Here is a 57,671-nt window from a genome sequence, read left to right on the forward strand (position 1 = left end):
CGAAGCAACGAGGGGGCCGGGGCCCCGCTAGAAGAGGCCGTCGTCGAAATCGTCGTCGTCATCGAACATATCGGCGGAATCCGGGGCCGATGCGCCGGCTTCCTCTTCCGGCAGGAAGCCGCGATGGATTTCACGTTCCCGGGCCATGGTATAGCGCGCCGCGATCCGGTCGAGCAGTTCGGCGGATGGAGCGAGGCCCTCTTCCGGGATTTCCGCGCATATCCGGCCAAGGCCAGAGAGCCGTTCTGTCACCGCCATCAGCGGGCCGCCGACTTCGTCCTCGCAATCGATCTTGCCGGTCGTATCCTCAAGGATTTCGGCAACGGCCAGGGCGCTGCGGTCCAGCTCTGACAGGCCCGCGCCCATTCGCTGCCCGCCTTCGCGGATGCAGGTGAGCGATTCTGCCAGCGCCTGCCCCGCGTCCGCCGGTTCGTCTTCCTGCGAACCGCGAATGACGCCCGCAGCCGACGTCAGACCGTCGAAGGACAGCGCGATGGCGGAGGCGATCGTCTCCAGCGTGGCGGCAAAACCGCGAATCTCGGAGGCGACCACGGCCAGTCCCCGCCCCTCGGTTCCCATCCGGTAGCAGCGCAAGTCGGTATTCCACGCCATCTGCTGCACATCGCCGGTGATGCGGTGCACCGTAGCGAGGCGCAGCGCGAGATTTTCGGCGGTGGACGAGGCCCGGTTGCTCAGGCGGTTGGAGCGGGCATCGGCCTCGCGCAGTTGTTGGGTCACTGCGGCGACTTCGGCCACGCTGCGTTCGAGCACGTGAAGGAACACGCCCTCCTCATCGCCTTGTGGGCTATCGCCTGTCCCGCGCATTTCGAGCAGCATCACCGCGCTCGGCCCGATGCCGCGCAGGCTGCTCGCCAGCAGGCGGGATTCGCGCTGGAACGCCTCGAGCGTATCGAGGGCCTGCGCCGCAAGCAGCGCCAGGGCATGGCCGCCGACCGCTTCCGCCACTTCGGCACCGAACGCCGGGCCCTGTTCCAGAAATGCATCGACGTCGCTGAGCCCGTCGGCGACGTGTTCCAGCCGCTGGCGGGTGCTGTCGCCGACCTGCAGGGCGCCCAGCGCGGTCCCCACCTGCGTGCGGATATCCCTTGCCGCCGCCGAAATCCGCACGGCGCGGTCCGCCTGTTCGATCTGGTCGCGCTGCAAGGCCACGGCATCTTCGGCCAGCTTGCGCGGAATATGCGGAACGACCAGCGCGCATTCGACCGCAAGCTGGCGTTCGACCTCGAACATGCCGGGAACGGCTTCGGCCAGCCAGGCGATCTCGCGCGAGATGCTCTCCATCTCCTGCTCGCCAAGGTCGAGCTTGGTGAACATCATGTCCGCGAAGCTCGAAAAGTCGCCGGAACCGGCTGCGGCCACCTTGATGTTGAGGCCGCAGATGCGCAGGAAGCTAAGCGTGCGGTTGACCTGTTCGATCTGCACCGCCAGCGCCGCGCTGGCCTGTTCGATCATCTTCAGGGCATCGCGCCGCGCCGCCTGGATCGCGGGCAGGCACGTGAGACGGTCGGCGGTGCGGCGCATGTTGCCCACCGCGACATCGGCAGCGTCCCGCTCGAAGGCGTTGGTCACGCTTTCCAGCGCTCCGATCAGCCCTTCGACGATCTCATAGGCGCGGCCGAGCGCCGTGCCCGCCGATACGAAGCGCGCGTCAAGACCGCTGGCGATCCCGGCCAGCGCATCGCGCAGTTCCGCCAGCGACGGAGCCGCGAAATCGGGCGCGGGATCGGCAGGGAGCGCGGCGAGCGGCAATCCGTCTGCCAGAGGGGCACCCTCCAGAAGGGCGCCTTCAGGCGCGCCGAGCACGGGTTCGGGGAAATGGGCGGTTGTCGTCATCGGGCGGTCGTTTCTATCGATTGGTGGCCGCGAGCACTTCGCGGGGAATGGCGCCAAGCGGGATCACGCGGTCTGCCGCACCGCGCGCAATGGCTTCCCTGGGCATGCCGAAGACGATCGAGGTCGCCTCGTCCTGCGCGAAAGTGCGGGCCCCGGCCTGCTTCATTTCCAGCAGGCCGCGCGCACCGTCATCGCCCATGCCGGTCATGATGACGCCGACCGCGTTCGATCCGGCCGCACGCGCGGCGGAGCGGAACAACACGTCCACCGAGGGGCGATGGCGCGAGACCAGCGGTCCGTCCTTCACCGAGACATGATAGCGCGCGCCCTGCCGTTCGAGCATGAGGTGCTTGCCCCCCGGCGCGATCAGCACATGGCCGCGCAGCACCGGGTCGCCGTCGGCAGCTTCCTTCACGTCGACCTCGCAGAGACCGTCGAGCCGCCGCGCGAAGGCACGGGTGAAGTTTTCCGGCATGTGCTGCACCACCACCACGCCCGGCGCATTGGCGGGAAGCGCTTCCAGCACTTCGCGCAAGGCCTCGGTTCCGCCGGTGGAGGCGCCGAGGCAGACGACCATTTCGGTGGTACGGCTCATAGCGCGGCCGCTGGGCGGCGGCAGCACGGCATCGGCGGTGAGCTTCTTGGCCGGGCCTTCCGGCTTCGCCTCGCGCAGGGCCGGGCGGCCGCGAACGCGGGCGCGTGACGCGCCCTTCACGACATCGCGGATCTGCAGATGATGCTCGGCCAGATGGTCCGCCACGCCGATGCGGGGCTTGAGGATCACGTCCACCGCGCCGGCCTCCATCGCCTGGAGCAGCGTTTCCGAGCCTTCCTCGGTCAGCGACGAACACATGACCACCGGGATGGGGCACTGCACCATCAGCTTGCGCAGGAAGGTGATGCCGTCCATGCGCGGCATCTCGACATCAAGGGTGATGACGTCGGGCACTTCCTCCTGAATCCGGCGCGCGGCGCTGAACGGATCGGGCGCGGCGCCGATCACCTCGATCTCCGGGTCTTCCTGGAGGATCGCGGTCATCGTCTGGCGGACGCTGGCGGAATCGTCGATGACGAGGACGCGGATCTTCTTGGCCGCAAGCATGGGTCAGGCCTTCCGGAACACGGTGTTGGCGACTTGCGTGAGCGGCAGGTCATGGCCGGTGATCGATTCCGAATGCCCGAGGAACAGGTGCCCCCCCGGCTTCAGGCAATCGACGAGCTGCGAAACGACCTTACGCTGGGTCGGTTTGTCGAAATATATCAGCACGTTGCGGCAGAATATCAGGTGCATCGGCTCGCCCACGGGGTAGCGGTCGTCCATGAGGTTGAGCCGCGCGAAGCCGATCGCGCTGCGCAGGGCGGGCACCATGCGCACGTCGCGCCGGGCCGGATCGCGCGAGGACATCACGTATTTGCGCTGGAGGGCATCGGGAACCGGATCGACCAGTTCGCGCGGATAGATGCCGCTGCGCGCCGTTTCGAGCACGTCGGTATCGAGATCGGTGGCGAGGATGCCGTAAGCCGGGCCGTCATGGGTCTCGGCGTGATCGTCGAGCACCATGGCCAGCGTATAGGGTTCCGGCCCGGTCGAGCAGGCCGCGCTCCACGCCCGGATGGTGCGGACGCCGCGTGCGCCCAGTTCGGGAAGGACCACCTTGCTCAGGTATTCGAAATGGCCCGGCTCGCGGAAGAAATCGGTCTTGTTGGTGGTAACCGCGTTGATGAGCGACAGCCCTTCCCGCGCCAGGTTCTCGTCCGCGAAGATGTAGTCGCAATATTCGTCGAGCGTGCGCGCGCCCGTTGCCCGCTGGCGGCGGCGCAGGCGCCCTTCGAGCATGGTCTTCTTGCTATCGGGCATCTTGATGCCGGAATAGTCGAAGATATAGGCCGCCAGCCGCGCGAAATTGCGCTTGCTCATCGGATCGCCGGCATGGGGCTGTGCGGGGGACGAACTGCGGATTGCGGGGGCGGCTGCTGACATCTGCGCGGTTCCGGGTCGTGAGGAGGGGAAAGGCGGCGTCCCCGAAGGGACGCCGGGCTCAGGCGGCGGCCTGCGAGGACAGGCGCGTGGCTTCCTCGGCCGTGAAGATGCGCGCCATGTCCACCAGCACGGTGAAGCCCTCGTCGCGCTTCACCACGCCGCCGATATATTCGGAAGGCCAGCGCACGCCCACGTCCGGGGCGCCGCCGATCTGGTCCGCGCGGAAGCTGGTGACCTCGATCACGCGGTCCACCACCAGCCCGAGCACCAGCACGCGGTCCTCCAGCGGGATGTCGATCACCAGGATGCGCGTCGCCGGGGTCGGTTCCACCGGCGACAGGCCGAGCCGCAGGCGGAAATCGATCGTGGTAATGCCCTCGCCGCGCATGTCTGTAAGGCCGAGCAGGTAATCCGGGCCGCCCGGAATACGGAAGGTTTCGCGGTAGTCGAGGATCTCGCGGACCAGTGTCACCGGCACCGCGAAGATCTCCGCCCCCAGACCGAAGGTCACGGCCTGGATTTCCTGCCCATCCGTCATGCCGCGTGCATCCCGAAAGCATCGTCGTGGTCGTCCGGGCCGCCCATGGCGAGGTCCAGCGCGAAGCCGTTGGGACGCGCCTGCCCGTTGCCGCTGGAAGGACGCTTCGCGCCGATCTTGAGCGGGGCCTTGATCGGCGCCGCCTTGCGCACCGGCGCAGCGGTCCGGCCCGGCGCCTTGCCGACGTTGTCGACGCGGAAGTAGGCGATGCTGGCCTGGAGTTCCTCGGCCTGCGCCGCCAGTTCTTCCGAAGTGGAGGAGATCTGCTCCGAAGCGCCGGCGTTCTGCTGCGTCACCTGGTCCAGCTGCTGGATCGCCTGGTTGATCTGGCCCGCGCCGATGTCCTGCTCGCGGCAGGCGGCGCTGATCTCCGAGATGAGTTCGGCGGTACGGCGAATATCGGGCACCAGCCTGGAGAGCATCTCGCCCGCTTCGGTCGCCGCGTCCACGGTGTTGGCCGAAACCGCGCTGATCTCGGCGGCCGCGCCCTGGCTGCGTTCGGCCAGCTTGCGCACTTCCGAGGCAACCACCGCAAAGCCGCGTCCATGTTCGCCGGCACGCGCCGCCTCGACGGCCGCGTTAAGGGCCAGCAGGTCGGTCTGGCGGGCGATTTCCTGGACGATGCCGATCTTCTCGGCGATCGTGCGCATCGCGCCCACCGCACGGTCCACCGCGATACCGCTGGCTTCGGCGTCCTGGGCGGACTGGCGGGCGATCTTCTCGGTCTGGGCCGCGTTCTCGGCGTTCTGCTTGATGTTGGCGGACATCTCTTCCATCGATGCCGAAGCCTGTTCGGCGGCGGCGGCCTGTTCGGTGGCCCCCTGCGAGACCTGCTCGGACGTCGAGGAAAGCTCCTGGCTGCCGCTGGCGACATTGTTTGCCGCAACCGTGGAATCGCCGACGACACCGCGCAGGCGCTCGATCATGCGGACAAGGGCATGACCCAGCTTGTCCTGCTCGGACAGCGGCTTGTGGCTGACGGTCAGGTCGCCGTCGGCGATCTTGTCGGCCAGACCCGCGCTGACGCGCAGGTTCGCGGTCATCTTGTTGACGGTATCGACAAGATCCCTGATCTCGTCGTTCGAGGTCACTTCCACGTCATTGTCGAGATCGCCGATCGCCACCGCGTTGATCGCGGTGCCGACCCGGGCAAGCCCGCGCGAGACGATCAGCGAGATCCACACCGCGCCCACCAGCGCGCCAAGGATGGCGACGATGGCAACCGTCAGCAGCGTGGCGCGCGCCGAGGAATAGAGCGCATCGGTCTGCCGGTCGACCTGCTGCATGTCTTCCCGCGCACGGGCGACCAGATCGTCGGTCTGCTTGGTCACGCGGTCCAGCACGTCGCGGGCGCTGCCCAGCGCCAGTGCGGCCGCTTCCTCGTTCTGGTTGGCCCGCGCAAGGGTGCGGATGCGCGTATCCAGCGGCTTGAAGTTCTCGAACGAGGACCGCATTTCGCGCCAGGTCTGCTTGGTTTCGGGCAAGGCATTCGCATCACCCTCGTCCAGCAGCCGCTCGAACTCGGACATCGAGCGCGTGGCCTTGTCGTCGAATTCCTTCACCAGTTCCGGGTCGTTCGTCATCGTCATGTTGCGCTCGTTGCGCGCAAGGGTGCCGAACACGACCTGTACCTGCTGGGCCCGGTCGAGCCGGGCGGCGGGGCCGCTGATGAGATCGCTGATCGCGGTGTTGAGCGTGCTCAGACGCGTCAGGCTGACGCCGACCACGACGGCCAGCAGGATCAGGATTATGGCGAATGTCACGCCCAGCTTCATTTTAATCGTAGCGCGCATGGGAAATGGAACCTTGGGACCCGGATGGGGGGAAAGAAACGGTAATCGGCGTCGGCGCGTCAGGCCGCGTGAGTGCTGAACGCCTCGTCCTCGCTGTCAGGCCCGCCGGTCGAGAGATCGAGCGCAAAGCCGCGGGCGCGGGCCTGCTGGTCGGCGACCGAGAGCGAACGGGGAGTGCGGGTGGGAGCGGCTGCCTTGCGGGCGGCGGCCACCGGCTGGCGGAATGTCACCGGCGCGGCCTTGCGGCGCGTGCCGTTCCCGTCGGTGCGGAAGTAGGCGATCGAAGCCTGAAGCTCCTCCGCCTGCGCGGCGAGTTCTTCCGACGTCGTGGAGATCTGCTCGGAGGCGCCGGCGTTCTGCTGCGTCACCTGGTCGAGCTGCTGGATCGCCTCGTTGATCTGCCCCGCGCCGATATCCTGTTCGCGGCAGGCCACGCTGATCTCCGAGACCAGTTCGGCGGTACGGCGGATGTCGGGCACCAGCTTCGAGAGCATGTCGCCGGCTTCGGCAGCAGCCTGCACGGTCTCGGTCGAGACGGCGCTGATTTCGGCTGAAGCCTGCTGGCTGCGCTCGGCAAGCTTGCGCACTTCGGATGCGACGACGGCAAAACCGCGCCCGTGCTCGCCCGCTCGCGCGGCCTCCACCGCCGCGTTGAGGGCGAGCAGGTCGGTCTGGCGGGCGATTTCCTGGACGATGCCGATCTTCTCGGCAATCGTGCGCATCGCGCCGACCGCACGGTTCACCGCCACGCCGCTGGCTTCGGCATCCCTGGAGGACTGGCGGGCGATCTTTTCGGTCTGCGCCGCATTGTCGGCGTTCTGCTTGATGTTGGCGGCCATCTCTTCCATCGAGGCCGAGGCCTGCTCGGCAGCGGCCGCCTGTTCGGTGGCGCCTTGCGAGACCTGCTCGGAATTGGCCGAAAGCTCCTGGCTGCCCGCCGAAACGTTCTCCGCCGCGACCGTGGCATCGCCGACCACGCCGCGCAGACGCTCGATCATCGTGTTCACATGGCCCAGCAGGTCGCTGATCTCGTCGTTCGAACGGATCTGGGCCGTGCGGGTAAGGTCGCCCTCGGCCACCTGGCTCATGGCATCCCCCGCCGACTTCAGGCCCCGCGAGATCAGCAGCGCGAGATAGGCCGCGGCGGCCACGGTGATGATGAACCCGGCAACACCCATGCCGATCATGAGCGAGCGCGCCGACCCGTAAGTGATCTCGGTGTCCGCGTCGGCCTTGGCCATCTTCTCCTGCTGGAGCTGGACGAGGTTTTCGACCGTCTTGGTCACGGCCTGGGCCCGGTCGCGCGATTCGCCCATGGTGAGCGCGGTGGCGGCGGCCTTGTCGCTGCGGCTGAGCTCGCTGACGTGCTGGTTCACCGGCTTGAACGCGTTCCACTGGTCGCGCAATTGCGCCCACGATGCCCGCGTCTCTTCCGAAGCGTTGGCATTGGCCTGTTCGACCTGTTCCTCCACCCGGTCGCGCCAGGTGACGATGCGAGTTTCGAGTTCGCGGATCTGCACCGGATCGTCCGTCAGGACGAGGTTCTTCTCGGAACGGACCATCATACTCACCCCGCCGTCGATGGCGCGGGCGCGGTCAAGCTGCTTTGCCGGCCCGGCCACGAGATCGCCGACCGAATCGTTCAGCGTCGACAGTCGGGAAATGCCGATCCCGATGATCGCTGCCATGATGATGAGGAGGAGGACGAAAGTACCTCCGAGCTTCAGCTTGATGGTTGCACGCATGATGGCCCCCCGGCTCAATGAAGTGTGGATGGCTGGATCGCGGCGGAATCGGTTCCGCCGACCAGTGAACGAAAGATGGCGGCAAGATCGGGCAGGACGACCACGCCGTCCTGCCGGCGAACCAGTTCGCGCACGAAGTCGCGCCGCCAGCGCAGGCCCACGGCGGGCGGGCTCTCGCTCGCGCTCTGCCGGAGCGTCGTCACCTCGTGGACCTTGTCCGTGCGGATGCCGATCTGGAACGTCTCGCCCTCGGCCTCGGTCTCGATCACGACGATGCGGCTGTCCACCGTGGCTTCGGCCGCGGGCATGGCGAAGGCCAGCCGCAAGTCGGCGATCGGGATGATCTTGCCGCGAAAGTTCACCACGCTGCCCAGCAGCGGCGCCGCGCCGGGAACGCGGGTTTCGGGCAGGAGATCAAGGATCTCGCGAACCAGCGTGGCCTCCAGCGCGAAAGTCTCCTCGCCGAGGTTGAAGGTCAGCACTTCGAGCTGGCCGGCGGCATCCCACCGGGTGGCTGCCTGGTCTTGGAACGGTTCGCTCATGACTTATCCGGCGGCGCGAAGCCGCTCCTCCTGGTTCTGGCCCAGCATGACGAGCTGGACGACATCGAGGATCAGGGCGACACCGCCATCGCCGAGGATGGTGGCCCCCGCGAAAGTGGCGACGTCCCGATGCAGCGGCGACATCGACTTGATGACGGTCTGGTGGCTGCCGATGATCTGGTCCACCACCAGCCCGACGCGCTCGGCGCCAGTGGCGATGACGACGATCTTCTGATGCGGATCGGGCCGGGTGCCGGTGTCGAAGATCTCGCGCAGGCGCAGGAACGGCACCAGCCGGTCGCGCAGGGTGATGAAGCTGCGGCCGCGCGAACGCAGGTCTTCCTCAAGGCTGAGTTCGAGGCATTCCTCGACCGCGCCGAGCGGGATCACGTAGCGGCCGTTGCCCACCCGCACGAGCAGCCCGTCGATGATCGCCAGCGTCAGCGGGATGCGCAGCACCACGGTGGAACCCTCGCCCGGCGCCGACGTGATGTCGATCGCGCCGCGCAGGCTCTCGATGGTGCGCTTCACCACGTCCATGCCCACGCCGCGCCCGGACAGGCTGGTGACCTGCGCCGCCGTGGAGAAGCCGGGATGGAAGATCATCTGGAGCAGTTCGTGATCGGAAATCTGCTGGCCGGGCTGGATCAGCCCCTGCGCCTCGGCCTTGGCGCGAACGCGCACGCGGTCGATCCCGCGCCCGTCGTCGCGGATGGTGATGAGCACTTCGCCGCCCGCCTGATGGGCGGAGAGGCGAACCTGCCCAGCGGCAGGCTTTCCGGCGGCGATCCGGTCTTCCGGCGTTTCCAGGCCGTGATCGCAGGCATTGCGGATCAGGTGGACCATGGGATCGGCCAGACGCTCGATCATGGTCTTGTCGACTTCGGTGGTCTCGCCCTCGGTCGAAAGCTCGATGGTCTTGCCGGTCTCGCGCGCAAGATCATGGACGAGGCGGCGGAAGCGGCTGAACAGGCTGGCCACGGGAACCATGCGCAGCACCATCATGGTATCGCGCAGTTCACCCGCGAGCCGCTCGATTTCCTCGGAGATCGAACGCAGCGCAAGTTCGTTGCCGACCGCCGAACCGCTGCCGGCGGCAAGCTGCGAAAGGCGGCTCTGGACGATCACGAGTTCGCCCACCCGGTCCATCAGCTCGTCCAGACGCTCGGCGGGAACGCGCACGCTTTCGCCCGCCTTGGCCGCCGGACGGCCGGCGGGATTCGCGCCGTCCTGCGCCGGTGCGGCCTGAGGCGCAGGTGCAGCCTCCACGGCGGCGGGGAGCGCGGCGGGCGCCTGATCTGCCGGTAATTGGGCAACCGCCTCGGCAGGAACATCGTCCAGCGGCTCGATAGTGAGTTCCATGTCGTCCATCACGAAGATGAACACGTCATCGATGTCATCGCGCGAGATGTCGCCGCGAAGTTCGACATCCCAGCCGATGTGGCACTCGGTCGGCACCAGATCGGCCAGCGGCGGCACGGCATCGGTGCGCGCGGCGATCCGGCAATCGCCAAGATCGCGCAGCTCGTCCAGCAACATCAGCGGGTTGGTGCCGTTGGCCATGGCATCGGCGGGAAGCCGGAAGAACAGCCGCCAGCCGTTCCGGGCGGCGGAAGCGGCCGCAGGAACCGCACCGGCAGCGGCAATGGCAGTGGCGGGCACCGTGTCCGCGCCGTCGATCGCGGCCTGGAGCTGGGCGAGGATCGCCGTGCCTGCGGCCTCCAGCCCGGCGCCGTCGCCTTCGATCAGCGCGCGCATGTGGTCCCGCGCCGAGAGGATCACCGCGACCAGTTCCTGCGTCGCCGGGGCCAGCCCCTTGCGCACGCGGTCGAACGCGGTCTCGCAATGGTGAGTGAAATCGGCCAGCGCATCGAAGCCGAACATCGCGCCCGAGCCCTTGAGCGTGTGCAGCCCCCGGAACACTTCGTCGATGAGCGCGCGGTCCTCCAGCCGGTGGCCGAGGTCCAGCAGGCCCTGCTCGAGCTGGTCGAGCAGGTCGCCCGCCTCGACGCGGAACGCCGCGACCGGATCCTGCGTATTCAACGGCCCAGCACCTTGCGGGAGACCTTGATGAGCTGCTCCGGCACGAAGGGCTTCACCAGCCAGCCGGTGGCGCCGGCCGCCTTGGCCTGCTGCTTCATCGCGTCATCGCTCTCGGTGGTGAGGAAGATGATCGGAATCCCGGCCTGCTCCGGCGCCTTGCGCAGTTCGCGGATCATCGTCAGCCCGTCCATGTTGGGCATGTTGAGATCGGTGATGATAAGGTCGAACCGCTTGGCGCCGGCCGCGTTCAGCCCTTCGACCCCGTCTCCCGCTTCGGTGACGTCGTAGCCCGCGCCGGTCAGCGCGATGCGGATCGCCATGCGCAGGCTGGGGGAATCGTCGACGGTAAGGATCGAGGCAGTCATTGCGGCAGTTCTCCGTGGAACCAGAATTCGAGGTCCTGGGGGGTGGGGTCCGTCAGGAAGCCCGCGCGTTCGAGCAGCGCGGCAACCGGACCGCCGGCAGGATGCGCCAGACGCAGTTCACGGCCCGCGCGCATCCAGTGATCCCGCGCAGAGTAGACGATCTCAAGAAATGCAAGATCGACTTCGACAAGTGACGACAGGTCAAGATCAAGATCCTGCCCCGCATCGAACCCGGCAAGAATATCCTGCCTGAACTGATGCGCGGAACGCACCGTTACGGAACCTGGAACTGCTACGACCTGGCGCATCGCTTCCTCTTGGTATTGCCCATGAGCGCGATCGTTTCGGCGCGGCGGGCGGCCTTGTTATTTCTAGACGAAATCCCGCCGCGCCGGACTTTCCGGATCGGATTTTTTAATCGTTTGCGGCAGATCTTGTCGTTTGCGGAAAATGGCGTGCCCGCAGCGAAATTTCCGCGCGGCGGCGCGGTTGCGGGGCGGACCGGGTTCGCGGACGCCCAAGGCGCTGGACCGGCGGCGGCATTTCCAATAGGCCTCTGCCCTGATGACGGCTCACCTTGCAGAACCCGACCTCCGGGATCACCGGAACAAGCGCCTGAAGGCGATCCTCGGCGGTTCCACCGGCAATCTCGTCGAATGGTACGACTGGTACGCCTATTCGGCCTTCACGCTCTATTTCGCGCCGCACTTCTTCCCGAGCGAGGACCGCACCGCCCAGTTGCTGAGCGCGGCGGCAATCTTCGCGGTGGGGTTCCTGATGCGGCCGATCGGGGCATGGCTGATGGGCGTCTATGCCGACCGGCACGGACGCAAGAGCGGGCTCACCCTGTCGGTCGCGCTGATGTGCGCGGGATCGATGCTGATCGCGGTGACCCCGTCCTACCAGACGATCGGCATCGGCGCGCCGCTGCTGCTGGTCCTTGCCCGGCTGATGCAGGGCCTGTCGATCGGCGGCGAATATGGCGCCAGCGCCACTTATCTCTCCGAAATGGCGGGCCGCAACAACCGGGGCTTCTTTTCCAGCTTCCAGTACGTCACCCTGATCGCGGGGCAACTCGTGGCGATCTGCGTGTTGCTGACGCTCCAGGCGGTGCTGAGCGAGGCGCAGCTTGACGCGTGGGGCTGGCGCATTCCCTTCGTGATCGGCGGAGCGCTGGCGGTGATCGTGTTCCGCGTGCGGCGCGGCATGGCGGAAACCGAAAGCTTCGAGAAGGCCCGCGCCGAAGGGGCGCCGCAATCCGGCTTCCTCGAACTGATCCGCAGCCACCCGCGCGAAACGCTGACCGTGATGCTGCTGACCGCGGGCGGGACGATCGCCTTCTACGCCTATTCGATCTACATGCAGAAGTTCCTCGTCAACACGAGCGGGCTCAGCCGGGAAACGGCCTCCGCGATCAACGGCATCACGCTGTTCGTATTCATGCTGCTGCAGCCGCTGGCGGGCGCCCTGTCCGACAGGATCGGGCGCAAGCCGCTGATGATCGGTTTCGGCGTGCTGGGCGTGCTGTTCACCTATCCCATCTTCGCGACGCTGGCGACCACCAGGAACCCGGTCACCGCCGGATTGCTGGTCATGGCCGGACTGGTGATCGTGACCGGATATACCTCGATCAACGCGGTGGTGAAGGCCGAACTGTTCCCCGCCCATATCCGCGCGCTGGGCGTGGCCCTGCCTTATGCGCTGGCCAACACGCTGTTCGGCGGCACCGCCGAATTCGTCGCGCTGTGGTTCAAGCAGGCTGGGGTCGAACACGCCTTCTACATCTACGTCACCGTGATGATCGCCATCTCTCTGGCGATCTACATCCGCATGCGGGACACCCGCCAGCACAGCCGTATCCTGGAAGACTGACGGACAGGATCAGGAGCGCCTCCGATGTTGCTTACCCAATTGCTCGTTCCCACCTACACGCAGATGCTGCGCGGGCTGGCCGCATGGCTGGACAAGGCTTCCACACAGGAAACGGCCGCCGGCGGCGATGACGAGGCGCTGCTGTCCGCGCGGCTGGCGCCCGATATGTTCCCGCTCGCCGCGCAAGTGCGATTTGCCTGTTTCCAGGCGCAGGAAGCCGTTCATCGCCTGAAGGGCGAACCCGTGCCCGAGGCCCTTCTCGAAGTGCGCCGCGAAGGCTGGAACGCCGCAGAGCAGCCCGGCACCATCGCGCAGGCAAAGGCCCGCGTGGCCGAGGCGCTCGACCTGCTGAGCGCGCAAGGGGCCGACACGCTTGAGGGCGGCGCCGATCTGCCGATGACGATCGAACTGCCCAACGGCATGAAATTCGACATGACCGGCAGCGAATTCGCGCGCGACTGGTCGCTGCCGCAGTTCTATTTCCACCTCAACGCGGCATACGCGATCCTGCGCAGCCATGGCATCGAACTGGGCAAGGCCGACTATGTCTCGCACATGTTCGCCTACTTGCGCCCCGACACCGCGCCGCAGGCCTGATACCCCCGCTTCGCCGCCGCCGATTGTCTCCCATGAGGAGACAGTCTGTAGCCTGACCGCAGACTAGTGGCATGGCTCCGCAGCCCATAGCGCCGGAGCCATGCAGACCCAGACCGTATCACGCCGGACCTGCCCGTCCCGCCCCGAGCCCGCCAAGGCGGGCGAGGCACGATGACGCCGTCCATCGCCGACCGTTTCGGCGTTACCGATGCGCTGTTCTCGCTCAAGTGCCTGGCGGCGGCGGCGCTCGCCTATTACCTTGCGCTCACCTTCCAGTTTCCCAAGCCGTTCTGGTCGGTGATGACCGCCTATATCGTCGCCAGTCCGATGACCGGCGCGGTCCATTCCAAGGCGTTGTTCCGCCTTTCCGGCACCGCGATCGGCGCGGCGGTGGCGGTGATCCTGCTGCCGAACCTGCGCGGATCGCCCGAATTCCTCACGCTGGCGCTGGCCGGCTGGCTGGGCCTGTGCATCTACCTCGCCGTGATCGACCGCACCGCGCGGGCCTATATGTACCTCCTGGCCGGGTTCACCGCGATCCTCGTTTCCATGCCGATCATCGACCGCCCCGAAGCCGTGTTCAACACCGCCGTCTCGCGCGTGCAGGAGATCGCGCTGGGCTTCTTCTGCGCCGGGCTGGTCCATTCGCTGGTTTTCCCGCGCAGCGTTTCCGACCGCCTGCTGGCCCGCGTCGACGCGATCGTGCTCGATGCCGAGCGCTGGTCGATCGACACGCTGGACGAAGCGAGCACCGTCCGCCTCGCGCGGGACCGGCGCCAGCTGGCGCTCGACATTGCCGAACTGCACCAGCTTTCCATTCACCTGCCGTTCGACACCGGCCGCAGGCGCCTGCGCGTCGGCGCGGTGCGGGCGCTCCAGCAGCAACTGGCGATACTCGCACCGCTTGCCGCCGCCGTGGAGGACCGGCTTCACGAGCTTCGCGGCGAAGGCCATGCCGATGCCCGGCTGGACCGGCTCGCCGCGCAGGCCCGCGACTGGCTGGACCGCGATGACGGCGGCTACCGCGAGGAAGCCGCAACCTTGAGAAGGCGGGCACAGGCGCTGGAGCCCGAGGTCGGCCCGGACATGGCAGCGCCGGACTTGCTGAAGCTGGGCCTGCTCGTTCGCCTCGGCGAACTGATCGAGGCGCATTGCCACTGCCGGGACTTGCGCCGCCAGCTCCACGCCCCCTCGCGCGCCGCCGTCAGCACGGACGTGCCCGCCCTGCTCGGCAGCGCGGTGCCGCGCGCCCTCCACGAAGACCGGGGCATGGCGCTGCGCTCCGGCCTCAACGCGGTGGCCACGGTCTGCGTCGCGGTGGCTTTCTGGCGGCTCACCGCATGGCCGAGCGGGGACGGCGCGGTGATGATCGCGGCGATTTGCTGCTCCCTCTTCGCCGGGTTCGACCAGCCCGCCGTGCTGCTCAACAAGTTCCTCGCCGGCTGGGTGATCGCCACGTTCGCCGCCATCGCCTATGCTTTCGCGATCCTCCCGCGCGTGACGGAGTTCGGCGTGCTGATCGCCGTTCTCGCCCCATACCTGCTGGTGGGCGGATCGCTGCTGGCCAGGCCCCCACGGGCGCTCATGGCAACCGGGCTGCTGCTGGGCCTGCTCAACACGGTCGGCCTCAACGAGGAATATGCCGAGCATTTCCCGACCTTCATCAATGTCGCCATCGCCCAGCTTGCCGGCGCGGTGCTGTCGGTGGTGATGCTGCGCATCTTCTCCACGGTGGGCGCAGGGCGAAGCGCGGAGCGCATCGTGCAGGCGAGCTGGCGTGACATCGGCCGGTTCGACGCTCCCGGCGCGCCCGCGCCGGGCGCCTGGATCGGCGTGGCGCTCGACCGGATCGGCCTGCTCGCGCCGCGCCTTGTCGCCACCGGAGGCAATCCCGGCGCGGCCCTGCTGGACGGACTGAACGATCTGCGCGCCGGGGCCGCCCTGCTGCGGCTGGGCAAGCTCGAACGCTCGTTACGCGGGGATGCGGCGGCGGCACTGGCCGCGGCAAGGCAGGCCGTCGCCGCGCACTACCGCGCGCAGGCCGCCGCCCGCATGGCCATCACCCCGCCAAAGATGCTGGAAAGCACGATCGATCACGGCATCCGCACCCTCGCCGCGTGCGAACCTGCCCATGCGCGCGAAGGCGTGCTGGCGCTGCTGACGCTGCGCCGCGTGTTCTTCCCGCACGGCCATCCGCCGGGCAGGCCGCCCGCCCCGGACGGCATTCTCGACCGCGCGGCCTGACCCCCTCGCCATGGCCCCTTCGCGAAATGCTTGTAATCCGGCGCCGGTCCGGGAATGGCAGCCTGAAGGATCGGAACGCGGCAAAGGGGAGCGCGGCATGGAACTCGAAGACTTGCGCAGCTTCGCCATGGTCGTGCGGCATGGCGGTTTCTCGGCCGCCGAACGCGCCACCGGCGAGGCGCGCGGAAAGCTGTCCAAGCGGGTCGCCAAGCTGGAGCGCGAACTCGGCACGCGGCTGCTGGAACGCTCCACCCGCAACGTGCGCGTCACGGATGTCGGCCAGGAAGTCTACCGGCAGTGCGAAGTCATCGCCGACGGCCTCGCCGCCACCCGCGCCATCGCCGAGCGGGCGCGCGAAGACGTTTCGGGACTGCTGCGGATCAGCTGCCCGCCGGGCCTTGCCCGCTATCTCGGCGCGGAGGGGCTGGCCTCATTCCTCGCCCGCTATCCGCAAGTGCGGCTGGACATGCACCTCACCAGCCGCCGGGTGGACATCATCCGCGAAGGTTTCGACATCGCCCTGCGCGTCGACGTGGAGGAGGAAACCGATCTTTCGCTGACCATGCGCCAGCTCGGCCGCAGCCAGCGCATCCTCGTCGCCAGCCCGGAATTCCTCGCGGGCCTGCCGCCGATCGGGATCGACATGCTCCAGAGCCTCCCGACGCTCACGATCGGCGAACACGCCGAGCATCACCGCTGGGACATGACGAGCGAAACCGGCGAACGCGCCCGCATCTTCCACCGGCCCCGGCTGTGCAGCAACGATTCCACGATCGTGCGCGAAGCCGCGCTCGACGGACTGGGGGTGGCGCTGCTCCACGAACAGGGCTGCCGCGCGGACCTGCTACAGGGGCGACTGCTGCGGGTCCTGCCGCAATGGCATACGCGCGAAGGCATCGTCCACATGGTCTTTGCGGCGCGGCGCGGCATGTCGGCAGCGCAGCGCGCCTTCATCGACCACTATGCCGCCCAGCCGTTCTTCCCGCCGCTGCCGGACACTCCTAATTGCCCGTCTCCCCGCGCCACGAACCGATAGATCGCAAGCGCGAAACCAGCTACTGCCCAACCGGGCTCTGGTACGTTTAGGTGTCGTTCAACACGATTACGAACTAGCCATGACGCAAGCTTTTGCGTATAGTCCCCAGATCACCGTCCAGAAACGCGCGTCGGTGACTGAGAGACACACTGCGCTCCCCGCAAACAGGAGAGCCGGATATGGACCTCAATCAACTTCTCTTTCACCATCAGATCGCCGTGATGCGCGGCCATCCCGGCGAAGCTCCCTCGCGGGGTTCGCGGTTCGATATCGTTGCTCACTACGAGCGGCGCATCGCCCGCCTGCGGCGGGAAACGGGCACTACGCCCTACCCGGACTGGTCGCGTTGATGAGGCTGGAAACCGCTTCGTCCGGGGGCGCGAGCCGATCCTAGATCTCGTGGAAACGCCGTTGCCGGCGACGTCGCCTGACCGCGCCGTCGTCCCCGAAGCAGTGGGCCGGGCCCACCGGACGCTGATGCACGCCTGCGACTTCTGGGTGCGCCATGCCCGGCTCGCCCCCGCGCCTTGTTCCGCAGCACCGCGCTTTCCGGGGCGGCCCGTGCCGGCAATCCCTTCGTCTCTGGCGCTGTCCGCCTTTACGCGGATGAGCGGCAACCGGTTGCACGAACTCGACCGCTTCCTTTCCGTCCTGCTGGATGCCGTGGCCGCGGGACATGGCGGCCACGATCACGATGACCGCCATTTCGCCAGCCGGCACAACACCTCCGGCAAGCTGCTGGTCGTCGAAGGCATGCTCGGGATGGAACACCACGCCCGCGCGCGGCTTCTGGCCATCGGGCGGATTTCCGCGCTATTGCGCCATTGCCCCAGCCCCGCCGATACACCCGCCCTGCGCGCGGACCTGCAACTGGCACTGGGCCGCGACACCCCCTGCCCGCCGCGCGCAGCGCCCGATTCCCCGATCCTGACCCGCGATTCCGTGCTCGTGATCTGCCGGTTCTATGCCACGCTGGGCGACCGGGTCCTGGCGGCGGCGGCCCGATAAGCGAGAACCCGGCGAATTCGCTGGGGACTCCGCCAAGGCGATGTTAGGCTCTCTCGTCGGGTGCGATTCCCGGCAGGCGGATCAAGAGGTCTTTCGAACTCCAGTACCAAGGAACAGGGCATTGCAAGCGGACATGGTCACCCTCGAAGCCCTGATAGTCGGAACGACTATCCTCGTTCTCATCTTCGGTTCGCGGGCGGTCTCGTCCCGCTGGCAGCAGGCCCGGGTGCGGCGCGCGGTCAGGGTTTCCAAGTAGGCCGCCGGAGGCGGCCGGCAGGCCCTTCTCGCAGGCTCAATCAACTTTCGGCGAGCAGGGCCAGTTCCTCTGCGCTGAACACCCGCCCCCGCGTCAGGAAGCGTTGCTCGCGGCCGTTGTCGAGGCTGAACATCCCTCCGCGACCGGGAACGACGTCGAGGATGAGTTGCGTGTGGGCCCAGGCTTCGCCCTGCGCGCGGCCGATATAGATCGGCGCTCCGCCCACTTCGCCGAGAAGCCGATCGCTTTCGCCGATGCGGAACTCCCCTTGCGGATAGCACATCGGCGAAGATCCATCGCAGCACCCGCCCGACTGATGGAACAGCACAGGACCGTATTCGGCCGTCAGTTCGGCGATCAACGCAAGTGCCGCCGGGGTTGCGGCGACCCGTTCTACCTCATTCGTCACCCCGGCGAACTCCCTCCAAATCCGCTGCGTCGGCCCCGTCCGGAGACAACGGACCGGCGCAGCGTCGCTGAATTCAACCGGCCATATCGAGAACCACGCGTCCTTCGATCTGGCCCTTGTGCATACGGTCGAAAATGGTGTTGATGTCTTCGATCCGCGCGGTCTCGATCGTCGCCTTGACCTTGCCCTGCGCGGCAAAGTCGATCGATTCCTGAAGATCGAGCCGGGTGCCGACGATCGAACCCCGCACGGTAATGCCGTTAAGCACCATGCCGAAGATGTTGAGCGGGAAATCGCCCGGCGGCAATCCGTTGAGAGCCACGGTGCCGCCCCGCGCGACCACGCCGACCGCCTGCGCGAAAGCCTTCTCGCTCACCGCCGTAACCAGAGCACCGTTCACTCCGCCGCCGGTTTCGCGCTTGATGATCGTTGCCGGGTCTTCGTTTCGCGCATTGACGGTGATCGTCGCGCCAAGCCTGCGGGCAAGGTCGAGCTTGGCATCGTCGATGTCGATGGCCGCGACATTGAGGCCCATTGCCACTGCGTACTGCACGGCCATGTGGCCCAGCCCACCGATCCCGCTGATCGCCACGTAATCGCCGGGTTTGGTATCGGTCATCTTCAGGCCCTTGTAGACCGTGACACCGGCGCAGAGCACCGGTGCGATCTCGGTGAAGCTGATGTTGCCGGGCAAGTGGCCGACGTAATTGGGATCGGCGATCACATAGTCGGCGAAACCGCCATTTACCGAATAGCCGGTGTTCTCCTGCGTCTCGCAAAGCGTTTCCCAGCCGCCAAGGCAATGAACGCAGTGCCCGCAGGCGCTGTAGAGCCACGGCACCCCGACCCGGTCGCCTTCCTTCACATGCTTTACGCCCGCGCCGACCTGGCTGACAAAGCCGACGCCTTCGTGGCCCGGTATGAACGGCGGGTTGGGCTTGACCGGCCAGTCCCCCTCCGCGGCATGAAGGTCGGTATGGCAAACGCCCGACGCCTGGATCGCGACCTGTATCTGGCCGGGGCCGACTTCGGGCACCGGCACTTCGTCGATCGTCAGCGGCTTTCCGAATTCACGCACGACGGCAGCCTTCATGGTCTTGGCCATTGGGTAATTCCTCTCGGGACTAGGTCCGGTTTTCGGGATTGGGGGGCGCGCCCCGCCATCGGGAGAGAGCGGAGCGAGGCGCGCCGGGGGGCGAAGCTCAGAAAAATCCGAGCTTCCGGGGGCTGTAGCTGACCAGCATGTTCTTCGTCTGTTGGTAGTGGTCGAGCATCATCTTGTGCGTTTCGCGCCCGATACCGGACTGCTTGTAGCCGCCGAACGCCGCATGGGCGGGATAGGCATGATAGCAGTTGGTCCAGACCCGGCCGGCCTTGATCTCGCGGCCGAAACGGTAGCAGGTATTGGCATCGCGGCTCCACACGCCGGCACCGAGGCCGTAAAGCGTGTCGTTGGCGATGGCGAGCGCCTCGTCGGCGTCCCTGAAGGTGGTAACGGAAACGACAGGACCGAAGATCTCCTCCTGGAATATCCGCATCTTGTTGTGTCCCTTGAACACCGTCGGCTTTACGTAGTAGCCGCCCGCAAGCTCGCCTTCGAGTTGCGCGGCCTCGCCCCCGATGAGGATTTCGGCGCCTTCTTGGCGGCCGATATCGAAGTAGGAGAGGATCTTCTCGCGCTGCTCGGAAGATGCCTGCGCGCCGATCATCGTCGCCGGGTCAAGCGGATTGCCCTGCAAGATCGCGGCCACGCGCTGGAGCGCACGTTCCATGAAACGGTCGTAGATCTTCTCGTGGATCAGCGCGCGGCTCGGACAGGTGCAGACTTCGCCCTGGTTGAGCGCGAACATCACGAAACCTTCGATCGCCTTGTCGAAGAAGTCGTCGTCAGCCGCGGCCACGTCCTCGAAGAAGATGTTGGGCGATTTGCCGCCGAGTTCCAGCGTGACCGGGATCAGGTTCTCGCTGGCGTATTGCATGATGAGACGGCCGGTCGTCGTCTCGCCGGTGAAGGCGATCTTGGCGATGCGGCTGGACGAGGCCAGCGGCTTTCCGGCCTCCAGGCCGAAGCCGTTCACGATGTTGAGCGTGCCGGGAGGCAGCAGGTCGCCAACGATTTCAGCCCAGACCATGATCGAGGCGGGGGTCTGCTCGGCCGGCTTGAGCACCACGCAGTTGCCCGCCGCCAGCGCAGGCGCCAACTTCCATGCCGCCATCAGCAGCGGGAAGTTCCAGGGAATGATCTGCCCGACCACGCCCAGCGGTTCGTGGAAGTGATAGGCGACGGTATCGTTGTCGATCTCGCTGAGCGTGCCTTCCTGGCCGCGGATCACCCCCGCGTAATAGCGGAAATGGTCGATCGCCAGCGGCACGTCGGCGGCCATTGTCTCGCGGATCGGCTTGCCGTTGTCCCAGGTCTCGGCCGTGGCGAGGCATTCCAGGTTCTCCTCCATCCGGTCGGCCACGAGATTGAGGATGCGGGCGCGTTCTGCCACCGAGGTCTTGCCCCAGGCATCCTTGGCGGCATGGGCAGCGTCCAGCGCGGCCTCGATGTCGGAAGCGTCGGAACGGGCGATCTGGCCCACGACCTTGCCATTGATGGGGGAAGTATTGTCGAAATAGCGCCCGGCGTTCGGAGCGACCCAGCGACCACCGATGAAGTTGTCATAGCGGGCGGAGAAAGGAGCCTTGAATGCGGCCCGTTCCTGAACAAGTGCGTCCACGGATATATCCTCTCTTGCGGCGCCTGATGGCGTCTCGTCGTCAAGGAGTGTTGCGCAGTTGAAACGATTGCGGAAGCGGGGGGCCGTGTTGCTAGCCGCCCTGCTGTCTCAACGGCGAGACAGTTTCACCGAACGGATGATCTGCCTCAGCGCGAAAGCCCGGCCTTCGCCATGCGGCGATAGAGAGTTGCCCTGCCGACTCCGAGAATGCGTGCCGCCGCACTGGCGTTTCCGCCAGCTTGCGCCAGCGCGCGGCGCAGGATCGTGCGGTCTCCGTCCTCGAACGATGGGCCGCGCGTGTCGGTGCCGAGCAACTGGTCCAGCGGGCGTGGCTGTGCCAGCATCGCGTCGGTCAGGCGCAGTTTCATCCTTGCGCCGCGACTGGCGCCGATCACCAGATCGTCACGATCCGTCGCGAGAAGCGCGGAGCCATGAGTCGGGTCCTCGGACAGGAACACGATCCGCGCACCGGCGAAATGCTGGCAGAAATAGTCCCGCTCGATACGCCGCGCGGCATCCCGCACGAGCGCCGACACCAGTTCCGCCATCGCCGGGCCATGATCCTGCCGATAGCTCGACACGTCGAGCGCACCGATCAGGCGGCCGCTGTGATCGTGAAGGGGGGCATCCATGCAGCTTATGCCGACATTGCGGCTGGCGAAGTGCTGGTCCCGGTGGATGACGACCGGCTGATCCTCGAACAGGCAGGTGCCGATGCCGTTGGTGCCTTCTTCCGCCTCTCCCCAGCGGCCGCCCTCGACCAGCCCGACGGCATTGAATTCATCGGCATCGCCGTCGCACACGCGGCGATCGAGCACGATGCCGGTCGGGTCGCTGAGGATGACACCGCAGCCGGATCGGCCCACTGAACGAAACATCTGGTCAAGCACCGGCTGCGCCACCGTGAGCAAGGCGGCATGTTCGCTGCGCCGATGCGCCAGCAGGGCGGCTTCGACGCGCGAACGCTTGGCTCCGGTGCCGGGATCAAGCCCATGATGCAGGAGCGAGCGGCACCAGGATGCAGTAACCGCAGAAGTGCCGGCGCTGCTCGGCGAGCGCACCGCGTCGAGTACCACGTCGATATGGCGAGGGCCGTTCCGACTCATCTCATCTCCTGCCGGGAAGATCACCGGCATCCCCCGCGAAGTCAAACGCTGAGCGATCAGTACGTGACCGTGACCGTCACGGTGTCCGTGTAGGGGCCCGGCTTCACGTACTGGTGCGTCGGAATCCGGCCGTAGGCGGTAACGGTGGCGGTATAGCTGAGCAGTCCATTGAAAGGCAGCGATACCCCGGCCGTGCCGCCCGAACCATCGCCCCACAGGGTAGTGTAGGTCGCGTCGGAATAGATGTTGTAAACCAGTTGTTCGCTGCCCTGTACCATGCGCCGAAGCGGGATGCTGCTCGCCCCGCCCGGGCTCAGGGCCACGTCGATATTGCCCAGCAAGGCGGCCACGCCCGAACAGTTTATCGTGACCGTGGCATTGGCATCGCGGGGGCCGGGCGAACTGGGATCGTATGGCCCGAAGGCAAGTCCGGTCGTCGAAGCGGAGCAGGTGCACAGGACGCAAAGCGCCTGCGCCGGCGATGCGAGGGACGATCCGGCGGCCATCGCCAGAAGCAGCAGGGTTTTACGCATCATTGTCCAGTCTTCCATGGAACCGCCGTGCAGGTAACGGCCAGCGGCGCCGCCAAGGCATCGGCGGGAGCGCTGGACGGCAGCAGGACACGGCACCGGCTCCCGCCAGCCCCCTCCACCGTCAGGATCGCGCGCGCCTGATAATCGGCAAGGAAGACCTCCCCGTCGTAACCCGTGAACATGGCGTCTCCTTCCCCCCCGGTCACGACAAGGCCGGGTGGCAAGGGAGAACCTCCCTCATCCACCAGACGCAAGCGGACGGGATGCACCTCACGACTGCCGAACGAGACCCGCGCGGCCTGTCGCCACCCCGGCGCGACGACCTGTTCGGCAGCGCCGAGTTCGCCCGAAATCGGCAAATCGGACGGATCGATCGATATCCGGTTGGCGACATAGGGCTGAAGACCGGTCACCACGGCCAGCCGCCCTCCCCCCGCCCTTCTGGCAATGGGCTGGTTTTCGAGCATGACGTCCACCGCGCTGGAGCCCGGCACCTCCACCACCGCCAGGGCATTGTCGACGCTGGGCGTGGCGACCAGCCCTCCGCCCGTCACGACGAGAGCGCCGCGCGCCTCAAGCCGCGCCATGATATCGCCGCCCCGCCGGGCCGCAGCAATATCGAGTTGCCCCGCAGCCGCGCGCAGGGTTGCCGCTCCCTCCACCCAGACACCGCGATCGTCTTCATATCCGCCCGCCGCGCGGTACCCCAGCCCCCGACCCGATGGCGCCGCCTTCTCATACGTCGCCGCGGCGCTTTCCTGGTCGGCATAAAAACCCACGTGGCGCCCCTGGCCCAGCGGCAAGGTCAGGCTCGCGAATCCCGATGTCACGGTGCCGTCGTCGCTGTCGAAACGCTGCGCCCCGAGGGACAGAAAAACCCGGCCCACGTTGGTCGAATACCCCACCGACGAAATCGACTGGTGGCGACGGCCCTCCACGATGCGCAGGTAGCTTGCATTGAGCCCGCCCAGCCTGCCCAGCACCAGACTGCCCGAGACGGTGAGTTCCCGCCGCGCTTCCCGCTCGCGCACATTGTCGCCCACCTGCCTGAAGCCCGCATCCGCAGCCCGGTAGCTCGCCGTGATCGAGTAGCCCGGCGTCAGGCGCTGGAACTGGACCTGATAGAGGCGGCCGTGTCCGGCATCGCCCTGCGAGGCGGCCGCGCTCAGCCGCATTTCGCCGATGGGCTGGATCACCAGTGTCGCCGCGCCCCCTGCCATCCGCGTCCGCCCGCTGCCCTCGGCGCGGCCTTCCAGGGTCAGGACCGGGGTGAGGCCCCGGCGATAGGAGGCAGCCGCAAAGGCTTCGCCATAGGCGAAACTGCGGTAGCCATAGTCCTCCCGCAGCGCTCCGGCCTCCAGCGAAAATTCCGATAGGCCGGGGCGCAGCAGTGCCGTGCTTGAATAGAAGCTGCGGCTTACGGTCCGCTCGTTGCCGGCAATATCGCGCACGATCATCGTCACTTCCCCCGCTCCGGTGAAACGGGGCCGGTAATCGAACGCGAACCGGCCGGGTTCGACTGCGAGCGACTGGCTGGCGGCTCGCGATGCAAGCTCGACCGTGGAAGGCAGCAGTGCGCTGCCGCTGACAGAGGGGAGCGGATAGGTTATCCGGGCGGGATCGAGCGAGAAATCGGTTCCGAAGCGAATACCTCCGAAGCGGGCCGACTGGCTCCACGCGGATCCTCGCGTAAATGTGTCCCCCACCGAAAGGCGCTGGTTTTGTTCGGGAAAATCGCGGACAAAGGTGCTGTCGAGGCGGGTAACGGATGATCGCGTGCTTTCGGCCAGTGCGCTCGTGCCCGCCACGCCCCACGGGCCGGATACTCCGGCATCGACCACGGCGGAGGCAAAGTTATCCCGCTTTTGCCGCGTGAAATGAAGGTCGTAATCGATGAAGGCCACGGGGACCGCCTCCGCAACCGGCACCGCGCGCTCGCTGGCGCCGATGCGCGTTTCCGGCAGATGAGCGGGATCGACGTCGAGCAGCAGGTTTGCGCCATCAGGATCGAGGCGGCCGGCAATGCCCTGTTCGCTGCCGATCTCCAGATAGCTTTCACCCTCGATCTGCACCTCGGTGCGGAACGCGGTGACTATGCCCCACTCGCGCAGGTCGGACACGCGAACGAAAATTCGTTCACCATCCACGACGACGAGACCCGGCCGCTGGAGATCGCGGCCGTTCAGCACGATTCCCACCGGCATCGGCGTCTCGCCCTGCTGCGCCTCGGCCGCCGTGCCGCAAAGACAGGCTGCGACGGCAAATGCCGTCCATGCCGGACGATAGCGTGAACGCCTCGCCATGGCGCCTCCCTGTCACTGGCCCGCGCCGGCCGAAACGGCGGCTCGTGACGGGGTGATCGATCCTTCGTCGGTCTGGATGAGGACCTCGGCGATCGGGCTGGCCTGTGAAAGCGCTACAGGAATCTCGAAGCGCCCTCCCGCCAGGAGGTAAAATCCGCGCTCGACCCGCTGCCCCGCGCCGGAAGACGGTTTGAGTTCCAGTGAGATAACCCGGATGTGCCGGCTTCCGCTATTGGTGAGAACAACCGATTGCCCTCCCTCCGGCGTCCTCACCAAGGTCCACGAGATATTGGGGGAGGCCCCGTCCGGCGCCCGAAACACGGGCACGCTGATGCGCAGGAGCGCGCGGATTTCCCCGGGCACGGTAATGCTGACCGGCGTGAGCAGTTCATCGAACACCAGCCGCCAGGTCTGTTCGATAGCGCCTTCGGCCGGGGGCAGACTGCAGCGGATGAGGCGCGACTCCTGCGCCTTGAGCGTCACGATCGTCGGATTGATCTGAAATCCCACCGCCGTATCCAGCACGTCCGCGCCGCGTTCGTCCTTGGACCAGCGATAGCCGCGAACCTGAACGCTCACCGGCTGGTCTCCGTCATTGGCGATGCTGAGCGAGCAGAACTGCTTGCCGGCCTGCACCTCCACCCGGATCGGCGTCACCCGCAAGGCGCTGGCGCCCGCGCTTGCGCCGAATGCGGACAATGTCGCCAAGACGGCCAGCGCGCCGAGGACGAACCGCCGGGGACCGGAAGGCCCCATGTTCAGTAATTGACCGTGACGGTCACACTGTCGGTATAGGCGCCGGCCGGGACGTTCTGCGACGCCGAGATACGGCCATAGACGGTCAGGAGCGAAGGCACGGCGGTAGCCGTGGTCGCGGTGGGCGTATCGGTGCCGGGCGTGTTGCCCCAGTTGGTCGTGTGGTTGATGTCGCTATAGAGAGCGTAGGACAGCCGGTTGGTGCCGTTGGCCATCTGCCGGGTGGTGACGGTCGCGCCGCTCGTCGAACCCGGATTGAGGCCCACGGTGAAGGACGTGCCGCTGGTACAGGTGACGGTGATCGTGCTGTTGGCATCCTTCACCGATCCCGAGGTGGGATCGTAGGTCCCGAATGCCAGCGGGGTGGCCACCACGATGCAGGCTGACTGGACGGTGGCGGTGACGGCCATCGGCGCGGTCGCGGTGGCCGCATGGGCGCCGGTGGTCATGAAGGACGCAGCGAGCATGGCAATCGCGGTGGCTGCGGAACACGTCCCGGGGCGGAATGAGATGCGATGTGAGTTCATGTCGCCGCATCTAACGGAAAGGCTTTGAGAATCTCATTCGCACCGGGTTTCGGTCTTTGCGGAGAAGCCAGACATCTTTGCTTCAGACCCACGCTCGCCCAAAGGCAAGGGCCGGGCCCTCGCGCGAAGGTCCTATGCCCCTAATCTGTTTGTACTAATGCGGAAGCGCTGATACCGTCCAGGTCATCCGGGCGGCTTGGGCAAAGGTCCAGCGCGCTTCATTTTTCGCGGTGCGCCGATTGATAACAGGACAGCTTTGATGACCCTTCGCCCCGTCGCAAGGCACCGCCGCCACTATGTCATGGCGGGGCTCGCGCCGCTCTGCATCCTTGCCTCCATCGCGCCGATGCCGGCCATGGCCGACGAGCCGATGGAAGCCTTGATCGGCAAGGCCGGCGAGCGGGACTCGGACGGCGCCGTGCTGATCGACCTGCGTTTTCTCAACACCGCCGCCACTCCCGCCACAACCACGTTGCCCGATCGGGTGGAAGCCCTGATCGGTGCCGAAGGCCGGCAAACCTCGGTATCGCTCGAACGTGCGCCCGGTACGCCCGCGCAGATCACCGTCGCGCCCGGCGGCTTCGGCCGGGCGCGCTACCGGCTTCCGGCAGACAAGGCCTCCGATGGAGCGCTCGTTTCGATCCCGCGGTGGAGCGGGCAACAGATTGCCCTCCATCTTGCCCCGCCGCCCCTGCCATCATCGGAAGCCTCGCCCCCGGCACAACTCGCGCAGAACGAGCCTGTAACCCATCCTGTCGCCGCTCCCCCGTCCGACCGGAGCGCGGGTAATGCCTTCGTCGACAATCTCGCACCTTACGAACCGATCTACGCAGTCTACGGGCCCGGCACCAATACCGAGGCCCGTATCCAGCTCAGCTTCGAATACCGGCTGTTCGGCTCCCGCCACGCTGCCGACCTTCCCGGTTCCTGGCGGGACGGCCTTCATCTGGCCTATACCCAGCGCATGTTCTGGGACCTGCGCGCCCGCTCGATGCCGTTCCGCAACATCGACTATCAGCCCGAGATCATCTACGTCACGCCCAGCAAAGTGCTGGAAAACGGCATTTCCCTGGCTCTGCAGGGCGGCTTGCGGCACGAATCGAACGGCCGCGACGGGGACGATTCCCGCAGCATCAACAGTATCTACATTGCCCCGATGGCCGCGATCCCGCTTGGTCAGGACCGCCGCCTGATGATCGCGCCGCGCCTGACGTTCCCGGTCGGAAGCACGTCGGGCAACCCGGACATCCTCCACTACCGCGGCAATACCGGATTGTTCGTGCAGTATGGCGAGGAAAACGGCTGGCGGCTGTCTGCCACCACGCGCCTGAACCTGTCCTCGGGCAAGGGCGCGGTCAACGCGGACCTGTCCTATCCGCTGCCCCGCCTGCTGGGCGGCGGGCCCGATCTCTACCTCTTCGTTCAGGGCTTTGCCGGCTACGGCGAGAACCTGCTCGACTACAACCGTTCCACCACACGCCTGCGCATAGGCTTCGCCCTGGTTCGTTAACTGCCCAGGGCGGCCCGCTCGATATCTTCCGCGGCGGAGGAATCGAGCACGTCCAGCGTCCTGACCACGACCTGATCCCGTCCCTGACGCTTGGCATCGTAGAGTGCTTCGTCGGCAAGGCGATAGAGCGAACGGAAATCCGCCCCGGTCGCGGCTTTGGCCAGCCCGATGCTTACGGTGACGTTGCGCCTTCCGATCGCCTCGCCATGATCGCATGCGGCGATCTCCCGGCGAACGTCCTCGGCAAAGCGCTTGAGCGCGAAGTCTTCGAGACCGGCCACCATCATCGCGAATTCCTCGCCGCCGAGCCGCGCGACGGTGCAGGTCCGGCTTTCGTGAGGGCCGATCTGCCGGGCGATCGTGGCCAGCACGACATCGCCTGCCTCGTGTCCGTAGACATCGTTGATCGACTTGAACCAGTCGACATCGATCAGCAGCAGGGCGACCTTGGCCCCCTGTTGCTGCGACTGTTCGAGGACGGTGCCCACCCTTTCGATGAAGCCGCGCCGATTGGGCAAGCCGGTCAGCGAATCGCGGCGGGCCAGTTCCTGGGCCTGCGCCTCAGCCTGGCGCGCCATATCGCGCTCGATCCGCAGCCGGGCGTGCGAACGCGATGCGGCAACCGACAGCCACAAGGTCTGCCACGCCGCCGCGAAAAGGATCAGTATCTGCGAGCCGCCGCCCCAGAACATCGTGTTGGTGTCGATGAACTCGATCGAACCGAGGACGACCATCGGCACGGACCATGCCCCCGCGAAGCTGCGCGCCTCGTGGCTGCCCCGGCGCCAGGCCTGGGCGATGCAGAATGCAACCGCCAACAGGTTGGCCAGCACGAGGATGCCCAAAACCCCGGCCAGCGCATCGATTGGCCCCGAGCGCATGAAGGAAAGAGGCACGCCCAGCAGCGCCACGCAGCCGGTCAGGACCAGTGCGGCACGCCGTGCCCAGCGGCTGACATATCCTTCGTACAATGCGGTTACCGCGCTCAGGGTCGCCAGCGAGATCGCCAGGCATGAAAGTCCCGTGCAGATCTGCGCGGAAACAGCGCCCGCCATGCCCGGGAAGAAGAACAGGTGGAGCTGGGACCAGCAGGCGCCCCACACGATCATGCAACTGGCCCAGGCCGCCTGCCAGGCCGAGAACTGCCGCCGCACCGCCACGGCCAGCGATGCATTGTAGATGGCTCCCGCCAGCAGCAGCACGAGCGCGGCGCCGATCGACGTCGCCAGTCCGGTCGTTTGCGTGCTCTCCTCGCCGCGGCCTACCAGCCTCATGCGAAGCAGGTTCGCACTGGCCACCTTGTCGAACCGCATCGTCACGCCCACCAGCGGAACATCGCGGTGCGGCGCACGAAAGGCGAGCTGCCCGCCCGCACGCCAGTGCGAGCCGAAATCGCCGCTGCGCACGTCCTGCCGTTCCATCGCGCCGTCGGCATAAGTGAAGTAGACGAAGAGCCTGTCGAACCGGGAACTGTGGATGATAAGAGAGAGATCGTCCTGCTCGTCGGCCCCGATCGGCAGCATGTCATGCAGCCAGAGCGTGCCTTTCTGATAGCCTTCCGGCTTTCCGGTGCAGGCGAAGTTTTCCGGGATCGCGTCGCCCGCGGGCACCACGGAGCTGACGGCGTGGCACAGGGGCTGCCCCAATCGCAGGACTTCCGCCGATGCGACGCCCGCCGATCCCATGCACAGAAATGCGCAGAGGAAAGTCAGGGCCCGCACGGCACGACGGAAGAATGGCGATTCGCAAACCATTGCGCAGCGACCTATGGCACATCCCCTAGTTCAACAAGGTTACTCGATTAACCAAAATCAATTGCATGGACTAACCGGCAGAGAACAGCGCCCGGGAGGGATGCTCCTTGATGGCCGCACAGGAATAGTGCTCCTGTTCAACGCCATACTCGGGCGAGAACGTTGGCGCCCCCGGCACCTTGAGGGCGCTCGAGCATTACATGGATATGCCGATATCGCGGCAGTTCAGAGCGAGTTCCGATGACCCTGAACCAGTGGCTTTCCATCGCCACCCTGTGCGGCATGATGATTCTCTTCGTCTGGGGCCGTTTCCGCTACGATGTCACGGCGATCATCGCCCTCCTTGCCGCTCTGGCGCTGGGCCTCGTCCCGCCGGAGAAGGCATTTTCGGGGTTCTCCGACGATATCGTCATCATCATTGCCTCCGCGCTGGTGCTTTCCGCTGCCGTGCAGCGGACCGGTGTCGTCGAGCAGGCAGTGAACTGGGTCAGCCAATGGGTACGACGGCCCGGTTCGCAACTGTTCGTGCTGACGGCCTCCGTCGGCGTGGTTTCCGGCCTCATCAAGAACATCGGCGCATTGGCGATGATGATGCCGGCCGCCTCGCAGATGGCCCGGCGCAGCCATTCCACCCCCTCCCGCTTCCTCATGCCCATGGCGTTCGCCTCGCTGCTCGGCGGGTTGACCACCATGATCGGCACTTCACCCAATATCATCGTCAGCCGCGTGCGCGAGGAGCTGACCGGCGAGCCCTTCCGCATGTTCGACTATCTGCCGACGGGGCTCGGCATGCTGGTGATCGGGCTCGTGTTCCTGCGCTTCGGCTACCGGCTCGTGCCCGCGGACCGGCGCGCCGCCGCGACCATGGGAGAAGCGCTCAACATTTCGGACTACACGACCGAGGCCACCGTCTCGGAACTGTCGAGTGCCATCGGCGAGACGATCGGGGAGTTCGTCGACCACCACGACGGCGAAGTAGAAGTGACGGCCCTCCTGCGCGCCGGCCTGCGCGGAGACGTGCATCCCGACACGCATATCGCGCAGGGCGACGTGCTTATCCTCTCCGGCGATCCCGACGCGCTGGAACGGGCCATCGTCCGCTCGCAGCTCACCCTCGACGATCATGAGGAGGACGACGAGCATCAGCGCGCCCGTGACGAGATCGGCGTGATCGAGGGCGTGGTAACGACGGAATCGGCGTTTGTCGGAAATACGGCCGGCCGGTTGATGCTGAAGGAGCGGATGGGCCTGCGCCTCGTGGCAATATCGCGCCGCGGCGAGAGCCTGCGCAACAAGCCAGGCAATGTCGTGCTCGCGGCCGGCGACGTGGTTGTGCTTCAAGGCGTCCTGGAGGAGATGCCCGGCCGCCTCCAGCAACTTGGCGTACTTCCGCTGGCACAGCGGCATATCCGGCTCGGCATGAGCCGCAGCGGCTGGCTGGCACTGGCGATCCTCGCGCTGGCGATGATAACGACGGCAACCGGGCTCATTCCGGTGGCTGTCGCGTTCTTCGCGGCGGCTGGCGCGGTCATCATCACCGGTGCCCTTCCGGTGAACGATGCCTACGAAGCCATCGAATGGCCGATCCTGGTGATGCTGGGCGCCCTGATCCCGGTCAGCGAAACCCTTCAGACAACGGGCGCATCCGACATTCTGGCTAGCGAGTTGTCGAGGCTCGCACGGGACATGCCGCCATGGGGCGCGGTGGCGATGGTACTCGCCGCTTCGATGGCGGTTACGCCGTTCCTCAACAATGCGGCAACGGTGCTGGTGGTGGCGCCCATCGCCGCCGTCTTCGCGACCGACCTCGGCTACCGGCCGGACGCCTTCCTCATGGCTACGGCGATCGGTGCCGGGTGCGACTTCCTCACCCCAATCGGGCACCAGTGCAACACGCTGGTGATGGGGCCGGGCGGCTATCGGTTCGGCGACTACGCCCGGCTGGGCGCCCCGCTTTCCCTGCTCGTTCTGGGTGTCGGGACGCCGCTCATCATGTACTGCTGGCCGCTGTAGCGGCTATTGCGCTAACGGACGGTCGATGGCGACCTGCGGCTGCGTGAACCACTGCGCGCCGGTCTCGGTAACGAACATGTGATCTTCCAGCCGCACGCCGAACTTCTGCGGAACCACGATCATGGGCTCGTTGGAGAAGCACATGCCCGGCTCCAGAGGCGTCTTGTCGCCGCGCACGAGATAGGCCGGTTCGTGGATCGAAAGGCCGATGCCGTGGCCGGTACGGTGCGGCAGGCCCGGCAGGTTGTAGTCAGGCCCCAGCCCGGCCTTTTCGAGCACGACACGCGCGGCATAGTCGACCGCTTCGCAAGGCTCGCCGGGACGCACGGCGTCGAAGGCGGCCTGCTGGGCTTCCTTCTCGATGTCCCAGATGCGGCGGATATCCTGCGAGACATCGCCGAAAGCGTAAGTGCGGGTGATGTCGGAATGGTAGCCCTGGATGGTGCAGCCCGTGTCGACAAGCACGAGCTGGCCTTCCTTCAGCTCGCGGTCGCCCGGAAGCCCGTGCGGATAGGCGGTCGCCTCACCGAACTGGACGATGCAGAAGCTCGACCCGCTGGCGCCGAGCTTGCGATGCGCGGCATCGATGAAGTGGACCACCTCGCTCTGGCGGATACCGGGGCGCAGGATGCGCGCGGCAGCCTGATGGACCAGCAGGGTCATGTTCTTGGCCTGCTGCATCAGCGCAAGTTCCGCGGCGGACTTGACCATGCGGCACTGCTTGATGACCGGCATCGCATCGACCGGCCTGGCCGAACCGCCCTGCCGGATGCGCTCGGCGAAGTGGAACGGCAGTTCCGGGTCAATCGCCACCGTCTTCGCGCCGATTTCCGCAAGCACCCGAACCACCAGTGCGACCGGATCTTCGTCTTCCTGCCACGAACGGATGTCCACCGGAATCGCGAGATCGGCTTCCAGCGTGCCGATCTCGAAATGCGGGCAGATCATGATCGGCTTGCGTCCGGGGACGAGCAGCATGGCGACAAGACGTTCGGTCTGCCCCCAGGGCAGGCCCGAGAAGTAGCGCAGCGAGGCTCCGGCATTGACCAGCAACGCATCGGCGCCGAGCCGGTCAGTCAGTTCCGCCGCGCGTGCCATCCGCGCCTCGCGCTCGGCCACGGCGATGGCCGGGGCGCGGTCGGCCAAGGCTTCGAGCCCGGCCAGTTCGATCTCTGCGGTCGATCCGCCAATCATGTCGTTATTCCTTTATGCGAAGCGCTGGATATCGAACGGCGCGAGCGGCAGCTCCGGCTGCTTGCCCGCGACCATCGATGAGACCAGCCGCGCCGTGATCGGCGCAAGTGTAAGCCCTAGGTGCTGATGACCGAAGGCATAGAAGAGATTGGATGCCTTCGTCGAGCGGCCGATGGCGGGAAGATAGTCAGGCAGGGTCGGGCGGCAGCCCATCCAGCGGCGGAACGGCCCGGCGATGGGCAGGCCAAGCTCCGCGACATGGCGCTCCAGCCGCTCCCACTTGCGCGGATCGGCAGGCGCATCGACCGTCCCGAGTTCGACGAAACTCGCCGCCTGCACTGCGCTTCGATAGCGCGTGACGATCATCGAGCGTTCCTCGAAGACCACCGGCGGCAGGTCGGCAGCCCACACGCCGGCATCGGCGCGGACGTGATAGCCGCGTTCGGCGATCATCGGCACCTTGTGGCCGAGATGCTCCATCAGCTCGCGCGAGCGCACGCCCGCACAGACCAGCACCTGCTCGGCATCGACACCGCCGATCTCGACGCGGCCTCCCGCCACCCGCAGTTCCCCGCGCCGGGCCACGAAAGTACCGCCTCGCTCGGCGAAAGCCTTTCGCAAGGCAGTCCGCAAATCGCCGAGGTCCGCGATCTGGCCGCTACCGGAGAAACGGATCGCGCCGGCTACCGGCTGCTTGCCGAGACCGGACAGCATCGCCAGTTCGGCCGGTGTCGCCTCATGCACTTGCGCGGCACCGGTTTCCGCCGCCTGCCATGAAGCACGGCCTTCGCGAGCGGCGCTTTCCCCGTGCCAGAGCACGAAATGGCCATCCTGGCGAAGCAGTTCCGGCGCCCCGATGCGCTCGGTCATCGAAATCCACGCAGGCATCGAGCCGGCCAGAAGCGGTGCCAGGGCCTCGCAGCCCCTGCGGAACCGCGCAGGACGGGCGGCGGCAAGCAGGCGCAGCCCGAAAGGCACCCATTCCGCCATGGCGGCAGGCGGGAAGCCCAGCGGTCCGCCGCGCAGGAACAGGCGCTGCGGCAGGCTGCGCACCATGTCCATGGAGGCAAGCGGTTCCACCTGTTCGACCGCGATGTGCCCCGCGTTGCCCCAGGATGCCGCCTTGCCCTCGGTATCGTCATCGACAAGCGCAACCTGGTGCCCTGCTTCGAGCAATTCGATGCCCGTGCAGAGCCCGACCACCCCGCCACCGACAATTCCAATGGACCCCACAAAAACTCCGTTGCATAAGTCAGACTATATCGTATACCATATATCAATCACCGCCCGTCCGCACAAGGCTTTGCACCGCGCCATGAACGTCTCGATCCACCGAAATCACAACGTCCCGGTTCGCCCGGGCGGTGAAGGGTCGCGATTAACAAAACGCAATCGCTGGTCGGAAAAGGTCGCATTGCAGCGTCATTTGGGATCATCTACCGTATACGTTAGATCGAAGGCGTATCGCGCCGTCGAGAGTTGTATGGAGATTCATTGGTGACAATCGTCGTCCGCACCCTTGCTGAACGCATTTTCGACGTGATCCGCGAAAGGATCGTCGAAGGAAAGCTCCCCGTGATGGAGCCGGTCCGGCAGGATGCGCTGGCCGCAGAACTGGGCGTGAGCAAGATCCCGCTGCGTGAAGCGCTGGCGCGGCTCGAACATGAGGGTCTGCTGACCAGCCAGGCCAATCGCGGCTGGTTCGTCCGCCCGATGTCGAGCGATCAGGCCGAAGAGATCTATCTCCTGCGCCTTGCGACCGAACCCGCCGCCGCAGCCTATGCCTGCACCAAGGCCGATGATGCCGACCGGCAGGCCGCGATCAAGGCCTTCGAAGTGCTTGACGCCGCGGCCAAGGAAAATCTCAGCGACGTTGCCGTGCGCAACCGCGAATACCACGTCGCCCTGGTCCGCCCGGGCAAGCGCCTGCTTACCACGCAGCTTGTCGAGCGCCTCGAAGTGCTCGCCGAACGCTATGTGATCGCCCACCTCGAACCGGCGGGCCGCGGCGACCGCGCGCATATGGAACACCGTGACCTGCTCGATGCCTGGCTCGCCGGAGAGGCGGACAAGGTGCAGGGCCTGCTCACCCAGCACATCGCCAGCACGCTTGACGACTTGCGCGCTCATTTTACCGCCAGCCAGACAACCGGCTGAGACCATAACCAGGGGGATCCATGCTCGGACCGCGTAAATCGATAGAAAAACTCTCACAACGCGACTCCGGGCATTCCCTGGCCAAGACCCTGAGCTGGCCTCACCTGATCGCCCTTGGCGTCGGCGCCATCGTCGGCACCGGCATCTACACCCTGACCGGCGTCGGCGCGGAACGCGCGGGACCGGCCGTAATCCTCGCCTTCGCGATCGCCGGCGCGGTCTGCGCCTGCGCCGCGCTTGCCTACGCGGAAATGGCGACGATGATCCCCGCCGCCGGCAGCGCCTACACCTTCTCCTATGCCGCCATGGGCGAAACCATCGCCTGGATCGTCGGCTGGAGCCTGATCCTCGAATATTCGCTGGCCTGCTCCACCGTCGCGGTCGGCTGGTCCGGCTATCTGGTCGGCTGGATCCAGTCGGCGGGCATCCATCTGCCCCACGCGCTGCTGGTCGGCCCGCACGGCGGCGGCATCGTCAACCTGCCTGCCGTGCTGGTGGCGCTGGCCGTCATGGGCATGCTGATCGCCGGCACCCGCGAAAGCGCCACGCTCAACATCGTGCTGGTCATCATCAAGCTCGTCGCGCTCACGATCTTCGTCGTCATGGCGCTGCCCGCCTTCCAGGGCGGCAACCTTGAACCCTTCATGCCCTACGGCTTCGGCAGCACCGAAGTGGAAGGGCAGAAGCGCGGGGTCATGGCCGCCGCCGCCATCGTGTTCTTCGCCTTCTACGGCTTCGACGCGGTCGCCACTTCGGCCGAGGAAGCCAAGAACCCCGGCCGCGACCTTACCATCGGCATCATCGGCTCGATGGTCGTCTGCACCGCGATCTACATGGCCGTTGCGATTACCGCGATCGGTGCCCTGCCCTTCCAGCAGCTTGCCAACTCGCCCGAACCGCTCGCCCTCGTGCTGCGCCAGCTCGGCCAGCCGGTTGCCGCGCACCTGATCGCCTTTGCCGCCGTGCTCGCCCTGCCTTCCGTTATCCTCGTGATGATGTACGGCCAGAGCCGCGTGTTCTTCGTCATGGCCCGCGACGGCCTGCTGCCGCGCAGCCTCGCCAAGATCAGCCCGCGCACCGGCGCCCCCACCCGCATCACGCTGATGACCGGCATCTCGATCGCGGTCGTCGCCGGTATCTTCCGTCTCGACGAGATCGCGGAACTCGCCAATGCCGGCACCCTGATCGCCTTCATCTCGGTCGGCGCGTGCCTGATGATCCTGCGCCGCCGTGCGCCGGAGCTGAAGCGCCTGTTCCGCTGCCCGCAGCCCTATGTCGTCGGTACGCTGACGATCCTGGGCTGCGCCTATCTGCTGTTCAGCCTGCCCGAGAGCACGCTGGTCCGCTTCGGCGCCTGGAACGTGATCGGCCTCCTCGTCTACTTCCTCTACGGCCGCAGCCGCAGCGAAGCCGGACGCGAGGCGGCGGCGGCAGTGGCCTGACACGGCCGGGCTGCCGCTCCCTTCACCCGTAACGATACCGATCCCAAGGAGATCGCGATGAAACGCGCCCTCGTGCTGGCTGCCGCCCTGCTTGGCACCGCCCTTTCGCCTGCTGCGCCTGCCCTTGCCAAGACCGCCTACGACGGCGTCTGGCTGTTCGACGACACCCCGCCCACGCCGGGCGTGACGATGATGGAAGTCACCTCGAAGGGCGGCAAGATCGCCGGCACCGTAACCACCAAATGGTACGGCCCGGTCGAGATGATGAACCCGCGCGTCGAGAACGGCGAACTGAAGTTCGAGGCCCGCAACCTCAACGACAAGGAGCACCTTACCCGCCCGTGGAGCGTCGCGCTTGAAGGCGGGCAGGCCCATCTCAAGGGCAGGATCTGGGAATCCGAGGTCGACAGCAAGGGTTACAAGGGCAAGGCGAAGGACGCCAGGGCGCGCGCCTTCCAGTTCGCCGCACTGCCCCCGCTCGGCACGCCGATCCCCAACAGGCTGGCCGCCACCCCGCCGATGGGCTGGAGCAGCTGGAACAAGTTCGCCGAGCACATCGATGACAAGACCGTGCGCGCGCAGGCCGATGCCATGGTCTCTACCGGCCTTCGCGATGCCGGCTACCTCTACATCAACATCGACGATGGCTGGCAGGGCAAGCGCGACGCCAATGGCGTGCTACAGCCCAACGAGAAGTTTCCGGACATGAAGGCGCTGACCGACTATGTCCATTCCAGGGGGCTGAAGATCGGCATCTACTCCTCGCAGGGGCCGCGCACTTGCGCCGGCTACGAAGGCAGCTACGGCCACGTCGCGCAGGATGCGAAGACTTATGCCGAATGGGGCTTCGACTACCTGAAGTACGACCTGTGCTCGGGCGAGTGGTTCTATGCCGATGCCGATACCGTGAAGCGCAGCTACTACGAAATGGGCGCCGCCCTTCAGGCGACGGGGCGCGAGTTCATCTTCTCGCTCTGCGAATATGGCCGCTTCGACGTGGGAAGCTGGGGCCGCGACGTCGGCGGCCAGCTGTGGCGCACGACCGGCGACATCACCGACGACTATCCGACAATGGCCAAAATCGGCTTCGACAAAAACGGCAAACCCGATTGGGCCGGGCCGCATGGCTGGAACGATCCGGACATGCTCGAAGTCGGCAACGGCGGGATGAGCGCGGACGAATACCGCACGCACATGACGCTCTGGGCCATGTCCGCCGCGCCGCTGATGATGGGCCATGACTTGCGCGAAACCAGTGCCGAAACGCTGGCGATGCTGACCAACAGGCGCGTCATCGCCGTAGATCAGGATGCCAGGGGCGTCCAGGGCAAGGCCGTGCGCAAGGCGGGCTCGATGGAAGTCTGGGCCAAGCCGCTGGCAGACGGCCGCGTTGCCCTGGCCCTGTTCAACCGCGGCGAGACCGCGGCCTCGCTCTCTCTGACACCTGCCGATGCCGGTCTGGCCGCAATCTCGCAGGTCGAAGACCTGTGGACCGGGGTCAAGGCCGCGAAACTGCCCGCAAGCTACACGGTCCCCGCTCGCGGTGCGGTGATGCTCACCGTCGGGGGCTGATCCCCGACATCCTGCCGGCACGCGCAAAGTCCCACCCTGGGCGCTTGTCGGCAGACCTGCCGCCGGAAGCCAGTTCGGCATCCGGCGGCATTCGCCGCTTGCACGATCCCTTCACCTCGATTTGCGCTTTGTTATTGCGAGGCATTCGCACTTGCGATAATGGCAGCGGCACAGGGGGCCGGGACTCGATTCCGCATCGCTTTTGCGCGACTCCCGTAGACCAAGGGAAACGTGCAAGTTGGGCGGTAACGGCGAAAGTCTCGATGTGCTTGATGGGGCGGACCGTGCACCGCCTGCTGCGCGGACAGAACCGCCTGCAGATCCCGGGCAAACCGTGCGTCCTGCCGCCGCCCGCCGCGCTCCCGCGAAGAAGAAGAACAAGAAGGCCCGCGCCTTCTGGCTCAAGCAGCTTCACACCTGGCACTGGGTGAGCGCCGCGGTTTCGCTTGCGGGAATGTTCCTGTTCGCCATCACCGGCATCACGCTCAACCATGCGGCATCGATCGGCGCGGAACCCAAGGTGGTACAGAGCGAAGGCAAGATCGCGCCCGGCCTCCTGCGTAGCCTGCCCCCCGCCGGAGACGGCACCGCGCCGCTTCCCGCCAATGTCGCCAGGGCAGTGGCCGCCGCCGTTCCCCTCGATCCCGCCGGTTTCCCGGCGGACTGGTCCGCCGAGGACGAGGTCTATGTCGCCATGCCCGGCCCGGGCCGCGACGCATGGGTCAGCATCGACCGTTCCAACGGCGCGATTTCCGCCGAAGTGACCAATCGCGGCACGGTTTCCTACCTCAACGACCTGCACAAGGGCCGCAACACCGGCTCGGTGTGGTTCTGGTTCATCGATCTCTTCGCGGCGGCCTGCGTCGTGTTCACGGTGACAGGCCTGTTCCTCCTCCAGCTTCACGCCAGACATCGGCCCTCGACCTGGCCGCTGGTCGGGCTGAGCCTGCTGATCCCGCTCGCGATCGCCCTGATATTCATCCACTGAGACAAGAAGGCACCGATGACGACATCGAAGGTACTGCCAGCGCTTCCACTTCTGGCCCCGGCGCTCGTCGCCGGGACCATCGCCACCCCGGCTGCCGCGGCGACCGTGAGCGTGACGATCCCGCGCATCAACGTCGCGGAATACCATCGTCCCTACGTCGTCGGCTGGCTCGAACCGGCCGCCGGCGGCCCAGCCCGCACCGTTTTCGTGTGGTACGACGTCAAGAAGGCCGGCCGCGAGCCCGGCACGAAGTGGCTGGCGGACCTGCGCACCTGGTGGCGCAAGGGCGGCCGTTCGCTCAACCTGCCCGCAGACGGCCTGAGCGGCGCCACCCGCGCGCCCGGCACCTACCAGATCACCCTGCCCGCCAATCTCCCGGCCGGTCAGTATGTCTTCAAGGTGGAAGCCGCGCGTGAAACCGGTGGGCGCGAACTCGTCTCGGTTCCGGTCACCGTTCCCGTCAAGAAGGCCGGCTCGGCATCGGGCAGTTCCGAACTGGGTGCGATCACCATCCGCTGATCTCGAATTCTCGAACATTCACGATTTTTCAAGGACATGACATGCGCTACAGCCATATCCTGATCGCCTCGGCCGCCGTGGCCGCCGCTCTTGCCTCGCCCGCTTCGGCCCACCGCCAGTGGCTCCTGCCGTCCACCACCACGCTCGCCGGCACCAGCGAATACGTGACCGTCGATGCGGCGGTATCGAACGATCTGTTCTATCCTGACCATTTCCCGATGAGCCCCGAACAGGTCACCGTCTGGGCTCCTGACGGCAGCGAAGGCAAGATCGAGAACCCGGCCACCGGCCGCTACCGCGCGACGTTCGACGTCAAGATCGACAAGCCCGGCACCTGGAAGATCGGCACCCAGCGCTCGGCGATCATGGGCAGCTTCAAGGTGAACGGCGAAGACTGGCGCCTGGGCGGACGCGGCCGCCCGATGGGCGCCGGCGGTCCCGGTGCAGGCGGCCCCGGTGCAGGCGGCCCCGGAGGGGCGCCCGGCGCGGGCGGTCCCGGAGGCCCGGGCGGCGCGCCGGTGCGCAGTGTCGCAACCGTGGCGGACATTCCGGCCAATGCCACCGACGTGAAGCTGACCGAATCGATTTCCGGCAACTACATCTACGTGACCGCCGATGCGCCGACGAAGACCGTCTTCACGCCCACCGGCAAGGGCCTGGAAATCGATCCGATCACGCACCCGGACGAGCTGGTGTCCAACGAAGAGGGGCAGTTCCGCTTCCTGATCGACGGCAAGCCCGCCGCCGGCGTCAAGGTTACCGTGGTTCCCGGCAGCAAGAAGTACCGCGAGGCCGAACAGGCCCAGGAACTGACGACCGGCGCCGACGGCGTGCTCCACGTCAAGTGGCCGGTCGCCGGAATGTACTGGATCAACGCCAGCGCCAGCGACAACAAGCCCAGCGAAAAGCGCGCGACCGAGCGCCGCATGAGCTACACCGCCACCGTCGAAGTGGTCGCGCCCTGAACGGCACCTAAGGCGACCTGAACGACACCAAGCCTCCCTTGGCCTCCCCCTTGCGACTGGCCGTGCCGCTCGACATCGATCCGGGCGTCCTTGCCGACTGGCGACAGGACGCCCCGGTCATCGACCTCGGCGGGGAGACCATGGGAACGACCTGGCGTCTCCGCCTGGCGGCGCCCGAAAACTTCGACCGGGACGCGATCGTCGAGGCGATCGAGGCCCGGCTCGAGGATATTCTTGCCCAGATGAGTCACTGGCGGGCGGACTCGGTGCTCGGCCGGTTCAATCGCGCTGCGGCGGGAACGTGGATCTCGCTGCCGCCCGCCTTTGCCGGTGTCATGACAGCGGGGTTTGCCATCGCCGAAGTGACCGATGCCGCCTTCGATCCCGCGATCGGCGCCATCGTCGATCTTTGGGGTTACGGCCCCGTCCCGGTCGCGGCGCCGCCGAGTGCAGACGCGCTTGCCGGGGCCCGTGCCGTTTCCGGCTGGCGGAAGCTGACTTTCGATGCCGACAGCCACCGCCTGCTCCAGCCCGGCGGCCTGCGGCTGGACCTTTCCGGCATCGCCAAGGGCCATGCCGTTGATGCCCTTGCCGCGCTGCTGCGCGAAAGGGGCTGCAACCATTTCCTTGTCGAGATCGGCGGTGAGCTCGTCGGTTCGGGGATGAAGCCGGACGGCGATCCCTGGTGGGTCGATCTCGAAACGCCGACCTGCGATATTCCGCCCTTCCGCATCGCCCTGCACCAGCTCGCCGTGGCGACCTCGGGAGACTATGTGCGCGGCCGCCACACCATCGACCCGCGCAGCGCCCTGCCCGTGGAACATGCCATGGCCGTCAGCGTGGTCCATCGCAGCGCCATGCTGGCCGATGCCTGGGCCACTGCGCTCTGTGTCGAGCCGCCCGAGGCCATGCGCGAACGGGCCATCTGCGAGAATCTGGCGGTTCGCGCGCTGTGCCGCGCGGGAGACCACGGCGAGGGCCGGATCGAGGAATGGATCAGTCCGGCCCTTGCCGCCCTCCTCGTCGCGCCCTGACCGGCCTTACCGCCCCCCTGACACCCCCGCCCCGACGATTTTGCAACATAAGCGTTACACTTGTAACAAAGTATATTGCGAATGCGAATGACTCTCATTATCGGAGCCACCAAGGGAATTCCAAACATGAGGGGAATTATGTCTTCCAAGCCTTCGTCCTCGGCTGCGCGCCGCACGTTCCTTGCGCTGTCCTGCATCGCGCCCGTGTTCAGCGTTGCCCCCGCCCATGCCCAGCAGTCCGACGGCCAGCGCGTGCTCGGCGGCGTCACCGTCAGCGATTCCGCGATTGACGAGCAGCCCGGCCGCAAGCTCGAATCCCCCAAGCGCACCCGCCCCGTGCTCGATACGCCGCAGACCATCACCGTGCTTTCCAGCGAAGTGATCGAGCAGCAGAACCTGCTGACCCTGCGCGACGTGCTCTCCACCGTCCCCGGCATCACTTTCGGCGCGGGCGAAGCGGGCACCGGCCCCGGCGACAACATCACCTTCCGCGGCTACAGCGCCGCAAACGACATCACCATCGACGGCGTGCGCGACAGCGCGCAGGTGACGCGCACCGATCCGTTCAACCTTGAGCAGATCGAAGTCACCAACGGCGCGAACTCGGTGGTTTCCGGCGCCGGTTCGACCGGCGGCAACATCAACATCGTCAGCAAGCGCCCCAAGGCCGATGATGCCTATGTCGCCACGGCCGGCGTCGGCACCGACAATTATTACCGCGCCACCGTTGATCTCAACAAGCGCGTGAACGACCTCGTCGCCTTCCGCCTCAACGGCATGTGGCACCGCAACGACGTGCCCGGCCGCGACGTGGAAGACTACAAGCGCTGGGGCGTGGCGCCCTCCGTCACCATCGGCATCGACAGCCCGACCAGCCTGACGCTCCAGTACTTCCACCAGGAGGACGACAACGTCCCGCAGTACGGCGTGCCCTATTACAGCGGTACCGTGCCCGGCGTTCACCGCAGCGACTACTTCGGCTATCGCAACGTCGACAAGCAACGCATCAACATCGACCAGATGACCGCGATCTTCGATCATGCGTTCAGCGACACGGTCTCGATCCGCAATCTCGCCCGCTGGCAGGATTCGCGCCAGCTTACCGTGGTCAATCCGCCGCAGGGGACCTACTGCCTGACCACCGGCGTGACGCCGACCGGCGGCAGCTGCGGCACTGTGCCGGCCGGTTACTATCAGCCTTCAGGCCCCCGCGGCACCACGCGCGACATCCGCAACCAGCTGCTGTTCGACCAGTTCGACATCAAGGCCGTGTTCAACACCGGCGCGATCGAGCACACCATCGATCTGGGCGGCTCGGCCACCTGGGAAAAGTATGACCTGAACAACGGCAACTCGCTGCGCAATGCCGATGGCACTTCGGTCACGCTTCCGCTCATCAACATCGACAACCCGAACGATGTCGTGACCGGTCCGACCGGGTTCACGTACGGCAGCAACCTCTACACCGGCCCGGTCAACTTCATCCGCACCGGCCACACGCTGGGCGAGCAGACCAACGTGGCCGCCTACCTGTTCGACACGATGAAGCTGGGCAAGCTGGAACTCAGCGCCGGCGCCCGTATCGAGCGCAACGTCGGCACGACCCGCGCCGACACCATCGCCGCCTCCACCACGTCCACCGTGACGCAGGGCCAGGTCACGCCGGGCACCGAGACGCGCAGTGCCGACACGCTGTTCTCCTACCGCGTCGGCCTGAACTACAAGCCGGTCGAGGCGGTCAGCCTCTATGCGGCCTATGGCAATTCGCGCACGCCCTCCAAGAATTCGGTCAACGGTTCCTGCACCACGGCGGGCGAGAACGGCGCCACCACCTCGACCTGCAACGTGAACCCGGAAAGCGCCCAGAACTACGAGATCGGCGCCAAGGCCGAACTGTTCGACGGCGGCCTGCTGCTGACGGCGGCGGCATTCCGCAACGAGCGCGACAAGTACGCCGTGATCTCGGGCGATCCCGCCGTTCCCAACCAGCAGCTCGACGGCAAGTCGCGGGTGGACGGCATCGCGCTGGGGGCCAGCGGCAAGATCACGCCCGACTGGTCGATCACGACCAATTACACCTACCTCAAGAGCAAGCTGCTCCAGTCGGTGTCGGACTACTGCCTTGCCAACCCCGGCGCCGTCACCGGCACGCGCACCTGCACCAACACGCCCACCAACCCCAATCCGGGTGCCGGCCAGTACCTGACCCAGACCCCGAAGCATTCGGCCAGCCTGTTCACGACCTACCGCCTGCCGTTCGGCCTGACGCTGGGCTACGGCTTCACCTATCAGGGCAAGTTCCTGCTTTCCGCCGCCGTTCCCGCCACCGCGACAGCAGCCGCCGTCAAGGCGATCTCCTCGGACGACTACCTGATCCACCAGGGCTTCCTGTCCTATGACTTCAGCCCCAACCTCTCGGCGCAGCTCAACGTCAAGAACATCGGCAACAAGCTCTACTACCAGCGCATCCGCAACAACGGCTGGGCCACCCCGGGCGATGCCCGCTCGGCGGTCCTGACCCTCACCGCGAAGATGTAAGCGGGAAAACCTCTCCCAACGGCCGGCGGGCGCGCATCAGGGCGCCCGCCGGTTTCTCTTTTTGATGCGAGTCCCGGTTTCTCTTTTTGATGCGAGTCATTGTCAGGAGCGCCGTCCTCGGCAAGAAGAGCGCCCATGGTCATAGAAATTCCCGAACTTTTCTCCGCCGACGAAGTGCGCGCATTCCGAGAGGCGCTGGAAGGCGCCGAATGGGCGGACGGCCGCGCCACCGCCGGTCATCGCGCCGCGCAGGTCAAGGACAACGAGCAGCTTCCGCTGGGCCATCCGCTGGCGCAGCAGCTTGCGGACCGCGTGCTGGCCCGCCTCATGCAGACGCCGCTGTTCATCGCCGCCGCGCTGCCGAGCCGCGTGCTCCAGCCCCGCTTCAGCCGCTACGCCGGGCGCGGCCACTACGGCAACCACGTCGACAACGCGATCTTCCCGATCCCCGGCACCGGCGAACACTTGCGCAGCGACATCTCCAGCACCCTGTTCCTCAGCGATCCCGACGAATACGACGGCGGCGAACTGGTGATCGAGGACATGTTCGGCAGCCACACCGTCAAGCTTCCCGCCGGGCATCTGGTGGTCTATCCCGGCAGCAGCCTCCACCGCGTGGAGCCGGTGACACGCGGCACGCGCTTCGTCTCGTTCTTCTGGACCCAGAGCTTCGTCGCCGCGCCCGAGCGCCGCCGCCTGCTGCTCGAACTCGACGGCGCGATACAGGGCATCGCGGGCGACCATCCCGAACATGGCTCGATCGACACGCTCACGCAGGTCTACCACAACCTGCTGCGCCAGTGGTCGGTGACGTGAGCGACGCGCCGCTTCCCGCGCTGACGCAGATCCCGCCCGACCTGCGCAGCCTTGCCGATTACGAACGCCGCGCCCCCGCCCATCTTTCCGCCGAGGCGTGGCATCATATCGAGGAAGGTTCGGGCACCGGACAGACCCTGCGCGCCAACCGCGAGGCCTTCTCGCGCCGGGCCCTGCTTCCGCGCGCCATGGCCGACCTGCGCGGCGGCGGCACCGCCATCGACCTGTTCGGCCGCAGCCACGCAGCGCCGCTGATGATGGCTCCGGTGGCCTACCAGCGCCTTGCCCATCCCGACGGCGAACTCGCGGTGGTGCGCGCCGCCACCGCGCTCGATACCGGCACGATTGTCAGCACCCTGTCCAGCGTGCCGCTGGAGGAGATCGCCGAAGCCGCCCGCTCCTTTGCCCGCGAACTGGGCCGGCAAACCGCGCCGCTCTGGTTCCAGCTCTATCTCCAGCCGGACCGCGAACACAGCCTCGCCCTCGTCCGCCGCGCCGAGGCGGCGGGATACGAGGCGATCGTGCTCACCATCGATGCCGCCATCAAGCTTTCGGGGATGACCCTGCCGCCCGGCGTCTCGGCGGCGAACCTCGCAGGGATGCCGCTGCCACGGCAGACCGCAACGCTGGGCGGGCGCATCCTGTTCGGCACCCCGCTCGCCGATACCGCGCCGCGCTGGGAAGACCTCGCCTGGCTGCGCGATGCCACCTCGCTTCCCGTGCTGGTCAAGGGCATGGTGCTGGGCGAGGACGCCGCCCGCGCGGTGGACATGGGCGCAGACGGGCTCATCGTCTCCAACCATGGCGGCCGCGTGCTTGACGGGCTGCCCAGCGTGCTCGACGTGATCGAGGATGTGGCCGGGGCAACCGGGGGCCGCGTGCCCCTGCTGGCGGACGGCGGCTTCCGCTCCGGTACCGACGTGGTCAAGGCGCTGGCGCTGGGTGCACGCGCGGTGCTGCTCGGCAGCCCGCAGCTTCATGCCCTCGCCGTGGCGGGGATGCCGGGCGTCGCCCATGCGATTCACCTGCTGCGCACCGAACTCGAAGCGGCGATGGCCCAGCTCGGCTGCGCCACCGTGGCCGAAGTGACGCGCGAACGGGTGACCGGCACGCGCTAGGGCATGCAGGCGGGCCAACTGCTCATCTTCTGTAAATCTCTGGAATTGCATCGCCGGCGCGCCGCCCGGTTCTTCGGCGCGACAATGGTGCGAAGCTGTCACCAATTAATACAAATTGCGACGCCCCAAAAAGCGCGAAGTTTGTCATGGCGATGGCAAAACAAGATGAGGGAATTTCGAAGTGGTGCGATTTCGTTTCGGCCTGATGGCGTCGGCTGCCCTGTTCGCGTGGCCCGGTGCTTCCGCTTATGCCCAGTCAGGCTCCACCGGGGCCACCACGTCCACGCAATCCACGCCCGAGGAACCCGGCGAGGAGAACGAGATCGTCGTCTCGGGCCAGAAGCCGCGCGGCTCGGTAATCGGCGACATCGCCCCCGAAGTGACCTTCGATGCCGGCGACGTGCGCGCCCTTGGCGTTTCCAGCGTCACCGAACTGCTTGAGGAACTCGCCCCGCAAACCGAAAGCGCGGGCGGCGGTTCGCCCGTCGTCCTGCTCGAAGGACGCCGCATCGCCAGCTTCCGCGAAGTCGGCACGATCCCCACCGAAGCGATCCAGCGGGTCGAGATCCTGCCCGAGGAAGTCGCTCTCAAGTATGGCTATGCCGCCACGCAAAAGGTCGTCAACATCGTGCTGCGCCAGCGGTTCCGCGCCTATACCCTCGAAGGCGGCGCCAAGCTCGGCACCCAGGGGGACGGGCTGAGCGTCAATCCCAAGGCGGACTTCCTCGCGATCCGCCGGGGCGAGCGGCTCAACCTCGACGTGAACTACTCGCAGGCCAATTCCATCACCGAGGCCCAGCGCGGCCTTGCCACCAGCGGCGGCGACGGCCGCAATCGCACGCTGCGCCCGGAAACGCAGGCCTTCACGCTCACCGGCACCTGGGCCAAGCCGCTCTCCCACGTCTGGCTGGCCACGGTGAACGGCGAGCTGACCACGACCGACAGCCGCGCCTTGCGCGGCAGCGCCCTGTCCTCGGTGACGATCCCGGGCGGCACGCCTTACGCCAGCGGGGCCGAGGACGAGACGTTCCTGCCCACCGTGGACGGCCTCTCGCCGCTGACCAACACCAACAGCAAGCAGACCGGCCACCTCGGGCTGACGCTCAACGGCACCACGCAGAAGTGGCAGTGGACGGTCACCGGCAATTACGACCGCACCGACACCCGCTCGATCCAGCAGCGCCCGCTCAACCTGGCCGACTATGCCGCCGCCGTGGCCGCCGGCGATCCGCTCGCCGATCCCTCCCTGTCGATCGCGAGCGAATTCCTCGATTTCCAGGCTCCCAACCAGACCCGCAACAGCACCGACAGCGTCGACCTGAACTTCGTGGCAACGACCACGCCGCTGCAGATGCCCGCCGGCGGGATCACCACGACCTTCAAGCTCGGCGGCACTTTCGACCGGTCCGACAGCACCGTGACCCGGCTCGGCATCGACCGCGACACCGGGGTTGACCGCGATCAGGGCGAGGCGTCGGTCAATATCGACATCCCGCTCAGCAGCCGGGGCGTGCCGCTGTTCCCCGGCGCCGGGCGCATGTCGATCAACGCCAACGCGGCGGTGCGCCAGATCGGCGACTTCGGCACCCTGCGCACGCTGGGGGGCGGCTTCAACTGGAGCCCGACCAACCGCTTCAGCCTGATCGCCGCCTACCGCGACGACCAGAGCGCGCCCAGCGCCGCACAGCTGGGCGACGCGGTGATCTCTACCGCCAACTTCGACCTGTTCGACTATACGACCGGCCAGTCGGTCCGCGTCACCGCGCTGACCGGCGGCAACCCCGACCTCGAAGGCTCGCGCCTGCGCAACTTGCGGCTTGGCGGCACGTTCCGGCTGAACGACCCGAACATCACCCTCAACCTCGATTACAACCGCACCTGGCAGCGTAACCAGGTCGTCGCCCTGCCCGGCGCGACGCCCGGCGTGGTCGCGGCCTTCCCCGAGCGCTTCACCCGCGATGCCGATGGCAATCTCGTCTCGGTGGACCTGCGCCCGATCAACATCGCCAGCGAGGACAAGTCGCAGCTGCGCATGGGGATCACTTTCACCAAGACGCTCAAGACCCCGCAATCCCAGATCGACGCCATGCGCGAGAGCTTCCAGCGCCGCTTCCCGAACGGGTTCCCCGGCAGGGACGGAATGGGCAGGGACGGGGCTGGCCGGGAAGGCGGCGAAGGCGGCCCGCCGCCGCAGGGCGAAGGCGAGAACGCCGCGGCCCAGCAGGGCGGCGCCGCCACCGGCACCGATGCCGGCACGCGCGGACCTGGCAGCACCGGGGGCGGCAACGGCGGCAGCGGCGGCAGCGGCGAGGGCGGCGGCGGCGGTGAAGGCGGCGGTCGCCCCGGCGGCGGCTTCGGCGGTCCGGGCGGAGGCGGCGGTCCGCGCGGCTTCGGCGGGCCCGGCGGCGGGCGCGGCGGACGCATGACGTTCTCGCTCTACCACACCTGGGTCTTCTCCGACCGCGTCGTGCTGCGCGATGGGCAGCCGGAGATCGATCTCCTCAACGGCGGCACCATCGGCGCTAGCAGCGGCGGCACGCCCCGCCACAAGCTGGAACTCCAGACCGGCTATTCGCAGAGCGGCCTCGGAATGCGCCTGACCGGAAGCTGGCAAAGCGGCACCACGGTGGACGGCGTGGACGGCTATGCGGCGACCAAGCTGCGCTTCGACGATTTCGCCAAGTTCGACTTGCGGCTCTTCGCCGATCTCGGCCAGCAACCCAAGCTGGTGGACAAGATCCCGTTCCTGCGCGGCGCGCGTGTGACGTTCTCGGTCTCCAACCTGCTCGACTCCCGCCAGAAGGTGCGCGACGGCAACGGCGACACGCCCTACGCCTATTCGCCCTATTACCTCGACCCGGTGGGCCGGGCGTTCCAGCTCACGTTCCGCAAGCTGTTCTTCACCGCGCCTCCGGGCGGCCAACGGCCTTCGGGCGGCTTTCGCCCCTGAGCGCGCCCGGCCCGGCGGGATCGCGGGGTTGGGCCGATAGCAGGACCGGGGCCGCGGGTGACGGCGGGGATGTGCCTGCCGTTACCCGCGCCGGTCGGTGCGGGCCGATCGGGCGCGGGCTCAGCCCGGCAAGCCGGCCCGTGCGCGCCCAGCGCCGGGACGACGGCTTCGGGGCTTTTATTTGCGAATGATTTGCATTAGCATAATGGTGCGACCTGGAGTGCCCCGTTATGTCCTTTCATTTTTCCGTTCCCGTGCCTTGCGCGTCCTGCTCCGGCAGTTCCGTTCCGGGCGATCCCGAGCCCCTGCAGGATTTCAAGCCCGCCTTTGCCCGCCGCACCCTTCCCGCCAGCGTGCTGGTCGACATCGCCCGGTGCTGGCGCAGTGCGCGCGAGGATGGCGAACATGCCCAGCCCAGCCTCGCCGCCCGGCTCGATCTGTTCAACTGCGCCATGCTCGCGCCGGTGATCGACAGTTTCTGCCTGCTCTTCGAAGCCGCGCTGGGCCGTCCGATGCGGCTGGGCCTTGCGCACCGCCTCTCATCCGACGAACGGCTGATGGTCAGCCTGCTCGAAGGGCCTGAACTTCGCCCCGTCACGCTCGCCTGCGCGGAGCCGCGCGGCACCCTGCTGGATGGCGCGATCCATTCCACGCGGCTGATGATCGCGCTCACGCTCATGCAGGCGCGCAAGGTGCGCGTGCGCTGATCCTCAGCCTCCGTCCGGCTCGCTGGGAAAGCGGGCTTCCGCCACGAAGCCGCTGACCGTCGCGGCGCGCTCGTCGCTGCGGATCGCCAGCGCCAGCGTCGCGGTCGGCATGTCGCCTTCGAGGTCGTGATAGGTCACGCCCCTGAACGAGGCGTCGCGCATGGAATGCGGCACCAGCGCCACCCCCAGTTCCGCCGCCACCAGTGCCAGCACGGACGCCACCTGCGGCGCGGACTGGCCGATCACCGGATCGAACCCGGCCCTTCGGCAGGCCTCCAGCGTGGCATCGAACAGCGTGGGACCAAGCGCGCGCGGCGTGAGGATGAACGGATCGAGCGCAAGCTGCTCCAGCCGGATCGGATCGCCATGCGGCATTCGCGAAGAGGCCAGCGCCGCGATCAGGGGTTCGTCGGCCAGATGGAACAGGCGCAGGCCGGTCTTGTCCACGGCATCGGGGCGCAGGAACGCCACGTCCAGCGAACCGTCCCCGAGCCCTTCCACCAGACCGTTGGAATTGTGCTCGGTCAGGCTCAGCTCCACCTCGGGAAAGCGCCGCCGGTAGATGCGGATCGCCTGCGGCACGAGCGGGTTGAACGCCGCCGATCCGGTGAAGCCCACGCGAATCCGCCCCGTTTCCCCTGCCGCGGCCCGCTGCGCGGCGCTCACCGCTTCGGCAACGATGCCGGGAATCGCGCGAACCCGCTCCTCGAAGGCCCGCCCGGCCTCGGTCAGTTCGGCGCCTTGCGGAATGCGGTGGAACAGCGGGGTGCCCACTTCACGCTCCAGATCCTTGATCTGGTGGCTGAGCGGCGGCTGCCCGATGCCCAGGCGCTGCGCGGCGCGGGTAAAATGGCGCTCCTCGGCCACGGCGAGGAAGTAGCGAATATGCCGGAGTTCCACATCATACCTAAAACATATCAAGATCGCCATCATCATGAATTGGACAGATGACGATCACAAGCCCAATTCGGGCTCAGGAGATTTGATATGGCGACTCTGGCAATTGAGGAAACCGGCACGCAGGCCCGTGCCGACTGGTTCATGACTGACGAGCGGCAGGTGGAAACCTGCGCCGCGCCTGCGCTGGAACCCGTGGTGTTCCTGCCCGGCCTGCTGTGCGACCAGTCCCTCTGGAGCCGCCAGATCCGCAGCCTTGCCGATGTCGCCGCGCCGATGGTCGCCGACCTCACGCTGGACGACACGATCGGCGCCATGGCCGAACGCACGCTGGCCGCCGCGCCGCGCCGCTTCTCGCTGGTGAGCCTGTCGATGGGCGGCTATGTCGCGCTGGAAATCATGCGCCGCGCGCCGGAACGCGTGAGCCGCCTCGCGCTCATCAACTCCAGCGCCCGCAGCGACACGCCGGAACGCACCCTGCAACGCAAGGCGGGCATCGCCTCGCTCCAGCGCGGCAAGTTCCTTGGCGTCACCCGCAAGCTGCTCGGCGATCTGGTCCATCCCGATCACACCGAAGGCCATGTCGCGGACGAGATGCGCGCCATGGCGTCACGCGTCGGCGGCGAGGCGTTCATCCGCCAGCAGCACGCGATCATGACCCGTCCCGATTCGCTCGAGGGCCTGAGCCGGATCAAGGTGCCGACGATGATCGTCGTCGGTGACGGCGACCGCATAACCCCGCCCGATCACGCCCGCGAAATCCACGAGCGGATCGCCACGTCGAGCTATCACGAGATCGGCTCTTGCGGGCACATGGCCGCGCTGGAGCATCCCGAGCAGACCAATTTCCTGCTGCGCGGCTGGCTGCAACGCGAAGCCGCCTGACCGGGAAACGGCGTCCGCCCCGGTCCTTGCCGGGGCCGCCCGATCAGAACCTGCTGCGCAAATCGCCCTCGGTCAGGATGGCGATCGGCCGGCCCGCATCGCGCAGTTCCTGCGCCTTGCGGTGCTGGGGCGCGGCGCGGACCCAGCGGCCGTAGGGGTTCTTCGTGCTGACGACCAGCATCGTCGTGGTCATCCCCACCGATGCCACCACGCGCCCGCCCGCCCGCGCCACGAACTGTGCCAGCGGGCCGTCGCGCGGCTCTCCCAGAATGGCGACACGTTCGCCCGAGAGCGGACCGTCTGTGGCGGGCTGAGGCACCTCGATCTTCTTCCTGGCCGGGGCGGTCATCCACCCGTCAAGCCCGAGACCGGTATGTTCGATGGCACGGACGATCACCATGCCGGCCGCGCGCGCATCGCTCAGCGCGTCGTGATGGCGGTGCTCGATACCGAGGAACGAGGTCAGGATATTGAGCCGGTGGCTGGGAAGCTCGGGCCAGGCCCGCTTGGCCACGCGCACGCTGTCGAGCCAGCGCGTCTCGATCTCCGGCAGTTCGCCGATGCGGCAGGCTGCGGCAAGCGCGCCCTTGTCGAAGTGGGAATGGGCAACGGTGATCCGCCCGGCCAGATGCCCGGTGACGGCGGCGTGAATATCGCCGAAGCAGGGCTGGCCCACGACCTGCTCGGGCCTGATGCCATGGATGCCCACGTTGAACGGCGAGAATTCGTCGCGCGGGTCGACCAGCGTTTCGTAGGCGAAAGTCTCCCGCCCGTTTCGAAAGCCGACGATGCCGATCTGGCAGATACTGCTGACCCGCGAACAGGCGGTCTCCACGTCGACGACGACGAAATCGGGTTCGGTCTCGGTCTCGGGGCTGGCGGCGGGATTCGGCTGGCTGGTCATCACCCCCGCGCCTTAGCAGGCCGCTGCCCGCAGGGCGAGGCAGGTATCAGAGGCTGATCTGCGCCATGATCATGATGAAGAACAGCAGTAGCGCGGTGGAGGCGAACCAGCCCAGCAGCACCGTGCGCCATATCGCGCCGAAGCGGCCCACCCCATAGGCGCCGCGCAGTTGTGCATACATGTGGAACGGCGGCACGAAGAACAGCAAGCCTGCCACGAAGCCCGCCCCGGCTGCCTGAAGCGCCATGCCCAGGATCACCAGCAGGGTCATGAAGCAGAGCGAATAAGTCACGAAGACGGTGTGATCGTAGAGATGGAACCGGCGGCTGAACGGGAACAGCAGCCACAGGAACGGAACCGAGATCGGGATCAGCGCCCAGCTGTACTTGTAGGCGTAAGTCTGGAGCTTGTAGGCCGCGAGTTCGGGGTTCTTGCGGAACTTGCCGATAGCCTTGTCGAGCGGGCGAATATCGCTGAAATGCTGTTCGCCGCCATTCCCCGCAACTGCCGCCCGCGTCTCCTTCAGCACTTCGAGCGCCTGGCGCTGCTCGTCGATCCGCCGCTCGACCTCGGCGGTATCGCTGCCTTGCGCGCGCAGCGTCCGGCGCTGTGCCTTCAACCCGTCCAGCTTCTGCTGGCCGGCCGTTACCGCCGTCTCGAAGTCTCCGCTCTCGACAGGTGCGGCGGCGATGGTCTCGTGATCCTCCACCGCATGGAACACCGCGAACATCAGGAACACGCTGAACAGGAACAGCGCGATCGGCGAGACATAGCTTGCCCGGCGGCCGTCGATATATTCGCGCGTCAGCCGGCCCGGACGGCGCAGCAGCATCGGCAGGGTCCGCCAGATCCGCCCCTCGAAATGGAACACGCCGTGCAGCAGGTCGTGGAAGAACGCGCCGAGGCTGCGGTGGACGTGGGCGGCCTGTCCGCAGGCATGGCAGTGCGAACCGATCAGCGCCGTGCCGCAATTGAGGCACGCGGTTTCATGCGTATGGCCGGTGTCGCCCGCGTCCCGGTGCGGCTCGGCCGCGTTCGCGATGAGGCCGCCCTGCCCGATTTCGGCCAGACTTTCGCTGATCTCGTTCATGCATTCCCCCTGAAGCGCGGGAAATCTACCCTTTTGCGCCGCCGCTGAACAGCGGTTCCGCAAGAGCCCTCAGCCCGCGCGTTCGGCCAGCTTCGCCTCGATCGCGCCCCACAGGCGGGAGAACTGCTGCGCGGCGGGGCTCTGCGGTGCATGGACGCCCACCGGCTGGCGCTGCACGGCGCATTGTTCGACCGCGCTGGCATAGGGGATGGAGGGCCAGTTCGGGTTCGTCTCGCGCGCCTGCTTGTGCAGCGCACGGCGCAAGTCGAGCATCGAGAGCACCGGCAGGATCGGCGGATGGCGGCGGGTATTGCCCGCGATCTCGCGCACTACCAGTTCGAAGGCCCGCGCCGAAAGCGGCGATGGCGGCAGCGGCACGATCACCAGGTCGGCCGCGCGCACGACCTGGGCCGAAAGTTCGTTCATGACCGGAGGACAATCGAGCACGATGCGCTCATAGTTTTCCGAAAGCTCCCCGGCGAGTTTCGCCAGCCGCTTGCGCTTGCCGATCCGCATGAGCTGGGCATCGAGCGCACGAATGCTTTCATCGGCGGGGAGGACGTCTATGTTCTCCCACGCGGTATGCTGGATCAGCCGCGATGCCGGGCGATCGCGCGAAAATACCTCTTCGGCGAGACCCGAGCGTCCCGGCTCCAGCCCGTAGAGGAAGCCGGAACCTCCCGCCGCATCGAGATCCCACAGCAGCGTGCGCCGCCCGGTCTGCGCCGCACACCATGAGAGATTGGCCGCGAAAGTCGTCTTCCCGACCCCGCCCTTGACGCTGTAGATGGCGATCGTGGCGCCGGGCGCGCGTTCGTGCCGCGAACTCGCAACAACGGGCCGCGCCCCTTTCGGGGCCGGCCCGCCGGCAGCCCCGGCTATCCGGGGCAACTTGTGTTTCTTGCCAACCACCTGAACGATGGTTGCCGGTCAGCGGCTATCCGTCAACCGGGAACGCGCAAGATCAACCGTCGTAATCGCCGCCCAGCGAGGTATTGCGGGTCGGAGCCGACGCGGTGATGCGCAGGGCTTCGGCCGACTGGCTGAGCGAACCGATTTCGTCCATCTCGTCGTCGTCGTCGGGCAGAACGCGCTGCATCGAGGTGACCAGCGTTTCCTTGAGGACCGCCGGGGTCACGGTCTGCTCCGCGATTTCGCGCAGGGCGACGACCGGGTTCTTGTCACGGTCGCGTTCGATGGTGAGTTCGGCACCGCCCGAAATCTCGCGTGCACGCTGTGCGGCCAGCAGGACCAGATCGAAGCGGTTGGGGATCTTGTCGACGCAATCTTCGACGGTAACGCGCGCCATGGGCACTCCGTATGAAATCTGGTGGATCGGTAAACGATGGCCCCTAAGCGAACGCCCGCAAGGAGTCAAGGAAAGCGCGCGCTGCTCATTGGGGAACGCCGAGCTGGTCCAGCACGAAAGCCGTCCATTCCGCCGAATCGCGGTAGCGTTCGAACCGGCCCGACTTGCCGCCGTGCCCGGCCTCCATGTTGATGCGGAACAGCAGCGGGTTGGCATCGGTCTTGGTGGCGCGCAGCTTCGCGACCCACTTGGCCGGTTCGTAGTACTGGACCTGGCTGTCCCACAGCCCGGTCGATACGAACAGCGAGGGATAGGCTTTCGCGGTCACGTTGTCGTAGGGCGAATAGCTCAGCATGTAGTCGTAATAGGGCTGGACCGCGGGATTGCCCCATTCGTCGTATTCGAAAGTGGTGAGCGGGATCGAAGCGTCGAGCATCGTCGTCACCACGTCCACGAACGGCACTTGCGCGACGATCGCCTTGTAGTCCTGCGGCGCCATGTTGGCGACGGCGCCCATCAGCAGCCCGCCCGCGCTGCCGCCCATCGCGGCCACCCGGCCCTTCGCCCCGTAGCCCTGCGCCACGAGATAGCGGGTCACGTCGATGAAGTCGGTGAAGGTGTTCTTCTTGTTCAGCAGGTGCCCGTCGTCGTACCAGCCGCGCCCCATTTCCTGCCCGCCGCGAATATGGGCGATGGCATAAACCACGCCCCGGTCCAGCATCCCGATCCGCGAAGGATCGACCGCCGGATCGGTCGAATAGCCGTAGCTGCCGTAGGCATACTGGAACAGCGGGGCAGTGCCGTCTCGCTTCACGCCCCTGGCATGGACCAGCGACACCGGCACCCGGGTTCCGTCCCGCGCGGTAGCCCAGACCCGCTCGGTCACGTATTTCGAGGGATCGTAGCCCGGCACCGGCGTGACCTTGAGCACGCGTTTCTCGCCGGTTCCGGCATTGATCTCGATCGTCGTCGTCGGCGTGACGAGAGAACCGTAAGTATAGCGGACCCAGCGCGAGGACGGCACCCTGTTGACGTCTAGCGCCATCCGGTAGGCAGGCTCGCCGGCCTCGACCGGGATCGATTTTCCGGCATCGGTCAGCAGGCGGATCATGCGGTTGCCGCCTTCGCGCTGGTCGATGGCGACGAAGCCCTCGAACGGCGCGAAATCCTCGATGAAGACGGTGTCGCTGGCGGGAGCGAGGTCTTTCCAAGCAGCCTCGCCCTTCGCCGCCCCGGCATCTGCAAGGGTCACCAGCTTGTAGTTCTTCGCGCCGCGATTGGTGCGGATCACCCAGCGATCGCCGAGGTGTTCGGCGGAGTAGCGGAACTCCTTCTCGCGCGGGGCGATGGTGGTGAAGGCGGCCGGGGCGGGCGAGGCCGCAGGCGCGCAGCGCTGCTCGTCGCTGACGGTGCTCTGCACCACCACGCAGACGTATTTGCTGTCCCGCGTGCGCAGGATGCCCATCTGGAAGGTGTCGTCCTTCTCCTCGTAGAGCAGCCGGTCGCTCGCCGGGGCGGTGCCGAGCACATGGGCCTTCACCTGATAGCCGCGCAGGGTCACCGGATCCTTGGCGATATAGAGCACGGTGCGCCCGTCCCCGCTCCATACCAGATTGGGTTCAACATTGCCGACGGTGTCGCTCATGACCTTGCCGGTCGCGATGTCCTTGACCCGCAGGACATACTGCCGCCGACCGACGGTATCCTCCGCCCAGGCGACTTTGGTATTGTCGTCGCTCACCGCGAAGTCGCCGAGCGAGAAGAAGCTGTGCCCCTTCGCCATGGCGGGCTGATCGAACAGCACCTGCCAGGCGCCGGTGGTCCCCGCCTTGCGGCGTTCGTTCACCGGATAATCCGCGCCCGCGGCGAAACGGCGGGCGTAGGACCAGCCGTTGTCGTCATAGGGAACGGAGCTGTCGTCCTGCTTGATATGCGAGACGGTCTCTTCGTAAAGCTTCTGCGCCAACGGCTTGAGCCGCGCCATCTGCGCATCGGTCCAGGCGTTTTCGGCGGCGAGATAGGAGAGCATCTCGGCGTTCTTGCGGGTATCGTCGCGCAGCCAGTAATAGTCATCCTCGCGCGGGCCGCCGGGAGAGGGCACCTGATAGGGCTTCTTCTCCGCAACCGGCGGCGCTGTCGGCACGCTTTGCGCAAAGGCGGGCATGGCCGTCAGAGCCGCGCTCATGACCGTCAGGCCCGAAAGGAACTTCGACCGCATCGCCCATACCCCCTGCAACTGGAAGCCGGATGCTATCGGGCCGATGCGATCTTGGAAAGGCGCGATATCAACGGCGGAAGCAGGTCGCCTCGTGATCGTTTATCACCCCCGTTGCCTGAAGCCAGGCATGGACCACCACCGGCCCCACGAACGAGAAGCCCCGCTTCTTCAGCGCGGCCGAAAGCGCGTCTCCGGCGGCAGACCGGGCGGCGCTGCCGGTGCCGTCGCCCTTCTGCGGCGCATCGCCCACGAACGACCAGACGAACCGCGAGAAGTCCTCGCCCTGCTCCTGCATGGCCAGGAAGGCACGCGCGTTACGGATGGTCGCCTCGATCTTGGCGCGGGCGCGCACAATACCGGCATCGCCCATCAGGCGCTCTATCTCGGCAGGGCCATAGGCGGCGATGCGTTCCGGCTCGAAATCCTCGAAAGCGGCGCGGAAGGCCTCGCGCTTGTTGAGGATCGTGCGCCAGGACAGGCCCGCCTGGAAGGTGTCGAGCACCATCTTCTCCCAGAGCGCGCGGGAATCGCGGATCGGCACGCCCCATTCCTCGTCGTGATAGGCCTGCATGCGGGCATCGCCCTCGGCCCAGCGGCAGCGGTGGATCGTATCGGTCATCGGGCCTTCCGGAATGTGAGGTTGTAGCGGCACGGGCCGGTGAGAGGATGCGTGCCCCGCTCCACACTGTCCACCCCGTGGAACACCATGCGCGAAGACCCGCCCCAGACCACCACGTCGCCATGCAGCACCCGGTGGCGGCGCGGGCGATCGCTGCGGGACAGGCCGCCCCACAGGAACGTGGCGGCCTGTCCCAGCGAGACCGAGACGATCGGCGCCGAATGGTCACGCTCGTCCATGT

Annotated in this window: 49 protein-coding genes and 1 pseudogene (1 of these 50 running past the window's edge); 21 read left to right on the top strand and 29 right to left on the bottom strand. The window is 66.8% G+C overall.

Going from position 1 to position 57,671, the window contains the following annotated elements:
* Positions 1–27 precede the first annotated feature (27 nt).
* The 10 genes and pseudogenes from ACLIMP_RS23160 to ACLIMP_RS23205 all read right to left on the bottom strand — a co-directional run.
* Positions 28–1,854 (bottom strand): hypothetical protein, encoded by a 1,827-nt coding sequence (locus ACLIMP_RS23160; RefSeq protein WP_443478444.1) that lies wholly within the window; start codon positions 1,852–1,854, stop codon positions 28–30.
* Positions 1,855–1,867: 13 nt separating this feature from the next.
* On the bottom strand, positions 1,868–2,956 hold the full coding sequence (locus tag ACLIMP_RS23165; protein WP_443478445.1) for a protein-glutamate methylesterase/protein-glutamine glutaminase: 1,089 nt from the start codon (positions 2,954–2,956) through the stop codon (positions 1,868–1,870).
* A 3-nt stretch (positions 2,957–2,959) separates the two neighbouring features.
* Positions 2,960–3,772 (bottom strand): CheR family methyltransferase, encoded by an 813-nt coding sequence (locus ACLIMP_RS23170; RefSeq protein ID WP_132469715.1) that lies wholly within the window; start codon positions 3,770–3,772, stop codon positions 2,960–2,962.
* A gap of 121 nt (positions 3,773–3,893) precedes the next feature.
* Entirely contained in the window at positions 3,894–4,373 is a 480-nt protein-coding gene (locus ACLIMP_RS23175; protein ID WP_443478446.1) for a chemotaxis protein CheW, read from the bottom strand.
* Complete coding sequence (locus tag ACLIMP_RS23180) at positions 4,370–6,166, bottom strand: methyl-accepting chemotaxis protein (protein WP_054435952.1); 1,797 nt, start codon at positions 6,164–6,166, stop codon at positions 4,370–4,372. The genes ACLIMP_RS23175 and ACLIMP_RS23180 overlap by 4 nt, the downstream gene beginning before the upstream one ends.
* 59 nt (positions 6,167–6,225) lie before the next feature.
* Entirely contained in the window at positions 6,226–7,911 is a 1,686-nt protein-coding gene (locus ACLIMP_RS23185; RefSeq protein WP_443478447.1) for a methyl-accepting chemotaxis protein, read from the bottom strand.
* A gap of 14 nt (positions 7,912–7,925) precedes the next feature.
* The gene (locus tag ACLIMP_RS23190) at positions 7,926–8,453 is read right to left on the bottom strand and encodes a chemotaxis protein CheW (protein WP_324699347.1); all 528 of its coding nucleotides are present in this window, start codon (positions 8,451–8,453) and stop codon (positions 7,926–7,928) included.
* A 3-nt stretch (positions 8,454–8,456) separates the two neighbouring features.
* Positions 8,457–10,496 carry a chemotaxis protein CheA gene (locus ACLIMP_RS23195; protein ID WP_443478448.1) on the bottom strand — a complete coding sequence of 680 codons (2,040 nt, stop codon included), beginning with the start codon at positions 10,494–10,496 and terminating at the stop codon, positions 8,457–8,459.
* The gene (locus ACLIMP_RS23200) at positions 10,493–10,861 is read right to left on the bottom strand and encodes a response regulator (protein WP_054435948.1); all 369 of its coding nucleotides are present in this window, start codon (positions 10,859–10,861) and stop codon (positions 10,493–10,495) included. Before ACLIMP_RS23200 ends, ACLIMP_RS23195 begins: the two co-directional genes overlap by 4 nt.
* Positions 10,858–11,172, bottom strand: a pseudogene (locus ACLIMP_RS23205) (STAS domain-containing protein); the annotation flags it as partial. The pseudogene ACLIMP_RS23205 and the gene ACLIMP_RS23200, both read right to left, overlap by 4 nt.
* Positions 11,173–11,425: 253 nt before the next feature.
* Between ACLIMP_RS23205 and ACLIMP_RS23210 the strand changes: the two are divergent.
* The 6 genes from ACLIMP_RS23210 (at position 11,426) to ACLIMP_RS23235 (ending at position 17,618) form a co-directional block, all read left to right on the top strand.
* The gene (locus ACLIMP_RS23210; RefSeq protein WP_324699343.1) at positions 11,426–12,733 is read left to right on the top strand and encodes an MFS transporter; all 1,308 of its coding nucleotides are present in this window, start codon (positions 11,426–11,428) and stop codon (positions 12,731–12,733) included.
* A 24-nt stretch (positions 12,734–12,757) separates the two neighbouring features.
* On the top strand, positions 12,758–13,330 hold the full coding sequence (locus ACLIMP_RS23215; protein ID WP_443478449.1) for a DUF1993 domain-containing protein: 573 nt from the start codon (positions 12,758–12,760) through the stop codon (positions 13,328–13,330).
* A gap of 171 nt (positions 13,331–13,501) precedes the next feature.
* Complete coding sequence (locus ACLIMP_RS23220) at positions 13,502–15,574, top strand: FUSC family protein (protein WP_443478450.1); 2,073 nt, start codon at positions 13,502–13,504, stop codon at positions 15,572–15,574.
* A 97-nt stretch (positions 15,575–15,671) separates the two neighbouring features.
* The gene (locus ACLIMP_RS23225; RefSeq protein WP_443478451.1) at positions 15,672–16,610 is read left to right on the top strand and encodes a LysR substrate-binding domain-containing protein; all 939 of its coding nucleotides are present in this window, start codon (positions 15,672–15,674) and stop codon (positions 16,608–16,610) included.
* A gap of 179 nt (positions 16,611–16,789) precedes the next feature.
* Entirely contained in the window at positions 16,790–16,960 is a 171-nt protein-coding gene (locus ACLIMP_RS23230) for a hypothetical protein (protein WP_165913308.1), read from the top strand.
* A gap of 61 nt (positions 16,961–17,021) precedes the next feature.
* Positions 17,022–17,618, top strand: coding sequence for a hypothetical protein (locus tag ACLIMP_RS23235; RefSeq protein WP_324699338.1), 597 nt, complete (start codon positions 17,022–17,024; stop codon positions 17,616–17,618).
* 296 nt (positions 17,619–17,914) lie between these two features.
* On the opposite strand, the gene ACLIMP_RS23240 is transcribed toward ACLIMP_RS23235, so the two are convergent.
* The 8 genes from ACLIMP_RS23240 to ACLIMP_RS23275 all read right to left on the bottom strand — a co-directional run bounded on the left by ACLIMP_RS23240 (position 17,915) and on the right by ACLIMP_RS23275 (position 26,171).
* Positions 17,915–18,283, bottom strand: a complete 369-nt coding sequence (locus ACLIMP_RS23240) for a DUF779 domain-containing protein (protein WP_324699337.1) — start codon at positions 18,281–18,283, stop codon at positions 17,915–17,917.
* A 73-nt stretch (positions 18,284–18,356) separates the two neighbouring features.
* Positions 18,357–19,388 carry an alcohol dehydrogenase AdhP gene (gene adhP, locus ACLIMP_RS23245; RefSeq protein ID WP_132469689.1) on the bottom strand — a complete coding sequence of 344 codons (1,032 nt, stop codon included), beginning with the start codon at positions 19,386–19,388 and terminating at the stop codon, positions 18,357–18,359.
* A 97-nt stretch (positions 19,389–19,485) separates the two neighbouring features.
* Positions 19,486–21,006: an aldehyde dehydrogenase gene (gene adh / locus ACLIMP_RS23250; RefSeq protein WP_324699336.1), complete on the bottom strand. Its 1,521-nt coding sequence runs from the start codon at positions 21,004–21,006 to the stop codon at positions 19,486–19,488.
* 146 nt (positions 21,007–21,152) lie between these two features.
* Positions 21,153–22,112, bottom strand: a complete 960-nt coding sequence (locus ACLIMP_RS23255; protein WP_324699335.1) for a GAF domain-containing protein — start codon at positions 22,110–22,112, stop codon at positions 21,153–21,155.
* A 56-nt stretch (positions 22,113–22,168) separates the two neighbouring features.
* On the bottom strand, positions 22,169–22,648 hold the full coding sequence (locus tag ACLIMP_RS23260; RefSeq protein ID WP_443478452.1) for a Csu type fimbrial protein: 480 nt from the start codon (positions 22,646–22,648) through the stop codon (positions 22,169–22,171).
* Positions 22,645–24,948, bottom strand: a complete 2,304-nt coding sequence (locus tag ACLIMP_RS23265) for a fimbria/pilus outer membrane usher protein (protein WP_443478453.1) — start codon at positions 24,946–24,948, stop codon at positions 22,645–22,647. The genes ACLIMP_RS23260 and ACLIMP_RS23265 overlap by 4 nt, the downstream gene beginning before the upstream one ends.
* A gap of 12 nt (positions 24,949–24,960) precedes the next feature.
* Complete coding sequence (locus ACLIMP_RS23270; protein WP_443478454.1) at positions 24,961–25,704, bottom strand: fimbrial biogenesis chaperone; 744 nt, start codon at positions 25,702–25,704, stop codon at positions 24,961–24,963.
* A gap of 2 nt (positions 25,705–25,706) precedes the next feature.
* A complete protein-coding gene (locus tag ACLIMP_RS23275; RefSeq protein ID WP_185999456.1) occupies positions 25,707–26,171 on the bottom strand; it encodes a Csu type fimbrial protein in 465 nt (154 codons plus the stop codon).
* 319 nt (positions 26,172–26,490) lie between these two features.
* Here ACLIMP_RS23275 and ACLIMP_RS23280 point away from each other — a divergent pair, with 319 nt between their 5' ends.
* A complete protein-coding gene (locus ACLIMP_RS23280) occupies positions 26,491–27,741 on the top strand; it encodes a phospholipase A (RefSeq protein WP_185999455.1) in 1,251 nt (416 codons plus the stop codon).
* Here the strand turns inward: ACLIMP_RS23280 and ACLIMP_RS23285 are convergent.
* On the bottom strand, positions 27,738–29,387 hold the full coding sequence (locus ACLIMP_RS23285; RefSeq protein WP_443478455.1) for a GGDEF domain-containing protein: 1,650 nt from the start codon (positions 29,385–29,387) through the stop codon (positions 27,738–27,740). The genes ACLIMP_RS23280 and ACLIMP_RS23285 overlap by 4 nt on opposite strands.
* Before the next feature lie 348 nt (positions 29,388–29,735).
* Here ACLIMP_RS23285 and ACLIMP_RS23290 point away from each other — a divergent pair, with 348 nt between their 5' ends.
* Positions 29,736–31,508 carry an SLC13 family permease gene (locus tag ACLIMP_RS23290; RefSeq protein ID WP_443478456.1) on the top strand — a complete coding sequence of 591 codons (1,773 nt, stop codon included), beginning with the start codon at positions 29,736–29,738 and terminating at the stop codon, positions 31,506–31,508.
* A gap of 3 nt (positions 31,509–31,511) precedes the next feature.
* On the opposite strand, the gene ACLIMP_RS23295 is transcribed toward ACLIMP_RS23290, so the two are convergent.
* Positions 31,512–32,702, bottom strand: a complete 1,191-nt coding sequence (locus ACLIMP_RS23295) for a M24 family metallopeptidase (RefSeq protein WP_443478457.1) — start codon at positions 32,700–32,702, stop codon at positions 31,512–31,514.
* 12 nt (positions 32,703–32,714) lie between these two features.
* Positions 32,715–33,935, bottom strand: a complete 1,221-nt coding sequence (locus ACLIMP_RS23300) for an NAD(P)/FAD-dependent oxidoreductase (RefSeq protein ID WP_443478458.1) — start codon at positions 33,933–33,935, stop codon at positions 32,715–32,717.
* A gap of 264 nt (positions 33,936–34,199) precedes the next feature.
* On the opposite strand from ACLIMP_RS23300, the gene ACLIMP_RS23305 reads away from it, so the two are divergent.
* The 12 genes from ACLIMP_RS23305 to ACLIMP_RS23360 all read left to right on the top strand — a co-directional run bounded on the left by ACLIMP_RS23305 (position 34,200) and on the right by ACLIMP_RS23360 (position 49,508).
* Complete coding sequence (locus ACLIMP_RS23305; protein ID WP_054435932.1) at positions 34,200–34,859, top strand: GntR family transcriptional regulator; 660 nt, start codon at positions 34,200–34,202, stop codon at positions 34,857–34,859.
* A gap of 20 nt (positions 34,860–34,879) precedes the next feature.
* Positions 34,880–36,301 carry an amino acid permease gene (locus ACLIMP_RS23310; protein WP_443478459.1) on the top strand — a complete coding sequence of 474 codons (1,422 nt, stop codon included), beginning with the start codon at positions 34,880–34,882 and terminating at the stop codon, positions 36,299–36,301.
* A 57-nt stretch (positions 36,302–36,358) separates the two neighbouring features.
* Entirely contained in the window at positions 36,359–37,873 is a 1,515-nt protein-coding gene (locus tag ACLIMP_RS23315; protein ID WP_292636689.1) for a glycoside hydrolase family 27 protein, read from the top strand.
* Between the two features lie 334 nt (positions 37,874–38,207).
* A complete protein-coding gene (locus ACLIMP_RS23320) occupies positions 38,208–38,861 on the top strand; it encodes a PepSY-associated TM helix domain-containing protein (protein WP_443478922.1) in 654 nt (217 codons plus the stop codon).
* Between the two features lie 15 nt (positions 38,862–38,876).
* Positions 38,877–39,380: a DUF2271 domain-containing protein gene (locus ACLIMP_RS23325; protein WP_185999448.1), complete on the top strand. Its 504-nt coding sequence runs from the start codon at positions 38,877–38,879 to the stop codon at positions 39,378–39,380.
* 41 nt (positions 39,381–39,421) lie between these two features.
* Complete coding sequence (locus ACLIMP_RS23330; RefSeq protein ID WP_443478460.1) at positions 39,422–40,345, top strand: DUF4198 domain-containing protein; 924 nt, start codon at positions 39,422–39,424, stop codon at positions 40,343–40,345.
* Between the two features lie 38 nt (positions 40,346–40,383).
* Positions 40,384–41,379 carry an FAD:protein FMN transferase gene (locus ACLIMP_RS23335; protein WP_443478461.1) on the top strand — a complete coding sequence of 332 codons (996 nt, stop codon included), beginning with the start codon at positions 40,384–40,386 and terminating at the stop codon, positions 41,377–41,379.
* Positions 41,380–41,517: 138 nt separating this feature from the next.
* Positions 41,518–43,917, top strand: a complete 2,400-nt coding sequence (locus ACLIMP_RS23340) for a TonB-dependent receptor (RefSeq protein WP_054435929.1) — start codon at positions 41,518–41,520, stop codon at positions 43,915–43,917.
* Between the two features lie 135 nt (positions 43,918–44,052).
* The gene (locus ACLIMP_RS23345) at positions 44,053–44,733 is read left to right on the top strand and encodes a Fe2+-dependent dioxygenase (protein WP_443478462.1); all 681 of its coding nucleotides are present in this window, start codon (positions 44,053–44,055) and stop codon (positions 44,731–44,733) included.
* Positions 44,730–45,851 carry an alpha-hydroxy acid oxidase gene (locus tag ACLIMP_RS23350; protein WP_443478463.1) on the top strand — a complete coding sequence of 374 codons (1,122 nt, stop codon included), beginning with the start codon at positions 44,730–44,732 and terminating at the stop codon, positions 45,849–45,851. The genes ACLIMP_RS23345 and ACLIMP_RS23350 overlap by 4 nt, the downstream gene beginning before the upstream one ends.
* Before the next feature lie 181 nt (positions 45,852–46,032).
* Positions 46,033–48,801 carry a TonB-dependent receptor gene (locus ACLIMP_RS23355; RefSeq protein WP_443478464.1) on the top strand — a complete coding sequence of 923 codons (2,769 nt, stop codon included), beginning with the start codon at positions 46,033–46,035 and terminating at the stop codon, positions 48,799–48,801.
* A gap of 230 nt (positions 48,802–49,031) precedes the next feature.
* Positions 49,032–49,508 (top strand): hypothetical protein, encoded by a 477-nt coding sequence (locus ACLIMP_RS23360; RefSeq protein ID WP_443478465.1) that lies wholly within the window; start codon positions 49,032–49,034, stop codon positions 49,506–49,508.
* Between the two features lie 3 nt (positions 49,509–49,511).
* Here the strand turns inward: ACLIMP_RS23360 and ACLIMP_RS23365 are convergent, their stop codons facing one another.
* Positions 49,512–50,408: a LysR family transcriptional regulator gene (locus ACLIMP_RS23365; protein WP_185999444.1), complete on the bottom strand. Its 897-nt coding sequence runs from the start codon at positions 50,406–50,408 to the stop codon at positions 49,512–49,514.
* A gap of 87 nt (positions 50,409–50,495) precedes the next feature.
* Between ACLIMP_RS23365 and ACLIMP_RS23370 the strand changes: the two genes are divergently transcribed.
* Positions 50,496–51,290: an alpha/beta fold hydrolase gene (locus ACLIMP_RS23370; protein ID WP_221937278.1), complete on the top strand. Its 795-nt coding sequence runs from the start codon at positions 50,496–50,498 to the stop codon at positions 51,288–51,290.
* Positions 51,291–51,333: 43 nt separating this feature from the next.
* Here the strand turns inward: ACLIMP_RS23370 and ACLIMP_RS23375 are convergent, their stop codons facing one another.
* From ACLIMP_RS23375 to alkB, 7 genes are all read right to left on the bottom strand, one after another.
* Positions 51,334–52,194: an exonuclease domain-containing protein gene (locus ACLIMP_RS23375; RefSeq protein WP_443478466.1), complete on the bottom strand. Its 861-nt coding sequence runs from the start codon at positions 52,192–52,194 to the stop codon at positions 51,334–51,336.
* Between the two features lie 46 nt (positions 52,195–52,240).
* The gene (locus ACLIMP_RS23380) at positions 52,241–53,284 is read right to left on the bottom strand and encodes a DUF3667 domain-containing protein (RefSeq protein WP_443478467.1); all 1,044 of its coding nucleotides are present in this window, start codon (positions 53,282–53,284) and stop codon (positions 52,241–52,243) included.
* 69 nt (positions 53,285–53,353) lie between these two features.
* Positions 53,354–54,175 carry a ParA family protein gene (locus tag ACLIMP_RS23385; RefSeq protein ID WP_443478468.1) on the bottom strand — a complete coding sequence of 274 codons (822 nt, stop codon included), beginning with the start codon at positions 54,173–54,175 and terminating at the stop codon, positions 53,354–53,356.
* 73 nt (positions 54,176–54,248) lie between these two features.
* Entirely contained in the window at positions 54,249–54,593 is a 345-nt protein-coding gene (gene rpoZ / locus ACLIMP_RS23390) for a DNA-directed RNA polymerase subunit omega (RefSeq protein ID WP_054436240.1), read from the bottom strand.
* An 85-nt stretch (positions 54,594–54,678) separates the two neighbouring features.
* A complete protein-coding gene (locus ACLIMP_RS23395; RefSeq protein ID WP_443478469.1) occupies positions 54,679–56,811 on the bottom strand; it encodes a S9 family peptidase in 2,133 nt (710 codons plus the stop codon).
* A 67-nt stretch (positions 56,812–56,878) separates the two neighbouring features.
* On the bottom strand, positions 56,879–57,430 hold the full coding sequence (locus ACLIMP_RS23400) for a DNA-3-methyladenine glycosylase I (protein WP_443478470.1): 552 nt from the start codon (positions 57,428–57,430) through the stop codon (positions 56,879–56,881).
* Positions 57,427–57,671: the final stretch of a DNA oxidative demethylase AlkB gene (gene alkB, locus ACLIMP_RS23405; RefSeq protein WP_443478471.1), read on the bottom strand. Its footprint extends 397 nt past the window's final position; 245 of the gene's 642 nt are visible here — the last part of the coding sequence; the start codon falls outside the window, past its right edge; it ends in the stop codon at positions 57,427–57,429. Before alkB ends, ACLIMP_RS23400 begins: the two co-directional genes overlap by 4 nt.

Origin of the sequence: Novosphingobium aeonii, from assembly GCF_052279045.1 — a bacterium.
Taxonomy (GTDB): Bacteria; Pseudomonadota; Alphaproteobacteria; order Sphingomonadales; family Sphingomonadaceae; genus Novosphingobium.

Excerpts from the sequence above, each read along its gene's own strand:
- ACLIMP_RS23160 (WP_443478444.1), bottom strand. The coding sequence starts at position 1,854 with ATGACGACAACCGCCCATTTCCCCGAACCCGTGCTCGGCGCGCCTGAA.
- ACLIMP_RS23165 (WP_443478445.1), bottom strand. The coding sequence starts at position 2,956 with ATGCTTGCGGCCAAGAAGATCCGCGTCCTCGTCATCGACGATTCCGCC.
- ACLIMP_RS23170 (WP_132469715.1), bottom strand. The coding sequence starts at position 3,772 with ATGAGCAAGCGCAATTTCGCGCGGCTGGCGGCCTATATCTTCGACTAT.
- ACLIMP_RS23175 (WP_443478446.1), bottom strand. The coding sequence starts at position 4,373 with ATGACGGATGGGCAGGAAATCCAGGCCGTGACCTTCGGTCTGGGGGCG.
- ACLIMP_RS23180 (WP_054435952.1), bottom strand. The coding sequence starts at position 6,166 with ATGCGCGCTACGATTAAAATGAAGCTGGGCGTGACATTCGCCATAATC.
- ACLIMP_RS23185 (WP_443478447.1), bottom strand. The coding sequence starts at position 7,911 with ATGCGTGCAACCATCAAGCTGAAGCTCGGAGGTACTTTCGTCCTCCTC.
- ACLIMP_RS23190 (WP_324699347.1), bottom strand. The coding sequence starts at position 8,453 with ATGAGCGAACCGTTCCAAGACCAGGCAGCCACCCGGTGGGATGCCGCC.
- ACLIMP_RS23200 (WP_054435948.1), bottom strand. The coding sequence starts at position 10,861 with ATGACTGCCTCGATCCTTACCGTCGACGATTCCCCCAGCCTGCGCATG.
- ACLIMP_RS23210 (WP_324699343.1), top strand. The coding sequence starts at position 11,426 with ATGACGGCTCACCTTGCAGAACCCGACCTCCGGGATCACCGGAACAAG.
- ACLIMP_RS23215 (WP_443478449.1), top strand. The coding sequence starts at position 12,758 with ATGTTGCTTACCCAATTGCTCGTTCCCACCTACACGCAGATGCTGCGC.
- ACLIMP_RS23220 (WP_443478450.1), top strand. The coding sequence starts at position 13,502 with ATGACGCCGTCCATCGCCGACCGTTTCGGCGTTACCGATGCGCTGTTC.
- ACLIMP_RS23225 (WP_443478451.1), top strand. The coding sequence starts at position 15,672 with ATGGAACTCGAAGACTTGCGCAGCTTCGCCATGGTCGTGCGGCATGGC.
- ACLIMP_RS23230 (WP_165913308.1), top strand. The coding sequence starts at position 16,790 with ATGGACCTCAATCAACTTCTCTTTCACCATCAGATCGCCGTGATGCGC.
- adhP (WP_132469689.1), bottom strand. The coding sequence starts at position 19,388 with ATGGCCAAGACCATGAAGGCTGCCGTCGTGCGTGAATTCGGAAAGCCG.
- ACLIMP_RS23255 (WP_324699335.1), bottom strand. The coding sequence starts at position 22,112 with ATGAGTCGGAACGGCCCTCGCCATATCGACGTGGTACTCGACGCGGTG.
- ACLIMP_RS23260 (WP_443478452.1), bottom strand. The coding sequence starts at position 22,648 with ATGATGCGTAAAACCCTGCTGCTTCTGGCGATGGCCGCCGGATCGTCC.
- ACLIMP_RS23265 (WP_443478453.1), bottom strand. The coding sequence starts at position 24,948 with ATGGCGAGGCGTTCACGCTATCGTCCGGCATGGACGGCATTTGCCGTC.
- ACLIMP_RS23270 (WP_443478454.1), bottom strand. The coding sequence starts at position 25,704 with ATGGGGCCTTCCGGTCCCCGGCGGTTCGTCCTCGGCGCGCTGGCCGTC.
- ACLIMP_RS23275 (WP_185999456.1), bottom strand. The coding sequence starts at position 26,171 with ATGCTCGCTGCGTCCTTCATGACCACCGGCGCCCATGCGGCCACCGCG.
- ACLIMP_RS23280 (WP_185999455.1), top strand. The coding sequence starts at position 26,491 with ATGACCCTTCGCCCCGTCGCAAGGCACCGCCGCCACTATGTCATGGCG.
- ACLIMP_RS23290 (WP_443478456.1), top strand. The coding sequence starts at position 29,736 with ATGACCCTGAACCAGTGGCTTTCCATCGCCACCCTGTGCGGCATGATG.
- ACLIMP_RS23295 (WP_443478457.1), bottom strand. The coding sequence starts at position 32,702 with ATGATTGGCGGATCGACCGCAGAGATCGAACTGGCCGGGCTCGAAGCC.
- ACLIMP_RS23310 (WP_443478459.1), top strand. The coding sequence starts at position 34,880 with ATGCTCGGACCGCGTAAATCGATAGAAAAACTCTCACAACGCGACTCC.
- ACLIMP_RS23315 (WP_292636689.1), top strand. The coding sequence starts at position 36,359 with ATGAAACGCGCCCTCGTGCTGGCTGCCGCCCTGCTTGGCACCGCCCTT.
- ACLIMP_RS23325 (WP_185999448.1), top strand. The coding sequence starts at position 38,877 with ATGACGACATCGAAGGTACTGCCAGCGCTTCCACTTCTGGCCCCGGCG.
- ACLIMP_RS23330 (WP_443478460.1), top strand. The coding sequence starts at position 39,422 with ATGCGCTACAGCCATATCCTGATCGCCTCGGCCGCCGTGGCCGCCGCT.
- ACLIMP_RS23340 (WP_054435929.1), top strand. The coding sequence starts at position 41,518 with ATGTCTTCCAAGCCTTCGTCCTCGGCTGCGCGCCGCACGTTCCTTGCG.
- ACLIMP_RS23345 (WP_443478462.1), top strand. The coding sequence starts at position 44,053 with ATGGTCATAGAAATTCCCGAACTTTTCTCCGCCGACGAAGTGCGCGCA.
- ACLIMP_RS23360 (WP_443478465.1), top strand. The coding sequence starts at position 49,032 with ATGTCCTTTCATTTTTCCGTTCCCGTGCCTTGCGCGTCCTGCTCCGGC.
- ACLIMP_RS23370 (WP_221937278.1), top strand. The coding sequence starts at position 50,496 with ATGGCGACTCTGGCAATTGAGGAAACCGGCACGCAGGCCCGTGCCGAC.
- ACLIMP_RS23375 (WP_443478466.1), bottom strand. The coding sequence starts at position 52,194 with ATGACCAGCCAGCCGAATCCCGCCGCCAGCCCCGAGACCGAGACCGAA.
- ACLIMP_RS23380 (WP_443478467.1), bottom strand. The coding sequence starts at position 53,284 with ATGAACGAGATCAGCGAAAGTCTGGCCGAAATCGGGCAGGGCGGCCTC.
- rpoZ (WP_054436240.1), bottom strand. The coding sequence starts at position 54,593 with ATGGCGCGCGTTACCGTCGAAGATTGCGTCGACAAGATCCCCAACCGC.
- ACLIMP_RS23395 (WP_443478469.1), bottom strand. The coding sequence starts at position 56,811 with ATGCGGTCGAAGTTCCTTTCGGGCCTGACGGTCATGAGCGCGGCTCTG.
- ACLIMP_RS23400 (WP_443478470.1), bottom strand. The coding sequence starts at position 57,430 with ATGACCGATACGATCCACCGCTGCCGCTGGGCCGAGGGCGATGCCCGC.